Source organism: Geodermatophilus sp. SYSU D00697 (assembly GCF_054050175.1).
In genome coordinates this window covers 57,318-114,988 of record NZ_JBJGYV010000005.1, presented here as the reverse complement: position 1 = coordinate 114,988, position 57,671 = coordinate 57,318, and the positions used below count along the sequence as shown (strand labels likewise).

Here is a 57,671-nt window from a genome sequence, read left to right as displayed (position 1 = left end):
CGGCGGCATGGGCGAGGTCTGGCGGGCCCGGGACCGCGTGCTCGACCGCGTCGTCGCCGCCAAGGTCCTGCGCAGCGAGTTCACCGGCGACCCGAGCTTCGTCGCGCGGTTCCGCAACGAGGCCCGGCACACCGCGGCGCTCAGCCACCCCAACATCGCCTCGGTCTACGACTACGGGGAGACCCAGGACGAGCGCGGCGCCCAGCTGGCCTTCCTCGTCATGGAGCTGGTCGAGGGCAAGCCGCTGGTCACGATCCTCCACGAGGAGGGCAAGCTCCCGGTCGACTGGACCCTGCACGTCCTCGGCCAGGCCGCCGACGGGCTCTCGGCCGCGCACGAGGCCGGCGTCGTCCACCGCGACATCAAGCCCGGCAACCTCATCGTGCGCCCGGACGGCGTGGTGAAGCTGACCGACTTCGGCATCGCCCGCGCGCGCGACGCCACGCCGCTGACCCGCACCGGCATGGTCGTCGGCACCGCCCAGTACCTCTCGCCCGAGCAGGCGCAGGGCTTCGACGTCACGGCCGCCTCCGACGTCTACTCCCTGGGCGTCGTGGGCTACGAGTGCCTGACCGGTGGCCGCCCCTTCGACGGCACCTCGCAGGTCGCCGTGGCGCTGGCGCACATCAACCGGCCGCCGCCGCCGCTGCCCGCGAACATCCCCGCCCCGGTGCGGCTGCTCATCGAGCGCGCGCTGGCCAAGGACCCCGCCGACCGCTTCCCCGACGGCGGTGCGTTCGCCGCCGCCGTCCGTTCCGTGGCCGCGGGCAACGGGCTGGCCACCGGCAGCGGGGCCGCCACCGGGAACGGGGTGTACGCCGTCCCGGGCACACCGGCGACCGACCGGACCGAGGTCGTCCCCGACATCGGCGACGACCGCACCGCCGTCGTCTCCGACCTCGGCGAGGACCGCACCGAGGTCCTGGGCGCCGCGTCGGCGGGCGGGACGGGCGGACCGGGCACGGCGGCGGGCACCATGCCGCCGCTGCGCCGTCCGCCGGAGGACGACGAGGACTGGGCCGACCGCTACGCCGGCGGACGCCACGCCGAGAAGCAGCCGGGCCGCCGCAACCGCACGGCCTGGCTGGTCGCGGGCCTGGTCCTGCTCGCGGTGCTGGCCGGGGTCTCCTGGTTCCTGCTGTCGGGCGGTGAGGACGACCCGGGCTCGGGTACGGCCGGCGCCACGACCACGTCGGCGGCTCCCGTGACGACGTCCGCCGGGACGTTCACGATCGACCCGGCGCAGCTCGTCGGCCGGCCGGCCGACGACGTCCAGGCCGAGCTCGAGGCCCTGGGCCTCGGGCTGGTGGTCCAGCAGGAGCCGGCGAGCGCCGCCCAGCTCCAGGCGGCCGGCACCAGCCTGTCCCGAGGGGACGTCGTCACGACCGACCCGAGCGGCGGCCCGGTGGGTCAGGGCGCCACGGTGACGCTGTTCTACGCCCCCGCGGACTTCTCGCCCGACAGCGGCGAGGAGGAGCCCTCGCAGGCGCCGGAGACCTCCGAGGCCCCGGCCACCACCACGGCCCCGCGCACCCAGGACGACGAGGACTCCGACGCGCCGGCCACCACCACCCGGCGGACCACGACGCCCCCGCCGGTGGAGGAGCCGGGCGATACCGGCAACGGCAACGAGGACGACGACGGCGACACCGGCAACGGCAACGGCGGCGGCAGCCAGGATGAGGACACCGACGGCGGTACCGGGGGCGACACCGAGGACGAGGGGAACCTGCCGGCCGATCCCGCACCGCCGGCCGGCACCGTCGCGCCGTCGGCCGCCGAGTCCCCGATCGCGGGAGCCCAGAACGCCGCGGCGGCGCAGGACCCGGCGGCGTGATCGCCCTCCCCCGCGCCGCCCGGGTCCGGACCGCCGGAGCGGTTAGGCTCCGCGGCGGCCCACCCGTCCACAGCGCTCCCCCGTGCCCCCCACCCCCCTGGACGCAGGACCGCACCGCCCGAGAGGACCCCTGATGACCACGCCGCAGGTGCTCGGTGAGCGCTACGAGATCGGCGGGGTGCTCGGTCGCGGCGGCATGGCCGAGGTGCACCGGGGCCGGGACCTGCGGCTGGGTCGCGAGGTGGCGGTCAAGGTCCTGCGCAGCGACCTGGCCCGGGACCCCTCCTTCCAGGTCCGCTTCCGGCGCGAGGCGCAGGCCGCGGCGTCGCTGAACCACCCGGCGATCGTCGCCGTGTACGACACCGGCGAGGACCGCACCGCCAGCGGTGCCACCCCCTACATCGTCATGGAGTACGTCGAGGGCCAGACGCTGCGCGACGTGCTGCGGCGCGAGGGCGTTCTCTCCCCGGAGCGGGCGATGAGCCTGGCCGCCGACATCTGCGGCGCCCTGGACTTCAGCCACCGCAACGGCATCGTCCACCGCGACGTGAAGCCCGGGAACGTGATGATCACGCCGCAGGGCTCGGTCAAGGTCATGGACTTCGGCATCGCGCGGGCGGTCTCGGACTCCGCCGCGACGATGACCTCGACCGCCGCGGTCATCGGCACCGCCCAGTACCTCTCCCCCGAGCAGGCGCGCGGCGAGGGCGTCGACGCCCGCTCCGACGTCTACTCGCTGGGCTGTCTGCTCTACGAACTGGTGACCGGTGCGCCGCCGTTCACCGGCGACTCACCGGTCTCGGTGGCCTACCAGCACGTGCGCGAGGACCCGCGGCTGCCCTCGTCGATCAACCCGGCCATCCCGCCGGAGCTCGACGCGATCCTGCTCAAGGCGATGAGCAAGAACCCGGCCAACCGCTACCAGTCGGCCGCCGACATGCGCAACGACCTCCTCCGGGCCCTGGCCGGGCAGCGGGTCGAGGCCACGCCGGTCATGAACGACGCCGAGAAGACGGCGATCATCGGGGCGCCGGTCGGCTACGACGGCGAGGACTGGGCCGACGAGGACGACGCCGCCCGGAAGCGCAAGCGCAACCGCGTCATCGCCGCCGTCGCCGCAGCGGTGCTGGTCATCGGCGGCGTGATCGCCCTGGCGGTGCTGCTCAACTCCGGGGGCGACGAGGAGCCGCCCCCCGTCGCCCAGGTGGCGGTGCCCAACATGGTCGGGCAGGACGAGGCCGCGGCCACCCAGGCGCTCCAGGCCGCCGGCCTGCGCGTCGGAGCAGTCACCACCGCCCCCAGCTCCGAGGAGCAGGAGGGGCAGGTCATCAGCTCCGACCCGGCCGGCGGTGCCCAGGTCCCCCCGGACTCGGAGGTGCGGCTGGTGATCGGCGGCGGCGTGGACACCATCGAGGTGCCGGCCGTCATCGGGCTGGACGCCGACCGGGCCCAGACCACCCTCGAGAACGCCGGCTTCCAGCGGGTCAGCACCGACGAGGTCGACTCGCTGCAGGCAGAGGGCACCGTCGTCGACGTGTCGCCCAGCGAGGGCAGCGCGGTCGACCCGAGCACCGCGGTGACCCTGTCGGTCTCCGACGGCGACATCCCGCTGCCCGACGTGGTGGGCCAGCAGCAGCAGGCGGCCACGCAGGCGCTCCGGGACGCGGGCTTCACCAACGTCAGCCCCGAGGAGGTCGACTCCGACCAGCCCGAGGGCACCGTCGTCGCCATGGACCCCGCCGCGGGCACCCAGGCGGCCGCGGGGGACGGGATCACGCTGCAGGTCTCCAGCGGGCCCGGGGAGATCGAGGTGCCCGACGTGGTCGGCCAGCGCGAGGCGCAGGCGCGGGCCGCCCTCCAGCAGGCCGGGTTCACCGGGACCATCACCGTGGAGACGACGGAGGCCTCCGACCCCGGGGACGTCGGCGTGGTGCTCGCGGTCGACCCCGACGAGGGCACCTCGGCCGCGGCCGACGAGCCGATCACCCTGACCGTCGGGGAGGCGCCGGACGAGCCGACGCCCACCACGACGACCCCGGCGCAGCAGGACTGACGCACGACGGGCCCCCCTCCCGACGCGGGAGGGGCCCGTCGTGCTCTGGGGACCCTCAGGCGGGCGTGGCGACCGTGGTCAGCCGGTGGGCGGCGGCGGTCGCGGCCTCGACCACGGCCGGGTCGGGGGCCATGCCGCAGGTCTGCAGCCAGCTGGCCAGCATCCGGTGCCCGCCCTCGGTGAGCACGGACTCCGGGTGGAACTGCACCCCCTCGATGGGCAGCTCCCGGTGCCGCAGCGCCATGACGATGCCCGACGGCGTCGTCCCGGTGACCTCGAGCTCCTCGGGCACGGTGTCCCGCTCGACCGCGAGGGAGTGGTAGCGGGTCGCGGTGAACGGCGAGGGCAGCCCGGCGAGCACGCCGACGCCGTCGTGCACGACCTGGCTGGTCTTGCCGTGCAGGAGCTCCGGCGCCCGGACGACCTCCGCGCCGAAGGCCTCGGCGATCGCCTGGTGCCCGAGGCACACCCCGAACACCGGCGTCCCGGACTCGGCGGCGGCCCGCACCATCGGCACCGTCACCCCGGCCCCGGCCGGTGTCCCCGGCCCGGGCGAGAGCAGCACCCCGGCGACGTCGAGGTCAGCCAGCTCGTCGACCGCGACGGCGTCGTTGCGGCGGACGATGCACCGCACGCCCAGCTGGCCCAGGTACTGGACCAGGTTGTAGACGAAGCTGTCGAAGTTGTCGACGACGAGGACGGGCCGGCTCACGCTTCTTGTGTACACGACACGAGGCGGTCAGCCCTCCGCCGCTGTGGCGTACTCCATGTCGAGGGGGCCCTCGTAGGCGGGCAGCCTCACCGAGGCGCGCTCGCGGACGGCGAAGCCGAGGCCGAAGTCCTCCACCGCCTGCTGGAACACCGCGACCTGCGGGGAGGCGGCCAGGGCGGCGCGGATGGCCGCGGCGTCCCCGACGGCGGTCACCACGAACGGCGGCGAGTAGGTGCGCCCCTGGAGCAGCAGGACGTTGCCCACGCACCGGACGGCGCTGGTCGCGATGAGCCGCTGGTCCATGATGGCGACCGCGTCGGCACCGGCGGCCCAGACCGCGTTGACCACCGCCTGGACGTCGGACTGGTGGATGACCACGTCGTCGGGGCGGGCCCCGATCGGCAGCGCGCCGTCCGGGCGCCGCGGGGCGTCGTCCAGGGTGATCTCCACGCCGCGGCCGGTGAGGCCCACCAGCCCGGCCGACAGCTCGCCGCCGGCGCTCTGGTCCTGGGCGGCGGCCACGGCGCCGTCCCGGGAGGCGGCCTCGTCGGTCAGCTCCTGCGCCTGGGCGCGCACCGCGGCCAGCTCCTGCTCCAGCTCCCGCAGGGCGTCCCCGCGCGCGGCGATGAGGGCGGAGAGCTCGGTGACCTCCCCGCCGCGCAGGTCGGTGCCCTGGGCCGTCTGGCTGGACGTCGCGAACAGCAGGCCCGCCGCCAGTGCCACCACGGGCACCAGGACCGCCCAGCCCGACGGGCGGCGGCTACCCCGAAGGGTCAGGGTGCGGGCTGCGGCCACGGTGGCAGCTTAGGCTGGGAGGCGGTCACGGCCGGCCGCGACGATCCGGCCCCGGAGGGAGTTCGCACGGTGCCCAAGTCCAAGGTGCGCAAGAAGTCGGTCTACACGCCGCCGCAGGGCACCCTGCAGTCCGGGACGGCGAGCGCCCGTGCCGTGCAGCCCAGCCCGCGCTGGTACGCCCCGGTCATGGTCACCCTCATGGTGCTCGGCCTGGTGTGGATCGTCGTCTACTACGTGGCCGGCGAACTGATCCCGTTCATGGTGTCGCTGGGGGCGTGGAACTTCGCGATCGGGTTCGGCCTCATGGTCGCCGGCCTGGTCATGTCGATGCGCTGGCGCTGAGGGAGGACCGCCGCCTCCCCGCAGCGGTCGCACCACACCTCACGAGGCCCCCGTCCCACCCGGGACGGGGGCCTCGTCGCTTGTCACCGGTCGTGTACCCACCGTGTTGTCCACAGGCACCGCTGTGCACAGCCGATGGAGCTTGTCCACAGGTCGACAAAGCGCGATACCCCCAGAGTTGTCCACCGTGTGTGGAGAACGCTTGTTCGACCGCACGCCGCTGACCTGCGGATCTGCTCCACGTGGTACGGGTGTGACGAGAAGGGCACGGCAGTAACTACACCTCTGTGACTCCATCCCCAGCTGTGCACACAGCTGTGGACGAGTCGACATGGCGGCAGCGCCCGGGCGGTGGCCTCGCCGCGTCCCTACCCCCGGCCGGCACCGGCGACACGCGTTCTGACCACGGCAGATCCTCGATCTCCGGCATCCGTCCCCAGGACGCCGGCGGCCCCCGGTCCGCAGGGGACCGGGGGCCGCCGGGTGGGGACTGTGGACAACTGCGGGGCTCACTCGCCGGCGGCTGCGCCGCTCACCGCGGTGCCCACGGGGGCTCAGCCGTCGATCAGCTCCAGGATCGTCGCGTTGGCCATGCCGCCGCCCTCGCACATGGTCTGCAGCCCGTAGCGCGTCCGCGTGCTCAGCATGGTGTGGACGAGCGTGGTCATGATGCGGGCCCCGGAGGCCCCCAGCGGGTGGCCGAGCGCGATGGCGCCGCCCCGGGGGTTGAGCCGGTCGAGCGGCGCCCCGGTCTCCGCCTGCCAGGCCAGGGGCACCGGCGCGAACGCCTCGTTGACCTCGAAGACGCCGATGTCGCCGATGGACAGCCCCGACCGCTGCAGCACCTTCTGCGTCGCCGGGATCGGCGCGGTCAGCATGATCACCGGGTCGTCACCGGCCATCACCGTGGTGTGGATGCGCACCAGCGGACGCAGCCCGAGCTCCCGGGCCTTCTCGGACGTGGTGACGAGCAGCGCGGCCGACCCGTCGGAGATCTGGCTGGCGTTGCCGGCGCTGATGACGCCGTCGGCCTTGAACGGGGTCTTGAGCGAGGCCAGCTTCTCCAGCGTGCCCCCGGGGCGCACGCCCTCGTCGGCGCGGGCCTGCGTGCCGTCGGGGGTGGGCACGGGGACGATCTCCTCGTCGAAGGCGCCGTCGGCCTGGGCCTTGGCCGCCTTCTCGTGGGAGGACAGCGAGTACTCGTCGAGCTGGGGGCGGGAGAAACCCCACCGCTCGGCGATCATCTCCGCGCCGATGCCCTGGTTCGGGGCGACGCCGTAGCGCTCCATGAACCGCGGGCCCAGCGGGCGGCCGGTCGAGCCGTCGCCGACCGAGGAACCCATCGGCACCCGACTCATCGACTCGACCCCGCCGGCGACCACGACGTCGGCCTGGCCGCTGAGCACCGTCGCCGCCGCGAAGGCGACCGCCTGCTGCGAGGAGCCGCACTGGCGGTCGATGGTCGTACCGGGCACCGTCTCGGGCCAGCCGGCGGCCAGCACGGCGCTGCGGGCGACGTTGTAGGTCTGCTCGCCGACCTGGCTCACGCAGCCCCAGAAGACGTCGTCGACCGCGGCCGGGTCGAGCCCGGCGCGGTCCACCAGGGCCTCGAGCACGTGGGCGGAGAGGTCGACGGGGTGCACGCCCGACAGCCCCCCGCCGCGCTTGCCCACCGGCGTGCGCACCGCGGCGCAGATGACGGCATCTCGCATGGGTCCTCCTCGTCGACGTGGGCGGGATCACGCCCTGCCGGAGATGGTAGGACGTCCACCTACCTCTCCCCTGGCCCCGTCCGGCGGCTCGCCGGCCCCTGCAGGGACCCGCTGCGAGCTCGCGAGCAGCGGGGGCGGGGGGTCCTCTCCCGGGGCGTGAGGGGGACGGGGTCCTCCTGCGACGCTGGGGGCGTGGAGTGGTCGGCGCGACGGGGACAGACGGCCGCCCTCGCCGTCGGGGGCGTCGTCCTGGGCCTGGCCGCCGTCCTGCTGGACGCCGCGGGCCGGGTCCTGGTGGGCGGCGCCGCGCTGCTGCTGCTCGCCCTGGCCGCGCGCGACCTGCTGCTGCGGCCACGGCTCTCGGCCGGGTCGGCGGGGGTCGCCGTCCGGACGCTGACCGGCTCGGTGCGGCTGCCGTGGGCCGGGCTGCGGGTCCGGGTGCGGGAGACCCGGCGGCTCGGCGTCCGCTCCCGGCTGCTCGAGCTGGACACGGCGCCCGGAGCCGACGACGACGGGGTGCTGGTGCTGCTCGGCCGCCGCGACCTGGGCACCGACCCCGAGGACGTCGCCCGGGCGCTGCAGGCCCTCGCGCCCGGCTAGAGGACGACGAGGGTCGGCACGGTCAGCGCGACCACGACGAGGACGGCGGCCAGCAGCATGAGGCCCAGCACCTGCAGCTCGGTGCGGCGGCGGGCCAGCACGACCAGGCCGGTGGCGACGAAGCCGGCCACCAGCCCGCCCAGGTGCCCGAGCAGCGAGACGCCGGGCAGGAAGCTGATCACCACGTTGATCGCCAGCAGGGCGAGCAGGCCGCGGAGGTCCTCCCGGCGGGCGATCATCAGCACCGCCAGGCCCCCGAGCAGGCCGTAGATGGCCGCGGACGCGCCGGCGACCGGGCGCCCCGGCTCGCCGAACAGCTGCAGGGCCACGGCGCCGCCCAGCAGCGAGACGAGGTAGACGGCCAGGTAGCGCCACCGCCCCAGCTGGCGCTCGACCTCGGAGCCGAAGAGGAGCAGCGCCAGCATGTTGAGCACCAGGTGCGGGACGCCGATGTGCAGGAAGGCGGCGGTGACCAGCCGCCAGTCCTCACCGAGCTCGACGAGGACCGGGATCTGCGCCAGCCGGACGAACAGCGGCGAGAGCTGGTTGTCCAGCGGGTTGGCACCCGCCAGCCCGGCCGAGACGGCGGTGACCACGAACATCGCCACGTTGAGCACGACGAGGGTCACCGTGACCGCGCCGAACCGGCGGCCGGCCCGGCGCAGCAGCGGCGCCTGCCGGGGACGGCGCACGGTGGCGTTGCCCTCGCGGACGCACTCGGGGCACTGGAAGCCCACCGAGGCGGGGGTCATGCACTCCGGGCAGATGGGCCTGCCGCAGCGGGTGCAGGAGATGCGGGTGGGCCGGTCCGGGTGCCGGTAGCAGGTGGTCGTCGGGGGCGCCGGCTGCGGTTGGCCAGGGCCGGCGCCCCCGTCGTCGGGGCCGGTGGTCAGCTGCGCTGCACCTCGACCGACTGCAGGACGACGTCCTCCACCGGCCGGTCCCCGCGGGCGGTGGGCACCTTGGCGATGCGGTCGACGACGTCGCGGCTGGCCTGGTCGGCCACCTCGCCGAAGATCGTGTGCTTGCCGGTCAGCCAGGTGGTGGGGGCGACGGTGATGAAGAACTGCGAGCCGTTGGTGCCGGGGCCGGCGTTGGCCATGGCGAGCAGGTAGGGCTTGGTGAAGGCCAGCTCGGGGTGGATCTCGTCGCCGAACTGGTAGCCGGGACCGCCGATGCCCTGCCCGAGCGGGTCGCCGCCCTGGATCATGAACCCGTCGATGATCCGGTGGAAGACCGTGCCGTCGTAGAGGCGGTCGGTGCTCTTCTCGCGGGTCTGCGGGTGGGTCCACTCCCGGCGGCCCTCCGCCAGGTCGGCGAAGTTCGCGACCGTCTTGGGCGCGTGGTCGGGGAACAGGTCGACGGTGATGTCGCCGTGGTTGGTGTGCAGCACGGCACGGCGTGCGGGAGTCGCTTCGGTCACGCCGTCCACTCTCCCACTGGTCCGCTCCCCGCGAGGCACGGGGAGCGGAGCCGCGGCCACCGCTCACATGCGCATGAGTTCCACGACGTCCAGGTTGCGGAAGGACGCCTCGCCCTCCGTGACCTCGTGCATCTTCTTGGAGATCTCGGTCGTCACCGGGTGCTCGGAGTTCCGCATCGCGGAGGCGTGGTCCGGGAAGCCCACCATCTGGACGTAGGTGTTCGGGCGATCCCGGTCCGCCGTGACCACGATCCACCGGGCGGTCGTCTCCCGCCCCATCCGCTCCCGCCACTCCTGACCCAGCCTCCGGAACCCGTCGAGGTCCCGGGCGTGGAACTCGATGAGCTGAACGAAGGCACCCTCCTCGACCGGGAGGGTCTGCTCGTCGCGCATCGCCGCACGGATGCCCTCGCGCAGCTCCGCGTCGTCGGTGTGGCCGTGCGCGCTCACCGCGTGGGCGACCGCGAGTTCGAGGAGCTCGTCCTCCTCGCCGGCGATCTGGACGGTGCAGTCGTACTCGCTCGGTACCGTCCGGCAGTCGATCGTCTTCCGTGCCATGGCTCCTCCTCGTCAGCGAGCCCTGGCCCGCCCGGCCGGTGGGCCAGCGGCGGGGCCGACAGTGGCCCCGGGGTGAGCACGCGTCCAGGGACGGAGGTCCCTGGACGGGAGGCGGTCCCGCTGAGGCCGGGTGCGGCCAGGCGGGAGCCCGCCGGTCCCGACGTCGGCCAGGAGCGCCGGACCGTGGATGTCCGGAACAGGGTGAGCAGCAGCCCGCCCGCCACGACGACGACCGTCAGCACCACCAGCGGAGGGGACACGGCCCAGGTGGCCGAGCACGCACCTCCCGGGCCCGCAGCGGTCTCCGGGCGCCTACTCTGCGCCACACCGCCGGAGCCGGCCGCCGGTCGCTCGACGGCCCGACAGCCCCCTGGGGGTCCCGTGCGACCTTCCCTGCGCCGGCCGCTCGGCCGGGCACTGCTCGCCCTCGCTCTCACCGCCGCCTCGATGGCCGGCGGCGGACCGGCCCTCGCCGCCCCCGGTGGTGGACCGCCGCTCGTCGTGCGCACCGAGGACGGCGCTCTGCGGGGCACCCTGGAGGAGGGACACCGCCTCTTCCAGGGCATCCCGTTCGCCGCGCCGCCGGTCGGCGACCTGCGGTTCCGGCCGCCGGCGCCGGTCGAGCCGTGGGACGGCGTCCGCGACGCGACCGAGCCGGGCAGCCCCTGCCCCCAGCCGCAGTCCGCCGATCTGAGCACCATCGCCCTGGTGGACGAGGACTGCCTGTTCCTCAACGTGACCACACCGGCCGGCTTCGAGGGCCGGCGCGGGGACCTGCCCGTCATGGTGTGGATCCCCGGCGGCGGCTTCGTCGCCGACACCGGCGCGGCGTACGAGGCGCGCCGGCTCGCCACCGACGGCGACGTGGTGGTCGTGACGATCAACTACCGGCTCGGGCCGCTGGGCTTCCTGGCGCAGCGGGACCTGTCCGCGCAGAACGGCGACCTCGCCTCGGGCAGTGCTGCGCTGCTCGACCAGCAGGCCGCCCTGCGCTGGGTGGAACGCACCATCGCCGCCTTCGGGGGCGACCCGGACACCGTGACGGTGGCCGGCGAGTCCGCGGGCGGCGCCGCCGTCTGCGTCCAGCTGGCCTCGCCGACGGCGCGCGGGCTGTTCGACCGCGCGATCGCGTCGAGCACCAGCTGCACCGAGCGCTACGACGACCTGGCCACCGCCGAGGCGAGGGGCGACCGGGTCGCCGCGGCGGTCGGCTGCGCCGGGGCGACCGACGTGGCGGCCTGCCTGCGGCAGGTGGGCGTCGAGGAGCTGCTGCGGGCCTGGCTGGACGGATCGCCGCCGGGCCGCTTCGTCGTCGGCGGTTCGGCCCTGCCGGTCCAGCCGGCCGATGCCGTCGCCGCGGGCGAGCACGCGCGGGTACCGGTCCTGCACGGCAACACCCGCGACGAGAACACGCTGTTCACCCCGACCGAGACGCTGGTGTCGACCGGCGCCCCGCCGTCCCCGACGCTCACCGCGGAGGAGTACGCCGCGGAGCTGACCGCGCGCTACGGCGACCGGGCGGGTGAGGTCCTCGCCCGCTACCCGGCCGAGGCCCACCCCTCGCCGCTGCGGGCCCTGGCGGCGGTGTTCAGCGACGCGGGCCCCCCAACCATGCTGTCCACCTGCGCGCACGTCGACGCCTACGAGGCCCTGTCGGCGGCCCCGGGACCGGCGCGGGTGTACGCCTACCAGTTCCGCGACCGGACCGCGCCTCCCGTGTTCCCCCTGTTCGACTTCCCGATCCCGGGCTACCCGGAGGACGCCCAGCACGGCAGCGAGCTGCAGTACCTGTTCGAGATGCCGTACTCGTTCGAGGCCGGCGTGTCACTGACGCCGGGACAGCAGGAGCTGTCGGCGGCGATGATCCGCTACTGGACCACCTTCGCCGAAACCGGCGACCCGAACGGCCCCGACGTCCCCGACGTCCCCCGGTGGCACCGCTACCGCGACAGCGGGGACGTGCAGGGCCTCGACCGCGCCGACGCAGGCGGCGTCGGGCCGGTGGACGTCGCCGCCGAGTCGCACTGCGACTTCTGGGCCTCCCTGCCGCGGCCCTGACCCGGACGTCCTGCGGGCCGCGCCGCGCCGGCTCGGCGAGGGACGGCAGGGACCCACCGCACCGGTGGCCCAGCAGGTCCAAACCGCATCGAGCGAGTGGAGACGAGGGGAATCGAACCCCTAACCCCCGCCTTGCAAAGGCGGTGCTCTGCCAATTGAGCTACGTCCCCCGGCTGGCTCGCGCCAGCGGTGTCCGGGCGGGGACCCCGGCGGGTCAGCGGGTCGGCGTGCTCACCGACTGCGACCCGCGCGTGGCCTCGGCCCACAGGTCGGCCTCGGCCCTGCCGGCCGACCGCTTGCGGACCAGGGCGAGCGCCCCGGCCGCCGCGGCGGCCACTGCCAGCTTCTTCAGCACGCGGCGTACCTCCTCGAGGGGGGTTCCCGCCTCCGGGACGGAGGCGGCCGACCAGCCCCGGACGGGGTGGTCCGACGGCGCCCGGGGCGCCGGCACACGGTGGGCCTGGGAGGACTTGAACCTCCGGCCTCATCCTTATCAGGGATGCGCTCTAACCGCCTGAGCTACAGGCCCGTGAACCTCGAACAGCGTACCTGGCCCGCCCGAGGTGATCGGAGGGGGGTCCTCGTTCAGTCCCGCTCGGAGAGGGTGACCTCGAGGCCACCCACCAGGTCCGAGCACATGTTGTAGATGAACGCCGCCACGGTGCACAGCGCCGTCATCAGCACGATGTTGATCGCACCGATGACCGCGGCCCCGCCGAAGACGATGCCCGGGGTGATGACCTCGCTGCCCCCCTCACCACCGGAGGCGGTGCCGAGCTGGCCGAAGAGGTCGTTGAGGGTCTCGAAGACGCCCAGGCCGGACAGCACGCCGTAGAGGACGCCGACGGCCACCATCCAGATGAAGAACATCGCGATGGAGAGCACCAGCGAGATCTTCAGCGCCGACCAGGTGTCGATGTGCCGCAGTTGCAGACGGGCGCGCCGCGGTCCGCGGGCGGCCTTCTGCTTGCCGCTCCCCTTGGCCGCAGCCGAGGCGGCCGCAGCCGGGGCGGCCGCAGCCGGGGCGGCCGCAGCCGGGGCGGCCGCGCCCTGGCCGGCGACGGCCTGGCCGGGCGCGCCCCCCACCGGGCTGCTGTCCGGGGCGGGGGCGAGCGCGGCGGTCTCGGCCGGCGCGGAGGTCACCGCCGAGGAGCCCGCGCCGCTGGTGACCGGACCCGCCGCGACCGGCGCCGTCCCGTCGTCGTCGGTGGCCGACTGTGCCCGCTGGGCGCCCGTGTCGGGGATGGCCTGCGTCGCCGTGACCGGCGCCGTCCCGTCGGTCTGCCGACCGGTCGCCGTCCCCGTGGCCGAGGAGGTGTCCCCGGGCCGGGACCCGGTGCGCACCGAACCCTGCGTCCGGTCGCTCATGCGAGTCTCCCGTTCCCCAGCGGCCCGCGCCGCTCCCTCGTACCCGGGTGACCCGGCACGCGGCCGGGGGCGCCCGGGCGCCGGTCAGATCTGTGGTGGTGGCACCGGACGGGACGCGGCACCCGTGCCCGGGAGCCCGGGTGCCGCGTCTCCTCCGACGTCGCTCCCAGACTAGGCGGCGGGCTCGTCGTTGTCCGTCGTACGCGCGATCGCCACGATCGAGACGTCTTCCGGCAAGTTCATGAGCTTGACACCCATGGTGGCGCGGTCCTTGTTGTGCCGGACACCGTTGACCGGCGTCCGGATGACGCCCCCGCCGGAGGTGATCGCGTACAGCTCGTCGCCGAGCTGCACGGCCAGCGCACCGACCAGGTTGCCCTTGCGGGCCTTGGGGTCGGCGGTGAGCACGCCCTTGCCGCCGCGGCCCTGGGCCGGGTAGTTCTCGATGCCCGTCCGCTTGGCGAAGCCGCGCTCGGTGGCCACCAGGACGTCGACGCCCTCCTCGACGACGATCATCGACAGCAGCGAGTCGTCGTCGGACAGCGTGATGCCGCGGACGCCCTCGGTGGCGCGCCCCATCGGCCGCAGAGTGGCGTCGTCGGCCTTGAAGCGGATCGACATCGCCTTGCGGGTGACCAGCAGCAGGTCCTGCTCCGGGTCGATCAGCGCGGCGCCGACCAGCTCGTCGCCCTCGCGCAGGTTGATCGCGATGACGCCGCCGCTGCGCGGGGAGTCGAAGTCGGTGAGCCGGGTCTTCTTCACCTGCCCGTTGGCCGTGGCCAGGACCAGGTACGGGGCGACGCCGTAGTCCTTGATCTGCATGACCTGGGCGATCTTCTCGTCCGGCTGGAAGGCCAGGATGTTGGCCACGTGCGCGCCGCGGGCGGTGCGGTTGGCCTCCGGCAGCTCGTAGGCCTTGGCCCGGTACACCCGGCCCTTGTTGGTGAAGAACAGGATCCAGTCGTGGGTGGAGCCCACGAAGAAGTGGTCGACGATGTCGTCCTGCTTCAGCGCCGCACCCATGACGCCCTTGCCGCCGCGCCGCTGCGACCGGTACAGGTCGCTCTTGGTCCGCTTGGCGTAGCCGGTGCGGGTGATGGTGACGACGACCTCCTCCTCGGCGATGAGGTCCTCCATGGAGACGTCACCGTCGTTGGCCACGAACTTCGTGCGCCGGTCGTCGCCGTATTTCTCCACGATCTCGGCGAGCTCGTCGTGGATGATCTGCCGCTGCCGCTCGGGGGAGTCGAGGATCGCCTGCAGGTCGGCGATCCGGGCCTCGAGCTCGGCGAGCTCGTCGAGGATCCGCTGCCGCTCGAGGGCGGCCAGCCGGCGCAGCTGCATGTCCAGGATCGCGGTGGCCTGGATCTCGTCGATGTCGAGGAGGTCCATCAGGCCGGTGCGCGCCGCGTCGGCCGACTCGCTGCTGCGGATGAGCGCGATGACCTCGTCGAGGTGGTCGAGGGCCTTGGCCAGCCCGCGCAGGATGTGCGCGCGCTCCTCGGCCTTGCGCAGCCGGTAGCGGGTCCGCCGCTGGATGACCTCGATCTGGTGGGCCACGTAGTGGCGGATGAGCTCGTCGAGCCGCAGCGTCCGCGGGACGCCGTCGACGATCGAGAGCATGTTGCAGCCGAAGGTGGTCTGCAGCTGGGTGTGCTTGTAGAGGTTGTTGAGCACGACCTTGGCGACGGCGTCCCGGCGCAGCGTGATGACCAGCCGGCGGCCGACGCGGTCGGAGGACTCGTCGGCGATCTCGCTGATGCCCTGCAGCCGGCCGTCCTTGACCGCCTCGGCGATCGCCTCGGCCAGGTTGTCCGGGTTGACCTGGTAGGGCAGCTCGGTGACGACCAGCTGGACGCGGCCCTTCGCGTCCTCCTCGACGGTGACCACCGCGCGCATCCGCACCGAGCCGCGACCGGTGCGGTAGGCCTCCTCGATGCCATCCCGGCCGACGATGAGGCCGGCGGTCGGGAAGTCGGGGCCCGGGATGCGCTGCATGCAGGCGGTGAGCGCCTCCTCCGGCTCGGCGTCCGGGTTCTCCAGCATCCAGAAGACCGCGGCCGCGACCTCGCGGAGGTTGTGCGGCGGCATGTTGGTGGCCATGCCGACCGCGATGCCGGCCGAGCCGTTGATCAGCAGGTTGGGGATGCGCCCCGGCAGGACCAGGGGCTCCTGGTTCTTGCCGTCGTAGTTGGGCTGGAAGTCGACGGTCTCCTCGTCGATGTTGGCCAGCATCTCCATGGCCAGCGGCGTCAGCCGGGCCTCGGTGTACCGCATGGCGGCGGCCGGGTCGTTGCCCGGGGAGCCGAAGTTGCCCTGGCCGTCGATGAGCGGGTAGCGCATCGACCACGGCTGGGCCAGCCGGACGAGGGCGTCGTAGATCGCCGAGTCGCCGTGCGGGTGGTAGTTACCCATGACCTCGCCGACGACGCGGGCGCACTTGACGTAGCCGCGGTCGGGGCGGAAGCCCTGGTCGTACATCGCGTAGAGCACGCGGCGGTGCACCGGCTTGAGGCCGTCACGGACCTCGGGCAGGGCGCGGCCGACGATCACCGACATCGCGTAGTCGATGTAGCTGCGCTGCATCTCCTGCTGGAGGTCGACCGGCTCGACGCGGTCGCGGGCAGGGGTCTCGGTCACGGTTCAGGTCCTCATGGTTCGTTGCGCGGTGGCTGAGACGAGGGAGCCCCCTCGCAGGGCCCCGCCGCGGGGCTGCGCGCGGTGGGGCGAGGGGGTCCTCCCTCAGACGTCGAGGAAGCGGACGTCCTTGGCGTTGCGGGTGATGAAGCTGCGGCGGGCCTCGACGTCCTCGCCCATCAGCACGCTGAACAGCTCGTCGGCGGTGGCGGCGTCCTCGAGGGTGACCTGCAGCAGGATGCGCGACTCGGGGTTCATCGTGGTCTCCCACAGCTCGGTCGCGTTCATCTCGCCGAGGCCCTTGAAGCGCTGGATCGCGTCGTCCTTGGGCAGCTTGCGGCCCGACTCCGCGCCGGCCCGCAGGACGGCGTCGCGCTCCTTGTCGGAGTAGACGTACTCGTCGCCGTGCTTGCCGCCCCACTTGATCTTGTACAGCGGCGGCTGCGCCAGGTAGACGTGGCCGGCCTCGACCAGCGGCCGCATGAAGCGGAACAGCAGGGTCAGCAGCAGCGTGCGGATGTGCTGGCCGTCGACGTCGGCGTCGGCCATCAGCACGATCTTGTGGTAGCGGAGCTTCGACAGGTCGAACTCGTCGTGGATGCCGGTGCCGAACGCGGTGATCATCGACTGGACCTCGTTGTTCTTGAGGACCCGGTCGATGCGCGCCTTCTCGACGTTGATGATCTTGCCGCGGATCGGCAGGATCGCCTGGAACATCGAGTCGCGGCCGGACTTGGCCGAGCCGCCGGCGGAGTCACCCTCGACGATGTAGATCTCGGAGTTGCGCGGGTCGGTGGACCGGCAGTCGGCCAGCTTGCCCGGCAGCGAGTTGTTGCTCAGCAGGTTCTTGCGGGCCAGCTTGCGGGCGTCCTGCGCCGCGCGACGGGCACGGGCGGCCGACGAGGCCTTGTTGATGATCGTCTTGGCCTCGGTCGGGTTGGCCTCGAACCAGTGCGCGATCTGCTCGTTGCACACCCGCTGGACGAAGCCCTTGACCTCGGTGTTGCCGAGCTTGGTCTTCGTCTGGCCCTCGAACTGCGGGTCGCCGATCTTCACCGAGACGATCGCGGCCAGGCCCTCGCGGATGTCCTCGCCGGTGAGTTTCTCGTCCTTGGGCTTGAAGAGCTTCTTGTCCTCGGCGTACCGGTTGACGATCGAGGTGAGCGCCGTGCGGAAGCCCTCCTCGTGGGTGCCACCCTCGTGCGTGTTGATCGTGTTGGCGAACGAGTAGACCGACTCGGAGTAGGCGTCGGACCACTGCATCGCGACGTCGACGCTCATCCGCATGTCGTTCTTGCCGGTGCCCTCGGCGCCGAAGCTGATGATCGAGCGGTGGATCGCCGTCTTCTTGGCGTTGATGTGCTTGACGTAGTCCTCGAGGCCGCCGTCGTACCGGTAGGTGATCTCCGTGGCCTCGAACGCCTGCTCCTCGGCGCCCGGCTCCGGGGCGGCCTCGGCGAGGGTGACCTCCTCGGCCATGCCGGTCTCGGCCTTGCCCTGACCGGGGCGCTCGTCGCGCAGCACGATGGTCAGGCCCTTGTTGAGGAAGGCCATCTCCTGCAGCCGGCGGCTGATCGTGTCGAACGAGTAGGTCGTCGTCTCGAAGATGTCGCCGTCGGCCCAGAAGGTGATCTGGGTGCCGCGCTTCTTCGTCGGGCCGACCTTCTCCAGCGGCCCGGGCTTGGCCATGTCGTAGCGCTGGTGCCACTCGGTGCCGTCCCGCCAGATGCGGACGTCGAGGGCGGTGGACAGCGCGTTGACGACGGTGACGCCGACGCCGTGCAGACCGCCGGAGACCGCGTAGCTCTTGCCGTCGAACTTGCCGCCCGCGTGGAGGATGGTCATGACCACCTCGACGGTGGGCCGCTTCTCCACCGGGTGCATGTCGACCGGGATGCCACGGCCGTTGTCCTCGACCCGGACGCCGCCGTCGGCCAGCAGGGTGACCTTGACGGTGTCGCAGTGACCGGCGAGGGCCTCGTCGACGGAGTTGTCGACGACCTCCCACACCATGTGGTGCAGGCCCCGCTCACCGGTCGACCCGATGTACATGCCGGGACGCTTGCGGACGGCCTCGAGACCCTCGAGGACGGTGATGGAGCTGCCGGAGTACGCGTTGTCAGTCTTCGGTCGAGCGACCACGTGGGGCCCTTCTGTCGCGCAACCGGCGCACGGCTCCCCCGCGAGCGGCGGGGGGCGAGACGGCGTGGAGAGGCACTCAGCCGGTTGCTGGCGGTTCCTGCTCTCCAGGATACCGGGTCCTACGACAGGAATGCGGCCGTCCACGCCCTGAGGGGGTGTCTGCGCCACTCGCGGCTCGTCCGCCACCCCCGATGGTGGCCCCTGGGTCGACACGCCGACCCTGCGCCTCTGGCGGCCCCGCTCACCCGCGGCCCCGCCCCGGCCCCCTGCAGGGTCCCGCCGCGGGCTCGCGAGGGGCGGGGGCAGGGCCTTGAGTCAGTTGTGCGGTCCGCTCGGGCGCTCGCCGGCCAGGTGCGCGGGGTCCATCGGCGCGGGCCGCTGCCCCGTGCGCCGGTTGACGAGGACCGTCACCGCCCAGAGGACGACGCCGATGGCGAGCAGTACGCCGGCGATCCGGTACTGCTCGGTGGGCCGCCCCGCCCAGGGCGTGGCGAGGAAACCGCAGGCCAGTGCCCCGACGACCGGGAGGACGGTGGGGGTGCGGAAGTGGCCGGCGTCGACCCGGTCCCGGCGCAGCACGAGGACGGCGACGTTGACGACGGTGAAGACGATCAGCAGCAGCAGGGCCGTCGTGCCGCCGAGGGCCGGCACCTCGCCGACGAAGGTGATCAGGCCGAAGGCCAGCGCGGTGGTGAACAGGATCGCCGTGGTGGGGGTGCGCCGGCGCGGGTGGACCCGGCCCAGCAGCCGCGGCAGCACCCGCTCGCGGCTCAGGCCGTAGACCAGCCGGCTGGCCATGAGCATGTTGATCAGCGCCGAGTTGGCGACCGCGAACATCGTGATGACGCCGAACAGCCCGAGCGGGAAGCCGGGCGCGCCGGCCTGCACCACCTGCAGCAGCGGGGTGTCGCCCTCGCTGAGCCGGTCGGCCGGCACCAGCGCGATCGCCGAGATCGACACCAGCACGTAGATCAGGCCGGTCAGGCACAACCCGGCGAGCAGCACCTTGGGGAAGATCCGGCGCGGCTCCTTGCACTCCTCGGCCATGTTCACGGAGTCCTCGAAGCCGACCATCGCGAAGAAGGCCAGGCCGGTCGCGGCGATGACCCCACCGAGCACCGACCGCTCCCCGGTGTCGAACTCGGTGACCCGGGAGAAGTCGCCCTCGCCGCCCCCGAGGGCCCAGACGCCGACCCCGATGACGATGAGCAGGCCGGTGAGCTCCACGCAGGTGAGCAGCACGTTGGCCTTGACGCTCTCCCCCACCCCGCGCAGGTTCACCAGCGCGACCAGCGTCATGAAGCCCAGGCCGATCAGCGTGATGCCGATGCCCTCACCCAGGCTGAGGCCGAAGACGCTGGCGAAGTTGGCGCTGAACGCGCGCGCGGCGGTGGACGCCGAGGTGATGCCGGAGCTCATCACCGCGAAGGCGACCAGGAACGTGACGAAGTGGACGCCGAACGCCTTGTGCGTGTACAGCGCCGCGCCGGCCGCCTGCGGGTACTTGGTCACCAGCTCGAGGTAGCTGAACGCGGTCACGAGGGCGACGAGGAAGGCGACCAGGAACGGCAGCCAGACCACCCCGCCGACCTGGGCGGCGACCTGGCCGGTGAGCGCGTAGATCCCGGTCCCGAGGACGTCACCGACGATGAACAGCAGGAGCAGGCCCGGGCCCATCACCCGCTTGAGGGCGGGCTGGCCGTCCTCGGTCCGGTCGACGACGGCGCTGCTCTCCGCCATGGCTGCCTCCTGAGCTGTCCCGGTCACTCCCGTGTCCGACCGCCGTTGGCCAGGCTGTGGTGCCCGATCGTGGCCCGGCAGCCGGTCGCGCGCGACCCGAGCGGACTGCCCGCTGCGGCCGGACACTGGGGCATGGCCGAACCCGCCGCCGCCCCGAAGACCTGTCTCGTCACCGGTGCCACCGGCTACATCGGGGGCCGGCTGGTCCCCGAGCTGCTCCGGGCCGGGCACCGGGTCCGCGTCATGACCCGCTCGCCGGAGCGGCTGCGCGACCACCCGTGGGCCGGCCAGGTGGAGGTCGCCCGCGCCGACGCCGGGGACGCCGACGCGGTCGCGGCGGCCTGCGCCGGGGTCGACGTCGTCTACTACCTGGTCCACGCGCTGGGGACCGGGCCGGAGTTCGAGGAGACCGACCGGCGGACCGCCCGGGTGATGGCCCGCGCAGTGCGGGAGGCCGACGTCGGGCGGCTGGTCTACCTCGGCGGGCTCGAGCCGCGCGACGAGGAACTCTCCCCCCACCTGCGCTCCCGGGCGGAGGTCGCGCAGATCCTGCTGGCCTCCGGCGTCCCGACCGTCGTCCTGCGGGCGGCCGTGGTGCTGGGGTCGGGGTCGGCGTCCTTCGAGATGCTCAGATACCTGACCGAGCGGCTGCCGGTGATGGTGACGCCGCGGTGGGTGCACAGCCGCATCCAGCCGATCGCGATCCGCGACGTCCTCCGGTACCTCGTCGGGTGCGCGACGCTGCCGCCCGACGTCTCCCGCTGTTTCGACATCGGCGGACCCGACGTCATGGACTACGCCGAGATGATGCAGCGCTTCGCGGTGGTGGCCGGCCTGCCGCGGCGCCGGATCCTGCCGGTGCCGCTGTTCACCCCGTCGCTGTCGAGCCACTGGGTCGGGCTGGTCACCCCGGTGCCCGCCGGGATCGCCCGCCCGCTGGTGGAGTCGCTGCGCAACACCGTCGTCTGCGGCGAGCACGACATCGCCCGCTACGTGCCGGACCCGCCGGAGGGCCTGCTCGGGTTCGACGACGCGGTGCGGCTGGCCATCCAGCGGACCCGCGACTCCGCCGTGGCCACCCGCTGGGCGTCGGCGTCGGTGCCCGGGGCGCCGTCGGACCCGCTGCCGACCGACCCCGACTGGGCCGGCGGCAGCCTCTACGTCGACGAGCGCACCCGGGCGACCGACGCCGCGCCGGCCGACCTGTGGCGGGTCGTCGAGGGCATCGGCGGGGACACCGGCTGGTACTCCTTCCCGCTGGCCTGGGAGGTGCGCGGCTGGCTGGACCGTGCCGTCGGCGGGGTCGGCCTGCGGCGCGGCCGCCGCTCGCCGCGCGACCTCTACGTCGGCGACGCCCTGGACTTCTGGCGGGTGGAGGAGCTCGACGAGGGCCGGCTGCTGCGGCTGCGCGCCGAGATGCGGGTCCCCGGGCTGGCCTGGTTGGAGTTCCACGTGGAACAGGAGGGCGGGCGCACCCGGCTGCGGCAGAAGGCGACGTTCCGGCCGCACGGGTTGTTCGGCCATCTCTACTGGTGGGTGCTGGTCCCGTTCCACGGGTTCGTCTTCGGGGCCATGGCGCGCAACATCTGCCGCGCCGCGGAGCAGGGGACGGCGGCCGCCGCGGGGGAGCACCGAGCCCGAGCAGTGTGATCCGTCCGCCTCCGGCCGACACCGCGGCCAGGTGCCGTCCCCCGGTTGCGCTGAGCCCCACTCGGCACTCGCTCGCGGGTGCCTCCGGCCCCCACTCCTCGCACCGCCCCGCAGCGCGCCTCACGTCAGGCGCCGATCTCCGGCCGCAGCCGCTCTGCAGGTACCGGACACACCTCGTGGTCGCCGACCTCGCGGTGTGCGGTGCGGTCGGCGACCAGGAGGTGGGGTCGGCCGGGTGGTCCCCCGGTCACACCAGCAGCTGGGCGGCGGCGAGCTCGCGGTAGAGCGGGCTGGTCTCCACCAGCTGCTCGTGGGTGCCGCGGGCGACCACCCGCCCGCCGTCGAGCACCACGATCTGGTCGCTGTCGAGCACCGTCGACAGCCGGTGGGCGACCACCAGCAGCGCCCGGTCGGCGGCGGCCGCGGCGAGCGTGTTCCGCAGCAGCTGCTCGTTGCGGGCGTCGAGGCTGGCGGTGGGCTCGTCGAGCAGCAGCAGCGCCGGGCGGGCCAGCAGGGAACGGGCGATCGCCAGCCGCTGCCGCTCCCCGCCGGACAGGAGCACGCCGTCGTCCCCGACCGGCACGTCCAGCCCGCGCGGCGAGCGCTGCACCACCTCGGTCAGCCCGACGTCGGCGAGCACGGCCCACAGCTCGGGGTCGGTCGCGCCGGGCGCGGCCAGCAGCAGGTTGTCCCGCACCGACCCGGCGAGGACCGGAGCCTCCTGCTCGACGTGACCCAGCCGGGCGCGCAGACCGGCCCGCGGCAGGTCCCGGACGTCGGTGCCCGCCCACCGGATCACCCCGCCGGTGAGCGGGTAGAAGCCCTCGACCAGGGCCAGCACCGTGGACTTGCCCGCCCCGGACGGGCCGACCAGCGCGACCCGGCTCCCGGCCGGCACGACCAGGGACACCCCGTGCAGCACCTCGGTGCCGTCGGGGTAGGCGAACCTCACGTCGTCCAGCTCGAGCAGCGGGACGCCGGAGGCCGGGGGCGAGCCGGGGACGGCGACGGTCGCCCCGCCCCGCTCGGGCCGGGCGTCGACCTCGGCCGGCAGCGCCAGCACCTCCTGGATCCGGGTCAGCGCGCCGAGCCCGGTCTGCAGCTGGGTCCACGCACCGATCGCCTGGCCCAGCGGCATGACCAGCAGGAACAGGTACAGGATGAAGGCCACCAGGTCGGCGACGGCGATCGAGCCGGTGGCGACCCGGTACCCGCCCAGCCCGAGGACGGCGAGGAACGCGCCCTGGACGGCGATGGAGCCGGCGGGGGAGACCAGCGCCTCCAGCCGCGCCACCCGCACCCCGGCCGCGTAGGCCCGGCCCGCGCTGGCGCCGACGACCCCGACCTCGCGCCCGGTGGCACCGCTGGCGCGGATGGTGCGGACGGCCGACAGCGCCCGCTCCACGGCGGCGGTCATCGCGCCGACCTCCTCCTGCGCCTGCTGCGAGAGCCGCCGCACCCGGCGGGCCACGGAGGCGACGACGGCGACGCCCAGCGCGACGGCGACCACCGTCACCAGCAGCAGCCAGCCGTCGACCAGCGCCATCGCCACCAGCGCGCCCGCCCCGACGACCACCGAGCCGGCGATGTCCGCCACGCCGGAGGTGACCGTGGCCCGCAGCAGCGTGGTGTCCGCGCCGACCCGCGACATCAGGTCACCCGTGCGCCGCCGGTCGTACTCGGCGACCGGGAGCCGCAGCAGCCGGTCCGCCAGCGTGCGGCGGGTCGTGAGCACCACGCCCTCGCCGGTGCGCTGCAGCAGGTACTGCTGGAAGGCGTTGAGCGCGGAGGAGGCGACGAGCACGGCGAGCAGCACCAGCACCGGGGGCAGCAGTGCCCGTCCCGCACCGACCGCGTCGATGACGCCCGCGACCAGGGCCGGCTGCGCCAGCGCCCCGGCGGCGGCGACCAGGGAGAGCGCCGCGGCGCCCAGCAGCGGCCCGCGGTGGGGGCGCAGCAGCGGGAGGAGCTCGCGCAGGCCGGCCGCCGGTGCCGGCGGACCGGCCGGCTCGCTCACGAGACGACGGCGAGGGCGCCGACGATGGCGGTGAGCAGGCGGGCGTGGTGCTCGATCAGCTCGGGGCGCTGGCCGTCGGGCCGGACGGCCGCGACATGACCGGCCGCCGTCCAGAACTCGTCGCCGTCGTCGGTGTTCAGCAGCAGGCCGCGCACGGTGGCGTCCTCGACCAGCCGCCGGGTCGCCGGCCCGTCGTCGGCGGCCAGCAGCACCCAGCGGGCGTCGAACTCCGGGTCCCCGCTGGGTACCTGGACCAGCCCGCCGGTGCGGTGCTTCCAGAACCGGGCCGGGGACAGCCGCAGGGCCGGGACGGTGCCCAGCACCGGCGCGGCCGTGATCGCGTACTCGGGGACGACGTAGCGCCCGGAGGCGTAGACGACGTCGAAGGCGACCAGCTCGAGGGATCCGTACCGGCCGCGCATGACCCCGGCCGGCCGGTGGTCCTTGGTGGCGCGGACCGGCGCGGTGCGGACCAGCTCGGCGAGGACGGCGTCCTCGGGCCCGCTGCCGTCGGAGATGTCCCACCCGTGCTGGAGGGCCCAGCCCTGCGCGCCCACGGGGTCGCCCTGGTAGGCGAAGACCCGCTCGACCTCGCCGGGCGTGCGCGGACGCCGGGCGCCGAAGAGCCCGCCGCGCGCCGGGGCCTGCTCGGCCGGGGGTGCCCCGGCGGGCGGCTGCCAGCCGGAGGGCTCACTCGCGGGCGGCTGCCAGGCCGGCGGGTCCGCCGGCGGCTGCGAGGGGTGCGGCTGCGGTGCGGCGGGCCGCTCGGGCTCGGCGGCGGGCAGGTCCCAGCCGGGCGGCTGCCACGGCGCGGACTCCTCGCGCGGCGGCTCCGCGGGCTCGGGCCGGGCGGCCTCCCCCCCGAGGTGGGTGGGCTCGCGCCAGGCGCTGCCGTCGTCCGGGCGGTCGTCGAAGCCGTCGCGGTCGCGATCACGGGGGCTGGTCATCGCTGCATCGTCCTCCCGACGGGCCGGCGACCGGCCCGCTGCTATCCGTACGTGTCCCGGGGCCCCCGCCCGCGGACCGACCGCGGGCCCTTCTTCCAGCTGGGGGCCGTCGGTCCGACAACGCGCAGGCGGGTCACGACGTCCCCGCCGACCGAGGCGCGCAGCTTGCCGAGGATCGTCGGCGCGAGCAGCCGCAGCTGGGTGGCCCAGGCGGTGGACTCGGCCACCACGAGCAGCTCGCCCTCCGTGAGGGTCTGCGGCGTGCAGTGGGCGGCGATGTCGGGCCCGACCAGCGCCGACCACCGGCCGAAGACCGCGCCGACCCGGGTGTGCTCGGTCCAGTCCTGCGACGTGACGAGGGAGTCGACCAGCCGGCCCAGGGGCTGCGGGTCGTCGTCCCCGGGCCGGGGGCCGGTCCAGCTGCGGCGCGGGCCCGCGATCCGCCGGCGGGTGGGCCGGGGTCGCGCCGCGGAGGCCGCGCGGGCGGCCTCGAGCGCCGCCCGCGCGATGTCGCTGGGCCGGCCCGGGCGGTCGCCGTCCGCACTCATCGCGCTCCCTCGCCGAGCACCGCACCGTCCACGGCCCCATCCTCGGCACCCGGGGTCGCCAGCGGAACCGCCTGGCCGCCGGCCACCTGCACCACCGTGCGGCGCAGCTCGGGCGGGACGTCGTCGAGCACCGCGGCGGTGATCAGGGTCTGCTCCGCGGACCGGGCGACCGCGGCCAGGGCCGCGCGCCGGTCGGCGTCCAGGGTGGCGAAGACGTCGTCCAGGACCAGGATCGGCTCCTCACCGTCGGCGCGCAGCAGCGCGAAGCAGCCCAGCTTGAGCGCCAGGGCCAGGGACCAGGACTCGCCGTGGCTGGCGAACCCCTTGGCCGGCAGCGCGCCGAGGGAGAGGACCAGGTCGTCGCGGTGCGGGCCGACCAGGGTCACCCCCCGGTCGACCTCCTCGGCACGGCGCTCGGCGACCCGCTCGCGCAGCGCCGTGCTCAGCTCGGCGACGTCGGGCAGCCGGGCGTCCGGCGCGATCGGCGTCCCGTCCCCGGCCGACGGCACCGTGCTCGCGTAGCCCAGCGCCGCGACGGCGGCGTCCGGGCCGGCGACGTCGGCGTAGGCGCGGGCGACGTGCGGAGCGAGGTCGGCGACCAGCCGGAGCCGGGCCGCGAGCAGCTGCCCGCCGAGGTCGATCAGGTGGCCGTCCCAGACGTCGAGCGTGGCCAGCGCGTCACCGCGCGCCAGCCGGGCGGTCTTGAGCAGTGCGTTGCGCTGCTTGAGCACCCGCTCGTAGTCGCTGCGCACGCCGGCCAGCCGCGGCGTGCGGCTGACCAGCAGGTCGTCGAGGAAGCGGCGCCGCTCGGCCGGGTCGCCGCGGACCAGGACGAGGTCCTCCGGGGCGAAGAGCACGCTCTTCACCAGGCCGAGCAGCTCCCGCGGGCGGGGCAGCGGCGCGCGGTTGACCCGCACCCGGTTGGACCGGCCGGGGTTGATCTCGATCTCGACGAGCAGCTCGCGGTCCTCGCGCCGGAGTGCCGCGCGCACCACGGCCTGGGCCGCGCCCTGCCGCACCAGCGGGGCGTCGCCGGCGACCCGGTGGCTGCCCATGGTGGCGAGGTAGCCGACCGCCTCCACCAGGTTGGTCTTGCCCTCCCCGTTGCGGCCGACGAGGACCGTCGGCCCCGGGCGCAGAGCCAGGTCCACCCGCTCCCAGTTGCGGAACGAACCGAGCTGCAGGTGCCGGACGTACACCTCAGCGCCCCCGTGGCGAGGTGCTGGAACGGCCTCCCAGCAGGGGCCCGCCGCGGGCCTGCGAGTGGTGGGGGGCAGGGGGGTCCTTCCTCACGCGGGGCGCTCGGCCTCCTGCGCCTGGACGGCGTGGACGGCGTGGCCGCCGAACTGCTGGCGCAGCGCGGCGACGGCCTTCATCGTCGGCGAGTCGGTCTGCCGGGAGGAGAACCGCGCGAACAGCGACGCGGCGATCGCCGGCATCGGGACGGCGTTCTCGATGGCCTGCTCGACGGTCCAGCGGCCCTCGCCGGAGTCCTCCGCGTAGCCGGTGATCTTCTCCAGCGCCGGGTCCTCCTCCAGCGCGCGGACCAGGAGGTCCAGCAGCCACGAGCGGATGACCGTGCCCTGGGTCCAGGACTTGACGACGCCGGGCACGTCCTCGATGAGGTCGACGGCGGCCAGCAGTTCGTAGCCCTCGCCGTAGGCCTGCATCATCGCGTACTCGATGCCGTTGTGGACCATCTTGGAGAAGTGGCCGGCACCCACGGGGCCGGCGTGCACGAACCCGGCGCCCGGGAGCTCCTGGCCCGACTCGTCCTTGGGGGAGGGCGGCTTGAGCGCGTCGAAGACCGGCTGCACCTTGGCGACGTCGTCCTTGGTGCCCCCCACCATCAGCGCGTAGCCGTTCTCCAGGCCCCAGACCCCACCGGAGACGCCCGCGTCGACGTAGCCGACGCCCTTCTCGCGGCACATCACGTCGTGGACCTGGTCGTCGGTGTACTTCGAGTTGCCCCCGTCGACGATCACGTCACCGGGGCTGAGCAGCTCGGCCAGCTCCTTGACCGTCGCCCGCGTCGGCTCGCCGGCCGGCACCATCACCCACACCACGCGCGGCGCCTCAAGCGCCTCCACCAGCGCGGGCAGGCTGTCGACGTCCCGCTTCTCCGGGTGGTGGTCGAAACCGACGACCTCGTGGCCGGCGCGGCGCAACCGCTCGGCCATGTTGCCGCCCATCTTGCCCAGCCCGATCAGCCCCAGCTGCACGACGTCGTCCTCTCCTCGGGGGTCTCTCGGGACCCCATCGTGCTCGTCCGGTACGACCGCCGCGCGGCGGCCCCTCGACGGACCTCGTCCACTCACCCGGGCAGCCGCACCGGCATGATCAGGTAGCGGTAGCTGCCCGGCCGCTCGGCCGGACGGGCCTCGCCCTCACCCTCGCCGTCGGCCGCCGGCTCCTCCACACCGGAGAGGACGGCGGGCTTGAGCGGGCTGGTGAAGTCCATCCGAGCGCGGCCGGTGTGGACCGAGGCCAGCCCGTCGAGCAGGAACGTCGGGTTGAAGCCGATGGTCAGCGGCTCCCCGTCGAACTCGACGTCGCAGCGCTCCTCGGCCTGCCCCTCGTCGTCGCTGCCCCCGGCCCGCAGGGTGACCTGGCCCGGGGTGAACTCGCAGCGCAGCGGCGTGCCGCGCTCGGCGACCAGGGCCACGCGCTTGGCGGCGTCGGTGAACAGCCCGACCGGCAGCGTCGCGTTGGCCTGCGACTCGTTGGGCATGATCGCCCGGTACTTGACGAACTCCGCGTCGAGCAGGCGGGTGGTCGTCTGCCTGTCCTTCCCCGACAGGCCCAGGATCCCCTCGCCCGAGCCGCTGGACGACAGCGAGATCGTGATCTCCGGTCCGCTGGTCAGCGTGCGGGCGGCGTCGGCCAGCGTGCGGGCGGGCACCAGCACCGCGGCCGAGAGCCCCGGGGTCTCCGGCCGCCAGGCGAACTCGCGCACCGCCAGCCGGTAGCGGTCGGTGGCGGCGAGGGTCACCAGGTCGTCCTCGATCTCCAGCCGGACGCCGGTCAGCATCGGCAGGGTGTCGTCGCGGCCGGCGGCGATGGCCACCTGCCCCACGGCCTCGGCGAAGACGTCGCTGTCGACCACACCGGCCGACGACGGCATGGCCGGCAGGGACGGGTAGTCCTCCACCGGCAGCGTCGGCAGGCTGAACCGCGCGTTGCCGCAGGCGATGGACAGCCGCGGGCCCTCGGCGGTGATGTCGACCGGGTGCGGGGGCAGCGCGCGGGTGATCTCGGCGAGCAGCCGGCCCGGCACGAGGGTGCGACCGCTCTCGGTGGCCTGCACGTCGACCTCCGCGCGCGCGGAGACCTCGTAGTCGAAGCCGGAGACCGACAACTGGCTGCCGTCGACCTCCAGCAGGATCCCGGCCAGGACCGGCACCGACGGCCGGGGCGGGAGGCTGCGCGCCGTCCATGCGACCGCATCGGCGAGCACCTCACGTGCCACCCGGAACTTCATGACCTGACCCACCCCAGCTGTCGTCGTGTTCCTCCACTGCGGTGCTCATCGTGCCTTCTACGGGCGACAAGGGGGTAACCGCTGTCCCCCGGATGGACCGCTCCTGCCCCTCGAGCCGCAGCTTCCCCACCCTGAATGTGGTTCGAGAAAGCCTCGATCTCTCTCCCTCATCCTCGTCATCACTGGTGTGGAACCTGGGGATCGAGGCCGTCCGTGCAGGTCAGGGCCGAAGTCGACATGTTGGCCCGCTGTGGGTGGACGGGCGCCGGCTGTTGTCGACACGTGGACATCTCGACGGTCGTGCACACCCACCCCCGTCCGTCCACCTGCTGTCCCCCGGTCCGTCCCGTGCCCGTCCCCAGTTCGTACCCAGGCCCCCGGCCCCGGCGGACGACGACCGCGCCGACGACCAGCGCAGATCCGGCATCTGTGCAGGTCAGAGGCACGTCGCGGGGAATCACACGCTCTCGGGGATCGGTCGTCGCGCCGGGCACGTCGTGACCGCCCGTGAGCAGTCGGCGTGAGATCTCCCCAACCTGTGCACATTCCTGGGGACAACTCCTCGACGAGTCGACCGAGGTCACCGGTACGGGTGACCACCAGGCCGCCGTCTCCGCGGGGACGGCGCACGCCCACGTGCCCACAGGTCTGTGGACAAGTCGACGCCTGGGGGACGGCCGTTGGCCGCGGTCGGCGCGACGAGCGGGGGCCCGGAGGGTTCCCCGAGGAGGGGCGGGGTGGGCTCAGTGCCTCGGGGGGACGGCCGTTGGCCGCGGTCGGCGCGACGAGCGGGGGCCCGGAGGGTTCCCCGAGGAGGGGCGGGGTGGGCTCAGTGCCTCGGGGGGACGGCCGTTGGCCGCGGTGTCGCCCGGTAGGGCGACAGAGTCATTGCCGCGCGCGGCTCTTGATGCGGGCGGTCAGCTCGGTGACCTGCGTGTACGTCGCCCGGCGCTCGCTCATCAGGTTGGTGATCTTCTTGACGGCGTGCATGACCGTGGTGTGGTCCTTGCCGCCGAAGGAGGCGCCGATCCGCGGCAGGGACAGCTCGGTCAGCTCCCGGCACAGGTACATCGCGATCTGCCGGGCGTTGACCAGCGTGCGGCTGCGGTTGGAGCCCTGCAGCTCCTCCATCGTCACGGAGAAGTACTCGGCCGTGGCGGCCATGATGATCGCGGCGGTGATCTGCGGGCCCTGCTCGTCGCTGATCAGGTCCTTGAGCACCAGCTCGGCGAGCGGCAGGTCGACCTGCTGCTTGTTCAACGACGCGAACGCGGTGACCCGGATCAGCGCGCCCTCGAGCTCGCGGATGTTGGTCTGCACCTTGCTGGCGATGAACTCCAGCACCGCGTCGGGCACCTGCAGCCGCTCGCCGTAGGCCTTCTTCCGCAGGATGGCGATGCGGGTCTCCAGGTCCGGCGCCTGGACGTCGGTGATCAGCCCCCACTCGAACCGGGTGCGCAGCCGGTCCTCCAGCGTCGTCAGCTTCTTCGGTGCGCGGTCGGAGGTGATGACGATCTGCTTGCTGGCGTTGTGCAGCGTGTTGAACGTGTGGAAGAACTCCTCCTGCGTCCGCTCGGCGCGCTCCAGGAACTGGATGTCGTCGATGAGTAGGAAGTCGATGTCCCGGTAGCGCCGGCGGAAGTCCTCGGCCCGGCCGGAGTGCACCAGGTTGATGAACTCGTTGGTGAACTCCTCGGTGCTCACGTACCGCACCCGCACGTTGGGGAACATCCGCGCTGCGTAGTGGCCGATCGCGTGCAGCAGGTGGGTCTTGCCCAGCCCGGAGTCGCCGTAGATGAACAGCGGGTTGTAGGCGCGGGCCGGCGCCTCGGCCACCGCCACCGCCGCGGCGTGCGCGAAGCGGTTGCTGTTGCCGATGACGAAACTGTCGAAGACGTACTTGGGGTTCAGCCCCGGGTCCTGGGCGCTGCCGGCGGGTGGGCGGCGGTCGCCGAACAGCGGGACGGCGTCGCCGCGGCCGCCACCGGCACGGCCGTCGGCCCGCCGGCCCCGGCCGGCGGGGGGCGCCACCGCCTCGTCGTCCGGCTCGCCCCCGGTGTCCAGGTCGAAGGGCAGGACGGCGGCACCGTCGTCGGCGCCGCCGCCCCAGTCGCGCGCCGCGCGCCCACCACGGGCGGCGGCACGGCGGGCCGGCGGGCTCCAGTCGGTCGGTGCCCACTCCTCGTCGCGCTCCGCGGCCGGGGGCTCGGGGGCGACCGGCCGCTCCGCGGCGTCGCGCTCCCAGGTCAGCGGCGCGGTCACGTCGGTGCGCACGCCGAAGGCGCTGCGGCCGTCGTCGGTGCGGTCGCGGGTCTCCCGGTCCTCCTCGGCGCGCTGCGCCTCGACGGCCGCCCACGGACGCCGGGTCGGGACCTCCTCGCGCGGCGGTTCGGGCGCGGCCGGCGTGTCCTCCACCTGGACGGCGACGCGGATGTCGCGGCCCAGGTGCTCCGACAGCGCCTCGGCCAGCACCCGGCGCATCCGCGACTCGAGCACGGTCTGGGTGAACTCGTTGGGCGCCGACAGCACCGCGGTGTCCTCGAACACACCCACCGGGCGGGTCAGGTTCAGCATCGCATTTTGCTGCGGGGACAGGCTCGTCGCCAGCCGCTCGCGGATCTGGTCCCAGACCGTCGCCAGGTCCACCGTGGCATCGGCCATGGCCGTGTCCTCCCCAAACCGTGTGTGCGTCGCCCCTGCCGCGACCGTCCCGCTGCCGGGGCTCCGTCGTCCCCCGGTGAGTCCCCCGTTGTGGACATCCGGACACACGGTGTCCACACCAGTGTCCACAGGCTGTGCACGACCAGTGACGAATTCGGCGGACATCCGATCGGGTGGATCGGGCAGAGGCGTCGTCGCTGGTCAGGAGGTCGTACTGGGGGCGGTTCGGAGGGCGCGGTGGTCGGTCGACCCAGCGGGGCGGCCCCTGCGCCGGACTCGGATGTCCGGTGTGGAGCGACGGCGACGCTAACAGCCTCGTCCACAGCCCGGCAACGACGCCGCCGCCCGCAGGCGGTGTGCCCCCGCCCGTGTCGCCCGCGGCGCCCGGCGCGTCGCTGCCCTCCGCCGTCGGCCGTGGTGCAGCACTGACCAGTCGGACGCCGGACCGGGGCCTCCGGCAGGCCGCGATCCTCGGCTATGCTGGTGGGAGTCTGTGGACGGGGAGCCGGTTCCGCCGAGCTCCACCCGTCCCTCCGCGCGTGCCCGCCCACCGGTGGGTGCGCACCGTCGACGTCGTGTAGTGGGAGTACCTCGTGAGCAAGCGCACGTTCCAGCCGAACAACCGCCGCCGGTCCAAGACCCACGGTTTCCGGCTGCGGATGCGCACCCGCGCGGGCCGGGCGATCATCGCCGGCCGTCGGCGCAAGGGGCGCGAGAAGCTCTCCGCCTGAGGTGCTGCCCGCGCAGGCACGCCTGCGCCGGCGTCCGGAGTTCACCGCGGTCGTCCGGTCCGGCAGGCGCGCCGGACGGCCGACCATGGTGCTCCACTACCTCCCCGAACGGCCCGTGACCCCGACCCCCGGCGACGCCGGGGCGGCCGGCGGTCCACGGGCCGGCTTCGTCGTGGGCAAGGCCGTGGGCAACTCCGTGGTCCGGCACCGGGTCACCCGGCGGCTGCGCGCGGTCGTCCTGGAGCAGCTGCACCGCCTGCCACCGTCGGCCGACCTGGTCGTGCGTGCCCGGCCCGAGGCCGCGGCCGCCACCTCGGCGGACCTGCGCCGCGACCTGGCAGCGGGGCTGGACCGGGTCCTCGCCCAGCGGGCCCGCACCTCGTGACCGCCGTCCCCGGCACCGCCGGTCCCGACTCCCCTGCCGCGCGCGGCCGGGTCGGCCGGGCGCTGCTGGCCGCGGTGGGCTTCTACCAGCGGGCGATCAGCCCGGCCCTGCCCCCGCGCTGCCGCTTCGCCCCCACGTGCAGCGCCTACGCCGCCGAGGCGATCGCGGTGCACGGCGCCGGCCGCGGAACCTGGCTGGCGCTGCGGCGGTTGCTCAAGTGCGCGCCCTGGCACCCCGGTGGGTTCGACCCGGTGCCACCGGCGCGCACGGCTCCCCCCGCATCAGACCGAGCTCACCCTCCGGCACCCCGCCGGGCCGCGCAGCAGGAGGCTGGCGTTGCTTGACTGGCTCTACACCGCCATCTCCTGGGTCATGGCCCGGTGGCACGCGTTGTTCTCCACGTTCCTGGACCCGGCGGGCGGCATCACCTGGGCGCTGTCGATCATCTTCCTGGTCGTCACCGTCCGGCTGATCCTCTTCCCGCTGTTCGTCAAGCAGGTCAAGTCGCAGCGGGCGATGCAGGAGATCCAGCCGGAGATCCAGCGGCTGCGGAAGCAGTACGGCAGCGACAAGCAGGGCTTCAGCCAGGCGATGATGGCGCTGCAGAAGGAGCGCGGGGTCAACCCGCTGGCCGGCTGCCTGCCGATCCTGCCGCAGATCCCGGTCTTCCTCTCGCTGTTCCACGTCCTGCGGCGGCTGGCCCCGGGCGCTCCGGGGCTCTACAGCTGGGACGACACCCTCACCGACCAGGCGGCCTCCGCCGACCTGTTCGGGGCGCCGATCTCGTCCTCGTTCACCATGAGCGGGCCCAAGGCGGAGGCGATCCTGGCCCTGCCCGGCGTGGGGCAGCTCAACATCCGCATCGTCGCGTTCGTGCTCATCGTGATCATGTGCACGACCACCTACGTCACGCAGAAGCAGACGATGAAGCGGTCCGGCCCGGTCGAGGGCCAGGCGGCCACGGTGCAGAAGCTGCTGCTCTACGGCATGCCGATCAGCCTCTTCGTCACCGGGTTCTTCTTCCCGATCGGCGTCCTCCTGTACTGGATGACGAACAACCTGTGGACGCTGGGCCAGCAGTTCTTCATCCTGCGCAAGCTGCCCCCACCCGGCTCCGACGCCGCCAAGGCCAAGGCCGCCGCCGACAAGCCGGCGACCGACCCGAAGGCCCTCGCGCCCAAGCCCGGCGCCAAGCCGGTGCGACCGAAGCAGGGCCGGCCCGCGGCGCCCGCGTCGACGGTCGACCCCGCGAACCCCACGGGTGACACCACGCCGGTCGACGACGTGCCGCCCCCCGGGGCCACGGCCGCCGGGTCCAACGGCCAGCCGCCGGGCGGCGGCAAGGGCACGGGCAGCCGGCCGCGCAGCTCCGGCACCCGGGGCGGGAGCCAGGGCCCGGCCAACCGGGGGAAGCGCAAGCGCCGCTGACACCACCGGCGTCCGCTGCGGACGCCCGCCGGCCATCGACCACCGGGGAAGCCCGGACGCCTGCACCAACTGGGAGGAATCGCGATGAGCGCCCCGCAGCACCCCACTGACACGGCCGGGACCGCCGCCACGGCGGAGGCCACCTCCGGCGCCGTCCTCAGCCCGGTGCCCGACGAGGCCGACGGACCGGCCCAGCCCGACCTCCCCGACGAGGGCGCCGAGGGCGCGGACGCGGTCGTCGAGGACACCGACGACGAGGACACCGACGACGCGGACGACCTGCTGGTCCGCGAGGGCGACGTGGCCGGCGACTACCTCGAGCGGCTGCTGGACATCCTCGACGTCGACGGCGACATCGACCTCGACGTGGAGGGCGACCGGGCCTCCGTCGCGATCGTCGGCGGCGACCTGCGCGACCTCGTCGGGTCCGACGGCGCGGTGCTGGAGGCGCTGCAGGAGCTGACCCGCCTGGCCGTGGCCCAGTCGACCGGGGTCCGCAGCCGGCTGATGCTCGACATCGGCGGATACCGGGCCAAGCGCCGGGCCGACCTCACCTCGCTGGCGGCCGAGGCGGCCCGCCGGGTGGCGCAGAGCCGGCAGCCCGAGCGGCTCGCCGCGATGAACCCGTTCGAGCGCAAGGTCGTCCACGACGTCGTCGCGGGCATGTCCGGGGTGCGCAGCGAGTCCGAGGGCGAGGAGCCCAACCGCCGGGTCGTCGTCCTGCCCGATCGGTGACCGACGCCGCCACTCCCGACGCCGGCGCCCCAGCGGTCCCGCCGGCCCCTCCGGTCGCGCGCTCCGTCTTCGGCGAGGGGCTGGCCGACGCCGAGCGCTACGTGGCCCGGCTGGCCACCGACGGGGTCGTCCGCGGCCTGATCGGCCCGCGCGAGGTGCCCCGGCTGTGGGAGCGCCACGTGCTCAACAGCGCCGCGGTGGCCGAGGCCGTCCCGCCGGGCGCCCGGGTGGTGGACGTCGGCAGCGGAGCCGGCCTGCCGGGCATCCCCCTGGCGCTGGCCCGGCCGGACATCGAGCTCACCCTCGTCGAGCCCATGGCGCGGCGGGTGGAGTTCCTCGAGGAGGTCGTCGCCGAGCTCGGCGTCCCGTGGCGGGTGGTCCGCGGCCGGGCCGAGGAGCGCTCCGTGCGGGCGGCCGTCGGGCCGGTCGACGTCGTCACCGCGCGGGCGGTCGCCGCCCTCCCCCGGCTGGTCTCCTGGTGCCGTGGGCTGCTGCGGCCCGGCGCCCAGCTCGTGGCACTCGTCGGCGCCCGCGCGGTCGCGGAACTGCCCGCGATGGTGCCCGAGCTGGAGTCTGCGGGGATGCGGGAGGTCCACGTGCGGGCTGTCGGTGCCGAGCTCGGCGACGCTGCCACTACCGTGGTGGTCATGACCCGTGGGCCGCGGTGACCCGTCCGGGCACCTGTTCCACGTGGAACCCGTACAACTCCCCGCTTCCGTTCCACGTGAAACGGATGGGCAGGAAGGACCCGAGATGACCGACCCGGGCCAGCGGCTGCGGGGCGCCCTCGCCGCCGACCAGGCGGGCAGCTCCGGAGCGGACTTCGACAGCCCGATCGCGATGGAGGCGCTGCGCGCCACCCGCGTGCTGCACGCGGCCAACCAGGAGCCCTTCCCGGCCCCCGGCCGGATCCGGGTCATCACCATCGCCAACCAGAAGGGCGGCGTCGGCAAGACCACCTCGTCGGTGAACCTGGGCGTGGCGCTGGCGCTCTACGGGCTGCGGACGCTGGTCATCGACCTCGACCCGCAGGGCAACACCAGCACCGCCCTCGGTGTCGAGCACACCGTCGGGACGCCGTCGGTGTACGACGCCCTGGTCGGGGACAGCTCGCTGTCGGAGGTCGTGCACCCCACGACGGCCAGCCCGCTGCTGCACTGCGTCCCCGCGACGATCGACCTCGCCGGCGCGGAGATCGAACTGGTCTCCGTCGTGGCCCGCGAGTACCGGCTGCGCCGGGCCATCGAGGCCTACCTCGAGGTGCTCCCGGTGGAGCAGCGCCCGCACTACGTGCTCATCGACTGCCCGCCGTCGCTGGGGCTGCTCACGCTGAACGCGCTGGTGGCAGGCGACGAGGTGCTCATCCCGATCCAGTGCGAGTACTACGCCCTCGAGGGGCTGGGTCAACTGCTCAACAACATCGACCTCGTCCGCCAGCACCTCAACCCCGGCATCGCCGTCCGGACCATCCTGCTGACGATGTACGACGCCCGGACCAAGCTCGCCGACCAGGTCGCCGAGGAGGTCCGCAACCACTTCGGGGACCTGGTGCTCGACGCGGTCATCCCCCGCAACGTGCGGGTGTCGGAGGCACCGGGCTACGGGCAGTCGGTGCTCACCTACGACCCGGGGTCCCGCGGCTCGACCAGCTACGTCGAGGCCGCCCGCGAGCTCGCCGAGCGGGGCGTGTCCCTGCCGCCGCTGACCTCGCGCACCGGGCCGGGGACGCCCGCCCCTCCCCCCGCCGCGACGTCCCTGGCCTTCGCCGACACCGACGCGGCCACCGTGCCCGTCCCCCCGTCCCGTCCTGAGGAGTGAGCATGTCCAAGCGTGGTGGCCTCGGCCGGGGGCTCGCGGCGCTGATCCCCACCAGCGCCCCGGTCGAGCAGCCGACGCTCCCGGAGACCGACGGCGGACAGCGGCCGGAGGGCGCCGCTCCCGCCGCGCCGGCGGAGACCCCCGCCGCTCCCCCGGTGCACCTGCTGCCCCCGGCGGCGGAGGCGGCCGCGACGGTGGCCCGCCAGGTGGAGGAGGCCGTCGGTGTCCCGGGCGCGCAGCTGCGGGAGGTCGCCGTCGCCGACGTCGTCCCCAACCCCAAGCAGCCCCGCCAGGTCTTCGACGACGAGGCGCTGGAGGAGCTCACCTACTCCGTGCGGGAGTTCGGTCTCCTGCAGCCGATCGTCGTGCGCGAGCGCAGCGAGGGCGGCTACGAGCTCATCATGGGCGAGCGCCGGCTGCGCGCCGCGCGCGCGGCCGAGCTGGAGACCGTGCCGGCGATCATCCGGGACACCACCGACGACGCCTTGCTGCGCGACGCCCTGCTGGAGAACATCCACCGGGTCCAGCTGAACCCGCTGGAGGAGGCCGCGGCCTACCAGCAGCTGCTGGAGGAGTTCGGCGCCACCCACGAGGAGCTGGCACAGCGGATCGGCCGCAGCCGCTCGCAGGTCACCAACACCATCCGGTTGCTCAAGCTGCCGGTGAAGGTGCAGACCCGGGTGGCGGCCGGCGTCATCTCCGCCGGGCACGCCCGCGCGCTGCTCGGGCTGGCCGACGCACAGGCGCAGGAGGCCCTGGCGACCCGGGTCGTCGCCGAGGGGATGTCGGTGCGGGCCACGGAGGAGGCCGTCGCCCTGGCCGCCGCCGAGGAGCCGGCCGCCAAGCGCCGGACCCGGCGGATCAGCGCCCCCGGCGTGGAGGACCTCGCCGGGCGGCTGTCGGATGCCTTCGAGACCAAGGTCAAGATCCAGATCGGCCGCGCCAAGGGCCGCATCGTCGTCGAGTTCGGGTCGGTCGACGACCTGCAGCGGATCATCAGCCAGATGGCCCCGGACATAAGCGGGCGCCGGACCGAAGATTGAGCCGCCACCAACCGCGAAGGCCAGGTTCCGTCACTGACGGAACCTGGCCTTCGGTGTCTAGCGCCTGGCCGGGGGTCAGGCCACGTAAGCGTCCATCGGGATCGCCGCACTGCGCTGGCCGTACGCGCCGCCCCCGAAGACCACCACGCCCCAGTAGTACAGGCGGGCACGGTCGTAGCAGGCGCCGTTGCCGCCGATGGCCTGGCACGACGCGTTCATGTCGTTGAGGAACCAGCGGTCACAGGTCCCCTTGTCAGCCCAGTGGTGCCGGTAGCAGCCGTCGTGGTGGACGCAGGCGTGGTGGAAGTCGTAGGTCCCGACCACGTACGTCGACACGGTCAATGGCGGGGTGCCCGCGGTGACCCGGGCCCCGTGCACGCCGGAATCCGGGACGACGGAGCACCCGTCGGAGTTCCACCAGTGCTGAGTGTCGTCGTCGTTCGCCGGCGTCGCGTTGCCCGTCTCCTGGGCGGTGGCGACCGCCGGGACGGCGATACCGATGCCGAGATGGCCCAGCAGCAGGAGGAGTACGAGCAGGGCTCCGCGAGCGCGTCGACGGGGCGCCTCGCCGCGCCGCTCCGTGCGGAGGTCGGAGTGCTGCTCGGGGATCGGTGCGTGTGTCACGATGGGACTGCCTTTCACGCGAGGTCTGCAAACCGTGGAGAAGGCGCACTGGGGAGTCGCCGGGTCGCATCCGGCGGCTCCCTCTGCGCGTGTGGCCACCCTCCTGTGGCCGTTGCGGTGTGTCACGGGTCTCACACTGTCCACCATCGTGGTAGTTCCTGCAACAGCTGGTTCAGCCGTATCGACGCAGATGGAGCGTGCATCCTCTTGCAAGCGGTTATATAGAGAGACATCCTTGCCTACATCGAGGAGCCCCCCTAGATCTAGGAGCCTGCCGCCGTGCAATGCGAGATGTGTCCTCCGGAACTCGGCTCACAGCTCCAGGTCCGGGACACCCGGAAGTACTCCCATCCCCCGCGGGTGGTGCGGCGCCGAGTGTGCGATCACAACGGGCGCCACGTCGTGGAGACCGTCGAGCTGGCACAGGAGAGTCAGCTCGATCGCCTGCTGGTCGTCGGCGCGCAGACCCCCACGGTGCGCCCTCGCCCGTTCGACCCCGTCCGGGTTCGGCAGGACCTCCAGGCGGCCGTCCTCAAGCACCTGAGTGGCGACGAGTGTCAGGTTGTTGTGGAGCGGGTGGTGGACCGGCTCCGGCGTCGGTACCACGAACTGGTCGAGCCGCTCGCCGAGGAGGATCCCGCCCGCGCCGAGGGCTTCGTCGGCACGATCGAGGACGCAGCGATCACCCATGAGATCGAGGTGGACCTCCGCCAGAACCACCGGTCCACGGCGTTCATCCTCTACGCCCTGTCAGTGCACGGGCGCGTCGACGTCGGGTCCCACGGGGAGCGCCGGCCCGGCTTCGCGGACGCGCGGAGCTTCCTGAGCTGGGCCTTCGAGCGCTATCCCAGCCTCTGGACCGACGTCGGCGCGGAGAGCCCGATGGTGCCGGTCGAGGAGTGGTGGCCGGCTGGTGATCCGTCGACCGTGCCCCAGGAGGTGGTCAAGCGGGACGGGCGGACGGAGGCGTTCGACCGCGCCCGGTTCGAGCAGAGCATCGACCAGGCCCTCTTCGGTCGACGGCAGCACCGCAAGCAGACGCTGCGCGGAGTGTCTCTGTGGGTGCTCTGGGGGTTGGTCGGCCAGCAGCGCGTGCAGACGGCGCAGCTGGGGGCGGGCGTGGCGGCGTGCCTGCGTCGGGTGGACGACATCGCCTACCTGCGCTGGGCCAGTGTGGCCAAGGGCTTCACGCATGAGAGCGACTTCGTGAACGAGGCACTCGGCCTCGTCCGGCACCCCTCTGTCCGCTTGGTCTTCCAGGCGCGGTCCAGCTCACCCGCCCGTCCCTGGGAGGTGCAGAGCCTGCAGCTGAGCAACCAGCAGCTGCGCGAGGCGCTCCGTGAGATCACCGCCGCCGTCGCTCCTCTCCCGGACCGAGCGCCCGGGAGAGGAGCCTAGCGGGGGGTCGTGGCCCGACGGCTCAGCAGCCGGGCGAGGACGTCGCCCAGCGAGTGACCGGCCGCCTCGACGGCCATCGGGAACATCGACGTCTCGGTGAGCCCCGGCGAGACGTTCACCTCGAGGAAGTGCACCTCGCCGTCGGGGGTGACGATGGCGTCGGTGCGGGACAGGTCGGCCAGGCCGAGCACGCGGTGCACCTGGACGGCCAGAGCCGCGGCCGTCGCCGCCACCTCGTCGGGGACCCGGGCCGGGGCGTGGTACTCGGTGAGACCCGGGGTGTAGCGGGAGGTGTAGTCGAAGACACCGGACTCCGGGGAGATCTCCACGGCCGGCAGCGCCTCGGGCCCCCGGCCCAGGTCGATCACGGAGAGGGCCAACTCCACGCCCTCGACGAACCGCTCCACCAGCACGGTGTCCCCGTAGGCGAAGCAGCTCACCATGGCGGCGGGGAGGTCCTCGACGCGGGTGACCTTCTGCGCCCCCAGGGCCGACCCGCCCGAGGCGGGCTTGACCATCAGCGGCAGGCCCAGGCGGGCGACGATGAGGTCCAGGACCGCGCCGGCACCGAGCTCCCGGAAGGTGCTGTGCGGCAGCGCCACCCAGTCCGGCGTCGTCAGGCCCGCGGACCGGACGACGGACTTGGCGGCGGGCTTGTCCCACGCCAGCCGGCACGCCGCGGCCGGGGAGCCGACGTAGGGCACGCCGGCCAGGTCGAGGACCGCGCGCAGCGCGCCGTCCTCCCCGGTGGCCCCGTGCAGCGCGATGAAGACGGCGTCGGCCGGTGCGGCGGCCAGGCCGGGCAGCAGCTCGGCGTCGGCGTCGCGCAGCTCGGCGTCCACCCCGGCGCGGGTCAGCTCCTCCCAGACCTGCGTGCCCGAGGACAGGCTGACCTCGCGCTCGAAGGCCAGCCCGCCCGCCAGGACGACCGCGCGCAGCGGGTGGCGGGACTCCATGGGCTCCGCGGCGGGGGCGGCAGCCGGCTCGCTCATGCGCGTCCGTCCTCGTAGGTGTCGCTGTTGGCGGGGCCGACCACGTTCTCGGCCGTGTGGTTGGGGCGGGCGACGGCGCGGAACGAGCCGGTGTCCACCGCGCCGAAGGTGGAGTGCAGGTCCAGCTCGGCCTCGATGACCCGGGCCAGCCGGCGCACGCCCTCCCGGATCTGGTCCGGCTCGGGGTAGCAGTACGACAGCCGCATGTACTCCTTGCCCGCGCCGTCGGCGTAGAAGCCGATGCCGGGCACGTAGGCGACGTGCGCGTTGACCGCGCGCGGCTGCATGAGCTTGGCGTCCAGGCCGTGCGGCAGCTTCAGCCACACGTAGAAGCCGCCGTCGGGCCGGGTCCAGGTGGTGCCGGCGGGCATCAGCTGCTCGAGGGACTCCAGCGTGGCGTCCCGCCGCTCCCGGTAGAGCTCGACGAAGTGCTTGATCTGCTCGCGCCAGGGCTGGGTGTCCAGGTACCGGGCGACGGCGTACTGGGTGAGCGAGGGTGGGCAGAGCACCTGCGCCTCGGTGGCCAGCACCAGCTTCTCCCGGACGGCCAGCGGCGCGAGCACCCAGCCGACCCGCAGGCCCGGGGAGAAGGTCTTGGAGAACGAGCCGAGGTAGACCACGCGGCGGCTGTCGCGGGCGCGCAGGGCGCGCATCGGGTCGCGGTCGAAGCCGAGCAGCCCGTAGGGGTTGTCCTCGACGACGAGCAGGTCGTAGCGCTCGGCGATCTCCATGACCGCCTCGCGGCGGGGCTCGGAGAGGGTCACGCCGGCCGGGTTGTGGTAGTTCGGCACGGTGTAGAGGAACTTCACGCGGTCGCCGTTGGCCCGGCACTCGATGAGCGCCTGCTCCAGCGCCTCGGGGATCAGCCCGTCGTCGTCCATCGGGACGTGCCGGACCCGCGCCTCGGCGGCCTGGAAGACCCCCAGCGCGCCGACGTAGGACGGCCCCTCGGCGAGGACGACGTCACCGGGGTCGCAGAACACCCGGGTGACCAGGTCCAGCCCCTGCTGGGACCCCACCGTGACCACGACCTCGCTGGGCGAGGCGTCGGTGATGCCCTCCAGCGCCATGACGTCGCAGATCCGCTCGCGCAGCCGCGGGTCGCCCTGGCCGGAGCCGTACTGCAGCGTCTGCGCGCCCATGCCCGAGACCAGCTCGCCGATCATCGAGCCGACCGCGTCCAGCGGCAGGGCGGTGACCGCCGGCATGCCGCCGGCGAGCGACACGACCTCGGGCCGGCTGACGACGGAGAACAGCGCACGGATCTCGGAGGTCTTCATCCCGTGCGTGCGTGCTGCGTACCGGTCCGCCAGCGGGTCCAGCCGCGGGTGGCGCGGCGCCGGGTGGGGGTTCACACCGGGGCCCGGGGGCGTGCCGGGCGGGAGGGAGGCCACCTGTCGAGTGTAGGGAGCCGCTCCGCCCGGCCCGCCGGGGACACGGCGACTGTGACGGAAGGGTCCGCTGAGGAGCCCCTCAGACCCGGGCGGGCAGGACGAACGTGCCGGTGGGCGGGTCGGCCTCGGCAGGCAGGAACAGCCGCTGGACGGCGGCCACCACGGCGCTGGCGACCGTGCTGCGCAGCCGGGCGTCGAGCAGCAGCAGCCGGTCGACCGGGTGGGAGAGGTAGCCGCAGTCGATCCGTACCGCGGGCATCTTGGTCATCCGCAGCAGGTCCCAGGTCTTGGGGTGCGACCCCAGGTCCAGCATGCCGGTGCGCGCGACGATCTCCCGGCGGGCCAGGTTGGCGAACTGCTCGCCGACGGTGGACGACGCCCCCGAGCCGGTGCCGTAGTGGTAGCTGGCCACCCCGCGGGCGTGCTCGGAGGAGTACGCGTCCAGGTGCAGGGACAGGAACAAGTCGGCCCGGGCGTCGTTGGCGAACCGGGTCCGCTCGGCCGCGGTGGGGTTCTGCTCGCGGCCACGGGTCAGGTACACCGTGGCGCCGGCGGCGGCCAGCTGGCCCTCGATCCGCGAGGCGAGGTCGAGCACCAGGTCGGCCTCGGTCGTCTCGCCCGAGGTGACGCCGGGGTCGGACCCGCCGTGGCCGGGGTCGATGACGATCCGCCGGCCGATCAGGTGGGGGCCGCTCTCCACGAAGCTCGCGCTCTGCCGCAGCAGCTGCGGCCGGCCGCCGGTGACCTTGCGGCCCAGCTGGCGCAGCGCCCGCAGCGTGGCCGGTCCGCAGGTGCCGTCGGCGGTGAGGCCGTAGTCCCGCTGGAAGGCACGCAGCCCCGCCTCGGTCTCGGCGCCGAAGACGCCGTCCACCGGGCCGGCGTCGTAGCCGAGCTCGTGCAGCCGGTCCTGCAGGTTGGTGACGTCGTCCCCGCGGATCGGCCGCTCCGGGTCGTGGTGCAGCAGCCGGTCGCCCAGGGACCAGCGGGCCTCGGACAGCGCGCGGTAGGTCTCCTCCCCCACGCGGCCGTCCACGGTGAGCCCGCGGACCTGCTGGAAGTGCCGGACGGCGAGCTCGGTGGAGGGGTCGTACACCGCCTGCTCCAGCGGTTCCTCCTCGGCGGCACCGTTCGCGGCGGGCAGCAGCCCCAGCGTGCGCAGGGCGGCGTGCACGTCGGCCACGGCGGGGCCGCGGTCCCCCGGCCCCAGTGGGTGCATGCGGCTGTCGGTTCCCATCGTGCGTCGATTGTCGTCCCCGTGCGCCGTCCCGGCCCAGCGGGGGCGCAGCGCGGCTCCGCGGACGACCCCGGGACGCCCCAGGGCCTCCCCGGCACGCGGCCGGGGAGGCCCTGGATCAGATCGTGCGGCCCCGCCCCGGAGGACGGGGTGTCCCTCAGATGTAGTCGGCGAGGTCGGAGAGGATCGCGCCCTTCGGCTTGGCCCCGATGATGCTCTTCACCGGCTTGCCGCCCTGGAAGACCGTCATCGTCGGGATCGACATGACCTGGTAGTCACGCGCGATCTGCGGGTTCTCGTCGATGTTGAGCTTCGCGATCGTCAGCTTGTCGCCGTGCTCGGCGGCGATCTCCTCGAGGACCGGAGCGACCATCTTGCACGGGCCGCACCACTCCGCCCAGAAGTCGACGAGCACGGGCTTGTCGCTGCCCAGCACGTCGTCGGCGAAGGTGGCGTCGGTGACCGTCACGGTGTTGCCTGCCATGGTCGTTCTCCTCGTGGTTCGAGTGGCTCGAGTGCTGCCGGGTGCAACCGGCGCGGTCGTGCATCTATGCCCGGGTCAGGGCGCCCCGGTGCGCGGGGGAGGGATGTGCTTCGTCAGCGCTCGTGGAACCTCTCGGCCAGGTAGCGCTCGGCGTCGATGGCCGCCGAGGCGCCGGTGCCGGCCGAGGTGATGGCCTGGCGGTAGATGTGGTCCACCACGTCACCGCAGGCGAAGACGCCGTCGATGTTGGTCTTGGTGGTCGGGTGCTCGACCTGGATGTAGCCCTCGTCGTCCAGCTTCAGCTGACCGGCGAACAGCTCGCTGCGCGGGTCGTGGCCGATGGCGACGAACACGCCGGTGACGGGCACCTCCTCGGAGGCACCGGTCTCGACGTCGGTGAGCCGGACGCCGGAGACGGTGTCCTCGCCGAGCACGTCGCTGACCGTCTTGCCCAGCTGCCAGCGGATCTTCTCGTTGTCCTGCGCGCGCTGCTGCATGATCTTCGAGGCGCGCAGCTCCTGCCGGCGGTGCACGACGGTCACGGTCTTGGCGAAGCGGGTGAGGAAGGTGGCCTCCTCCATCGCGGAGTCACCGCCACCGACGACGATGATGTCCTGGTCGCGGAAGAAGAAGCCGTCGCAGGTCGCGCAGGCGGAGACACCGCGGCCGAGCAGCCGGGCCTCGTTGTCCAGGCCCAGGTACCGGTACTTGGAGCCGGTCGCGACGATGACCGCGTGGGCGCGGTGCACCTCGTCGCCGACCTTGACGATCTTGGGCTCGGCGGTGAGGTCGACCTCGGTGACGTCGCGGGCGACCAGCTCGGCACCGAAGCGCTCGGCCTGGGTGCGCATGTCGTCCATGAGCTGCGGGCCCTGGATGCCCTCGGCGAAGCCGGGGAAGTTCTCCACCTCGGTGGTGGTCATCAGCGCGCCGCCGAACTGGGAGCCCTCGAACACCAGCGGGTGGAGGTTCGCGCGGGCGGCGTAGATGGCGGCGGTGTACCCCGCCGGCCCCGACCCGATGATGATCAGGTCGCGGACGCCGTCGTGCTCTGCCGGCGGGATCGCGGAGTTCCCCTCGGTGGTCACGGCGGGTCCAGGGGTCGGGTGGTCTGTGGTCACGGGCGGCACAACGAGGATGGTAGGGGCCGCATTCCCCCGTCAGCGGGCCCGCGCTCCCCCGGACGGAGGGTGTCGCTCACCCTGCGGCGCGCAGCTCCACCTCGGCGACGTCGGCCGAGAAACCGTCCCCCGAGGACACCAGCCCGGTGATCCACACCAGCACGTACCGCGAGGTCACCGGGGCGTCGAAGGCGAGGTCGGTGCTCTCCTCCAGCTCGCCGGAGGCCTGCACCGGGAAGTCGTCGAGCGCACCGTCGGGCGAGCCGCCGGTGCGGACCTCGACGGCGGCACCGGGCGTGTTGGTGGTGAGCGTGACCCCCGCCAGGGCCTGCTCCGAGCCGAGGTCGTAGACGACGCCGACGCCGTCCTTGAGGTTGCCGAAGGCGGCCGAGCCCCGGTACTCCAGGGTCGACCAGGCGGTGGCCGGGTCGCCGTCGTAGGAGAGCGGGACGTCGGCGGAGTTCTCCGGCTCGCCGTCCCCGAACGGGTCGAACACCGTCGCGGTCGTGATGGTGGCGGCCGTGGTGTCCTCGGCCGGGGTGTCCTCCGCGGCCGGGGCGGTGCCGGCCGAGGAGGGCGCCGACGGGCTGTCGGTCCCGCCCACGGAGCCCGCGACCGACAGCACGCTGGAGCCGAACCACCAGGCGAGCGCGACCACGACGGCGAGGGTGACCACCACCAGGCCGCCGACCAGCAGCCGACGGCGCCCGGGCCGCGGCTCGTCGTCGGCCAGGGCCTCGTCCGTGGGCTCGTCGTAGTCGTCGTCGTCCACCCCGAACCCGCCCGACAGCGGGAGCAGGTCCTCGTCGGCGTCGTCGGCGGGAGGACCGGGCACCGGCGGGCGGCCCGAGGCGTCCAGGCGGCGGGCGCCGGAGCGCGAGGCGTCCATCGTCGGCGCCGGGTCGACCGCGACGTCGTCCTCGTCCCGGCGCTCGCGCAGGCGGCGCAGCCAGCCGCTGTCGGTCTCGTCGGGACCGCGCAGCGGCTCCGACGGGTGCGTGCCGCGCGGCCGCTCGGCCAGCAGCGAGGCCATCGCCGCGACGCTGGACAGGCCGGCGCCGGGCTCGGTGGACCGGGCGCGGCGGACCAGCGCGGCGAGGTCGGGGGCCATCGCGGGTGTCCGGCCGGGGACGACGGTGTCGCCGGAGCGGCGTCCGGTGAGGCAGTACTCCAGCAGCTCGCCGAGCGCGGTGATGTCGCCCTGCATCGTGCCGCTGGCGGCGGGGACCGCCCGCAGGCCGACCAGGCCGTTGGGCCGCAGGACGACGGTGTCCGGGGTGATCCCGCCGACGGCGAGCCCGACACGGTGGGCCTCGGCGACCCCCTCGGCCAGCCGCCGCAGCACGGTGCGGACCTCGCGGTCGGGCATCGGGCCCTCGGCGAGGCGCTCGCCGAGGGTCTGTCCCTCGATCCACTCGTTGACGACGTAGGCGGCGCTGTCGTTGCCCGACCCGCTGCCCTCCGCGGCGTCGTAGACCATCGCCAGCGCGGGGGTCGCCAGGCCGCCCGCGGTGAGCGCGCGGGTGATCCACTCGCGGGCCGCCTGGCCGCCGGGGGCGTGCACCCGGATGGCGACGTCCCGGTTGAGGATGCGGTCCTTGGCGCGCCAGCAGCGGATGACGCCGGTGGCGGTGCTCTCGGGGGCGCCGACCTCGTCGAGGGGGCGGTAGCGGTCGGGGAGGCCGGTGGCCGTGGACGTCATCGACGCGGCCGACCCCCTGTTCGCTCCGGGCCGGGAGCGCGGCTGCCCCGGCGGTGGCGCCGCCGCGCTGCTCACCCGCGCCCCAGCCGGGCCCTGACGGCGGCCAGGGGCTCACGGGTCTCCGGGACTCGAGCGAGCACGATCCCTACCAGAGCCGCGACGCCGATCACCACGGTACCGATCAGCAGGGTGCCGAGCGAGCCCCCGACCGACGTCCCCAGAGCGTCGTCGGTCACGCGGACGACGACCCACCCGACCAGCGCCGCCACCGCCGACGCGGCGGCGACCCGCAGGACCGTCCCCAGCGTGCCGGCAGCGCCCAGCCCGCCCAGCCGCCGGCTCAGCGCGACGTGCCCGAGCACCCAGCCGGCCACGTAGGTGACGCTGGTGACCAGCATCAGCCCGGCCACCACGTGCTCCGGGTCGACGACGACCGGGACCAGCAGCAGGAGCGGCACCCGGACGGCGACCATCCCGAGCTGGAGCAGCGTCGGCGTCCGCGCGTCCTTCATCGCGTAGAACACCCGCAGCTGCAGCAGGGTCACCGCCATCGGCAGCAGCCCGAACGCGCCGACGGCGAGGGCCACGCCGATGGCCCGCGCGTCCTCGACGCTGGTGTTGCCGCGGGCGAAGGCGACGGTGGCCAGGGCCGGGCCGAGCACGGTCAGCGCCGCGGCCACCGGCAGCAGGCCGAGCGCCGAGAGGCGGGTGCCCAGGGAGAGGTCCTGCACCACGCCCGGGACGTCGGAGCGGGCGGCCGCCCGGCTCATCCGGGGCAGGAGCGCGGTGAGCAGGGCGACACCGATGATCCCGTAGGGCATCTGGAACAGCAGGCTGGCGATCGCGAAGGCGCTCGAGCCCAGGCCGTCCTCGCGGCCGGCCTCGTTGGCGACCCGGGTGGCGACGACGACTCCGATCTGGCTGATCGCCACGTAACCGATCACCCACAGCCCCAGACCGCCCACCTCGCGCAGGCCGGTCTGCCGCAGGTTCCACCGGGGACGCAGCGGGACGCCGGCCCGGCGCAGCAGCGGCAGCAGGACGAGTGCCTGCAGCGCGATGCCGAGCGTCGTGCCGACGCCGAGCAGCCAGACCTGGCCGTCGGTGATGGTGACCGGGGTGAGCTCGCCCGGCCCGCTCCCGGCGACGAACAGCAGGCCGGTGGCGATCACGACCACGTTGTTGAGCACCGGCGCCCAGGCCGGCGGCCCGAACACCCCGCGGGCGTTGAGGATGGCCTGGGCGAGCGCCCCCAGCCCGTAGAAGACGATCTCCAGCAGCAGGATCCGCGCCAGCCAGTTGGCCAGCCGCACCTGCTCGGGGTCGCCGTGGATCCCGTAGAGCGAGGTCAGCAGCGGAGCGGCCGCGATGGCCACCGCCGTCACCCCGAGCAGGCCGACCAGCGCGACGGTGGACAGCCGCTGCGCGTAGCGGACGCCGCCGTCGGCGTCGCGCTCCTGGGCGTGCACGAGCAGCGGCACGACCACCGAGGTCAGGACCCCGCCGAGCAGCAGCTCGTAGACGATGTTGGGCAGCGTGTTGGCGGTGTTGTAGGCGTCGTTGACCAGGCCCACGCCCAGCGCCGCGGCCAGGACCATGGTGCGCAGCAGGCCGGTCACCCGGGAGACCAGCGTCGCGACCGCCATCGTGCCCGCGGCGCGCAGGATGCCGCGGCTGGCACCCGGCGCGCCCTCGCGGGCCTCGACCTCCTCGTCGGTCTCGTCGACCCGGCGGGGCACCGCCGGCAGCACCGGGATGAGCTGGGTGTCGTCGGGACCGGGGACGAAGCGGGCTCGGGGCCGCGGCGGCGGGACCGGCGGCAGCGGCCGCGACCGCCCCGGGGGTGGCACGGTCGGCCGCGACGCGGCGGGCCGGGCCTGCTCCGGTGCGCGCGCCCCGTCGGCCGGCACCGCCCGGGGCACCTGCGGGTAGGGCGGCGGGGGCAGCGGCAGTGCGGGCGTGGCCGGGCCGGGCGCGGGCGCGGGCGGCGGGCCGGCGGCCGGTGGTGCGGCGGCCGACGAGGCGGGAGCCGGTGGTGCGGCGGCCGGAGTCCCGGCGGCCGGCGGGGTCCCCGGGCCGCGGGTGGTCCCCTGATCGCGCGGGGCCTCTCGGTCGCGGGTGGCCGCCCTCCCGTCTCGGGTCGTCTCCCGGTCGGCGGGAACGCGGTCGGCGGGGACGCGGTCGGCGGGGACGCGGTCGGCGGGGACGCGGTCGGGCGGGGGGACCGGCGGCAGGGGGATCCGGCGCTGCTGCTCGCCGACGGGGCGGTCGGCGCTCACACCGGGCTCCGCGTCGGCGGGAGCGGCACGGGGGCAGCGGCGTCCTGCGGCGTCTCGCGGCGGCGGCGCAGCACGAACAGCACCAGGCGGCGCAGGAACAGCAGCCCCAGCAGGGCGGCCGCGCCGATGGTGATCAGCAGTGAGATCGACCCGTAGGCGGTGCTCTTGACCTGCAGCTCCACCGGCTCACCGAGCGGCCCGCCGTCCGGCGTGGTGAGCGTGGCGACGACGCCGAAGCGGCCGGACTGGCGCACCTCGGCGGGCACCTGCAGCGTCGTCCGCTGCGCGGGGGCGAGCACCTGCGTGCCGACGTCACCCACGATCAGGGCGCTGCCGCGGGTCTGCACCTGCAGCTGCACCCGCACGGCGAAGGGCAGGTCGTTGCGCACGGTGAGCACCAGCGGGGCGTCGCTGGAGGCCAGGCTGTAGGTGCCGTCGGCCGGGGAGAGCAGGGTGACCTGCCCGCGCAGCCCGGACAGGGTGGAGCGCAGGTCTGTGGCGGCCGCGCCGAAGGCCTCGGGGTCGTCCCGCCACGCCGCGGAGGTGGTCCGCGACACGGCGGCGTCGTAGGGGGCCATCGCCGCGCCGACGTCCGCGACGACGGCGCCGGCCAGGTCGTCGCGGATGTCCATCGCGGCGGCGACCTCGGCCAGACCCGCGGCGGCCAGGCCGCCCGGCTCGGCCGGCGGGACCAGCTCACCGGTCGCCGCGACCGGCCCGTCGTCCAGCTGGGACACCGTCGCCGGGCGCAGCCACGGCAGCTGCGCCGCGGTGGCGATGATCGAGCTCATGCCCGCCGGGTCGACGTCGACCTCGCGCGGCGGCGCGACCAGCACGGTCTGGCCGGCGCCCGGGTCCCCGCCGGTGCGCAGCCCCAGCAGGGCCAGCTCGGCGAGGTAGCGCTGCTCGGCGACGCGGGTGCCCCCGGGTGAGCTCGCGGCCGCGCCGACCAGCCCGCTGAGCCCGCTGTCGGCGACCAGCGCGTCGACCGCGCCGTCCTCGGCCGGCACCGTCGTCCGGGCCGCCGCGCCGGCGCCGTCCAGGCCGAGCGCCGCGGACCCCTGCGACAGTCCGCTGGGCGAGAGCACCACCTCGCCGACGCCCCCGGCGCGGAGGGTGGCGAGGGTGTCGGCACGCAGGGAGCCTCCGACCGCCCAGGCCAGGTCGGTGCGGGGCTCGACCCCCAGCGCCTCGCGGAGCACCTCCGCGCCGGCGCCGGTGGTGGCGTCCTCGTCCTCCTCCGCCGCGGGGCCGGTGGCCTCGGTGGTCTCCGCCGCGGGCGTGGGGGCGTCGGGGTCGTCCCGGGCGGTGCCGTCCGGCGTCCCGGGGAGGCTGCGGGTGACGACGTCGCCCAGCCCGGCCGCGGTGAGCGCGTCGGCGTCGACGTCGCCGTAGGGCAGCGCCACCACCGGGTGGTCGGCGGCGACCGCCCGCAGCCGGTCGAGGAACGCCGCGGCGTCCTCCGTGCCCTCCCCGGCGTCGTCCTGACCGGCCACGTCGTAGGGGCCGTCGGCCATCAGCTCGAGCTCCTCGACCAGGGCGGGGTCCACGGCGAGGGTCACCCGCACCACCGGTGCCGGTGCGCTCCCCTCCGCGGCCGCGGACTCGGGCAGGCGCTCGACGGCCGCCAGCGCCCGGTCCAGCCGGCCTCCGGAGGCCACCTCCTCGGCCAGGCCGTCGTCGGTGAACCGGCCGGCGGCGTCGCGGTGGGTGCGCTCCACCAGGGGCCACAGCCACGCGACGCCGACCGGGGCCGCCGGCTGCGCCGGGGGCTGCACGAGGAACGTCGACACCTCACCCACGCGCCGGCGCTCCCCGTCGGCGGTCGCGCCGTTGAGGTTGAGCAGCACCGGGTAGACGCCGTCCCGGTCGATCCGCAGCTCGCCGGTGTTCGTGGTGAGGGCGAACGACAGCGACTCCCCGGGCTCGAGCTCCCCCGGCACCTCCTGGAAGGGCGTGGCGACGGCGACCGCCGGGTCGCTCCCGGTGTCGGCGGCCTGCAGCCCGGCGCGGGTGGCGAGCAGTTCCCCGCGCTGCAGCCGGACGTCGAGGTCGGTCAGCGTCTCGGTGCCGGTGTTGGTGAGCGTCCCGGCGATGGTGACCGTCGCGCCGGCCACCAGGGTGCGCGGCTCGAGGCGGGTGACGTCGACCTGCACCGGGCGGGCGGGGTCGCTGACGTCGTCCTCGGCCGCCGGCTCCGGCTCGCTCGGGGCGGCTGCGGCGGTCGGGGCGGCGAGCCCGAGCAGCGGTGCGGTGAGCAGCGTGGCGAGGGTGGCGCACACCGTCGTCCGGCGGGCGCGGCCTCTCGCGCGACCGCGGGCGCCGGACCGGCCGCCGGCGCTCCCGGCAGCCGTCCGGGTCACGACAGCTCCCCGCCGGCGCCCGTCGATCCGGGAGCGTGGCCCGTGCGGGTGGCCTCCCAGCCGGTCACGCGCTGTCGGCGAGGAGCGCGGGTGCCCGTTCCACCAGGGCCCGCTCGTCGGCGTAGGCGAGCCGCTCGCTCAGCTCGTCGAGAGGCACCCAGGCGACCTCCGTCACCTCGATGTCGGCGTCGGACAGGGCGCCACCGATGGCGCGGAGCAGGAAGTGGTGGACGGTCTTGTGCACGCGGCGGCCGTCGGCGACGAACCAGAAGTCGATGATCCCCAGCGGGGCGACGACCTCACCGATGATGCCGGTCTCCTCGGCGACCTCCCGGACGGCGGTGTCCTCCGGGGTCTCGCCCTCCTCGATGTGCCCCTTGGGCAGGGACCAGAGCAGCCGGCCGCGGCGGTCGGTGCGCCCGATGAGGGCGGCACGCGGCCCCGTGATGGGGTCGTCGGCCACCACCAGGCCCCCGGCGGAGGTCTCGTCCACCCGCCGCAACCGGCGGCCGGGGCGCCCTCGCCCGCCCGTCCCAGCCATGTCAGGAGGGTAGCGCGCGCCGGGCGACGACTCAGGGAGCATCGCAGCGGGGAGCGAGCGACCGCCGCGGCGCCGCAGGGTCCGCAGCGGGGTCCTCCCCCGGTGCGTGGAGCCCGACCGGTGCCGGTCGGGCGCGCCACTACGCTGGATCGTCGTGTCCGGTCAGCCCGCGAGTCCTGGTGACGATGCCGTTCCCCCCGCCGTGCAGGAGACGGTGCGTGCGCTCGTCGACGTCTCGCCCGTCCTGACCCGGCTCGGGCAGCGGTTCACCGACGCCGGGTTCGAGATCCACCTCGTCGGTGGCTCGGTGCGCGACGCGCTGCTGGCGGCCGGGTCGGGCGCTGCGCGGGTGCCCGGCGACCTGGACCTCACCACCGATGCCCGGCCGGTCGAGGTGCTGCGGCTCCTCCGCGGGTTCGCCAGTTCCACGTGGAACACCGGCATCGCCTTCGGCACCGTCGGGGCCGAGGTGGACGGCGTCCGGCTGGAGATCACGACCTTCCGCGCCGACCGCTACGACCGGGAGTCGCGCAACCCCGAGGTGGCCTGGGGGGACTCGCTCGTCGACGACCTGTCCCGGCGCGACTTCACCGTCAACGCGATGGCGGTCTCGCTCGGTCCCGACCGCACCGTCACCGACCCCCACGGGGGGCTCGGCGACCTGCTGGCGAAGCGGTTGCGGACCCCCGGGGCGGCCGCCGACTCCTTCGCCGACGACCCGCTGCGGATGCTGCGCGCGGTGCGCTTCGTCGCCCAGCTGGAGCTGACGCCGTCCGAGGACGTGGTCGAGGCGATGACCGCGATGTCCGGCGAGCTGGCCCGGATCACGCCGGAGCGGGTGCAGGTGGAGCTGTCCAAGACCCTGCTGCAGGACCGTCCCCGCCCGGCGCTGGAGCTGTTCGTGTCGACCGGGCTGGCCGACGTCGTCCTGCCCGAGCTGCCCGCGCTGCGGATGGAGATCGACGAGCACCACCAGCACAAGGACGTCTACACCCACTCGCTCACCGTGCTCGACCAGGCGATCGCGCTGGAGAAGGCCGATCCGGACGCCGAGTCGCCCGACCTCGTGCTGCGGCTGGCGGCGTTGCTCCACGACGTCGGCAAGCCGGCCACCCGGCGGCACGAGCCGCGCGGGCGGGTCTCCTTCCACCACCACGAGGTGGTCGGCGCGAAGCTGGTGCGCAAGCGGCTGACCGCGCTGCGCTACCCGAAGGACGTCGTGGAGGCGGTCGCCCGGCTGACCTTCCTGCACCTGCGGTTCCACGGCTACGGCCGCGGCGAGTGGACCGACTCCGCCGTCCGCCGGTACGTCACCGACGCAGGCGACCTGCTGCCGCGGTTGCACAAGCTGGTGCGCTCCGACAGCACGACCCGCAACAAGCGCCGGGCGGCGGCGCTGTCGGCCACGTACGACTCGCTGGAGCGGCGGATCGCCGAGCTCTCGGCGGCGGAGGACCTCGCCCGCGTGCGCCCCGACCTCGACGGGAACGCGATCATGGCGATCCTGGGCATCCCGCCGGGCCGGGAGGTCGGCGAGGCGTGGACGTTCCTCAAGGACCTGCGGCTGGAGCGCGGCCCCCTGGATCCGGAGGAGGCCGAGGCCGAGCTCCGCGCCTGGTGGGCCGCCCGGGGTGGAGGGGACAGCGGAGTGTGAGGGTGCAGGAGTCCTCGCTCGTGGCACTCCGCGACCCGCTGCGCTCCGCTAGCGCGACGAGGCGCGAGCGTGGGCCACGGCGGTGAGCACGTAGGCGGCGCCCACGCCCAGCACCAGCGGGACGGAGACCCCCGACGCGGGCAGCAGGAACGCCGCGACCAGCAGCGCCACCACGTAGCTGACGTTGACCAGCATGTCGTAGACGGAGAACACCCGGCCGCGGACGTCGTCGGCCACCGTCTCCTGCAGCGTGCTGTCCACGCAGATCTTCACCGCCTGGCCGCCGAAGCCGAGCGCGAAGCCGGCCAGCGCCACCGTCGGCGCCAGGAACGGCAGGCCGAGGGCCACCATCACCGGCCCGAGGACGGCGAGCACCAGGGTGACCCAGCGCGCCCGGCCCAGGCGCCGCACGGCCGGCGGGGTCACCACGGCCGCCAGCAGGGTGCCGACCGCCCCGGCCGCGACCACCACGCCGAGGCCCGCCAGCCCGCCCGGAACCGGTCCCCACGGGGCGAGCGTGTTGCGGAACAGCAGCAGCGTCATCAGCGTGACCAGCCCGAAGCAGAGCCGGTGCACGGTGATGACCGCCAGCGCGGTGGCGGCCGGCCGGATCGACCAGGCGTACCGCGCGCCGGCGAGCATCCCGGCGCCGACCGCGCGCAGGGACGACCGGGACCCCGCGTCCGGGCCGAGCGAGCCCCGCCCGAGGCCCGCCACCGCCAGCGCCGAGAGCAGGTACGGGAGGGCCGCGCCCGCCGTCATGACCGCGTAGGCGCCGTCCCCGGCGGTCCCCAGCGGCAGCAGGGCGACCGCGACCGCCCCGCCGACGACCGTGGCCACCGAGCCGGCCGTCGTCGACACCGCGTTGGCCGGCACCAGGGACGGCGGGTCGGTGGTGTGCGGCAGCGCCGCGGACAGCGCGGCGAGGACGAACCGGTTGGCCGAGAACACCGCCAGCCCGGTCAGGAGGTACGGCGCCCCGGCGACCCCGCCCCACACCAGAGCCGCGAGGAGGGCGACCAGGCCGGCCCGCAGGAGGCCGCACCCCAGCAGCACCTGCCGGCGGCTCCACCGGTCCAGCAGGACGCCGGCGAACGGGCCGACGAGGGAGTAGGGCAGCAGCAGGACGGCGAACCCCGCGGCGACGTCGAGCGGGTCGGCCGCGCGCTGCGGGTTGAACAGCACCGTGCCGGCGAGGGCGGCCTGGAGCACGCCGTCCCCCGCCTGCGAGGCGAGCCGCGTGGCGAGGAGCCGGCGGAAGTCGGGCCGCACCAGGAGGGAGCGGACGGTGGCCGCCTGCCGCACGCCGTCACCCTACGGTGGCCGTCCCCTGCCTCTGGGTGGACGACGGGCCGAAGGTCCCCACCGGGGCGCCCTCGCCCGCCGCGGGCCCGCCGGGTGGGGCACACTGGAACCCGATGACTCCCCCGCCGCCGAACGAACCCGAGCCCGGGCCGCCTGGCCGCCCGGCCACGGGACGTCGGCGTCCGGAAGCGGTGCCCGCCCTGTCGATCGGCAGCCTCGACGACGTCCGTCCCGGCTCGCTGCTCGTCGCGATGCCGCTGCTGACCGACCCGACGTTCGCGGGCACGGTCGTCTTCGTCCTCGACCACAGCGACACCGGCACGCTGGGCGTCGTCCTGGGCAGGCCGAGCCAGGTCGAGATCCGCGACGTGCTGCCCGGCTGGTGCGACCTCGCCGTCGACCCGGGCGTGTTCCACGTGGGCGGTCCGTGCGAGACCGACACCGCGCTGTGCCTGGCGGTGTGCCCGGGCACCGAGCCGGACGCCGACAGCGGCCTGCGCCGGGTCGCCGGCGACGTCCACCTCGTCGACCTCGACGTCGACCCCGACGTGCTCGACCCCCGGGTCCGCGGGCTGCGGGTGTTCGCCGGCTACGCGGGCTGGTCACCGGGCCAACTGGCGGGTGAGATCGCCGAGGGCGCGTGGGCCTGCGTGGCCGGCCGTCCCGACGACGTCCTCAGCCCACTGGCCGGCCCGGAGCTGTGGCGCCGCGTCATGGGGCGCCAGACCGGGCGCCTGGCGGTGCTGTCCACCGCGCCGGCCGACCCGTCGGTCAACTGAAGGTCACGATCCGCCCCACACGGGCAGCGCGGTCGACCCGGATCTGGTAGGAAGAGGACTGGGAGGGGCGGTCTGGGGAAGAGGCCGCCCCTCCCGCACGTCCAGGCCCGGCCCGTCCTCCTCGGGGTTCCTCCCTCACAGCCCGACGGCCGCCGCGACCTCCGGGTGCTCCTCCCCGTCGACGGTCTGGGACTCCTCCGGCGGGGTGATGGTCCGCTCGCCGTGGTCGGACAGGGTCACCGTCACCTCGTGGTCCTGGTCGGGCAGCCGGGTGGCGAACTCCACCAGCAGGTCGCTGGAGCTGTCCACCGCCACCGACCAGCCCGAGTCCGAGGCGTAGACCGCGGTCAGCTCGCCGTCCACCGAGCGCTCGCCCTGCCAGGAGTAGGCCGCGCTGCGGAAGGCACCGGCGTCGTCGGGCTCCTCGGCGGCGAGGTTGAGCACCAGCCGGACCAGGACGTCGGTGAGTGGCGGCTCCTCGCCGGTCGCCAGCGGCCGGGTCACGTAGGAGGCCTCCGGCAGCCCCGCCTCCGCCAGGGACTCCGCCAGCCCGGGGACGTCGCCGAACCACAGCGTCCCGGACGTGAAGAACAGCGTCCGGGCCGCGTCGGGCCGGTCGCCGCCGGAGGTGGTCACCGCCTGCGCGCGGCCCACCTGCCCGGGGAAGTCGACCTCGCCGGTGAGGGTGAGGACGGTGTCCTCGCCGTAGGGGGCGGTCACCACGAAGTCCGCGCCGCCCTGCTCGGCGTTGCGCGCCAGCAGCGCGGCCAGGACGCCGGCCTCCTCGGGGGTCACCGGGTCACCGGTCCGCCGCTCGCCGTCGTCGGTGGAGCAGCCGGTCAGCAGCGCGAGCACCAGCCCCAGGACCGGGACGAGGGGACGGCGGCGCGGCGGCATGCGGCCCAGGGTAGGCAGCGGTGCAGGTCGCGACCGGGTTCCACGCGGGATGCGACAGGGCCCGCCTCCGCATGCGGGAGCGGGCCCTGCCGGCCCCGTCCAGGGGAACGGGGTCCTTCTCCTCAGCGCTCGACGTCGCCCCGGATGAACGCCTCGACGGCGTCGCGGGCCTCGCTGTCGCTGTACTGCACCGGCGGGCTCTTCATGAAGTACGAGGACGCCGAGAGGATCGGTCCGCCGATGCCCCGGTCCTTGGCGATCTTCGCGGCCCGGACGGCGTCGATGATGATGCCGGCGGAGTTCGGGGAGTCCCAGACCTCGAGCTTGTACTCCAGGTTCAGCGGGACGTCGCCGAACGCACGGCCCTCGAGGCGCACGTAGGCCCACTTGCGGTCGCTCAGCCACGGCACGTGGTCCGACGGGCCGATGTGCACGTTGCCCTGGCCCATGTCGCGGTCGACCTGGCTGGTGACGGCCTGGGTCTTGGAGATCTTCTTGGACTCCAGCCGCTCGCGCTCGAGCATGTTCTTGAAGTCCATGTTGCCGCCGACGTTGAGCTGCATCGTGCGGTCCAGCTGCACGCCGCGGTCCTCGAAGAGCTTGGCCAGCACGCGGTGGGTGATGGTGGCGCCCACCTGGCTCTTGATGTCGTCCCCGACGATCGGCACGCCGGCGGCGGTGAACTTGTCCGCCCACTCCTGGGTGCCCGCGATGAACACCGGCAGCGCGTTGACGAAGGCCACGCCGGCGTCCAGCGCGCACTGGGCGTAGAACTCGGCGGCCTGCTGCGAGCCGACCGGCAGGTAGCACACCAGCACGTCGGCCTGCGCCTCGCGCAGCGCGGCGACGACGTCCACCGGCTGCTCGTCGGACTCGTCGATCGTCTCGCGGTAGTACTTGCCGAGGCCGTCGAGGGTCGTGCCCCGCTGCACCGGCACGCCCAGCGGCGGGACGTCGCAGATCTTGATGGTGTTGTTCTCGCTGGCGACGATGGCCTCGGACAGGTCGCGACCGACCTTCTTGGCGTCGACGTCGAACGCCGCGACGAACTCCACGTCGGACACGTGGTACTCGCCGAAGCGCACGTGCATCAGGCCCGGCACCGACGTGGTCTCGTCGGCGTCCCGGTAGTAGTGCACGCCCTGCACCAGCGAGGCGGCGCAGTTGCCGACGCCGACGATGGCGACCTTGACAGATCCCATGGAGATCTCCTTGTTCTCGGACCGGTGTGCGGTCGTGGCTTCGGACCGCGGGCGGTCCTGTCGGGGAACGGGGGCCGGGGGGTTCCCCGTGGGGGTCATCCGGAGTGGGGCGGCACCGGCCCGGCGGGCGGGCCGACGTCCCCGTTCTCGACGCCGTCGGTTCGACGCCGTTCGCTGTCGGTGCGCTCCTTGTCGATCAGCTCCGCGAGCCAGCGGACCTCCCGGTCCACCGACTCCAGGCCGTGGCGCTGGAGCTCGAGCGTGTAGTGGTCGAGGCGTTC

General features: G+C 74.3%; 49 protein-coding genes and 2 tRNA genes (2 of these 51 cut by a window edge). 17 read left to right on the top strand and 34 right to left on the bottom strand.

Annotated features, from left to right (window positions below; translation table 11 throughout):
* On the top strand, window positions 1-1,837 hold the 3' portion of the coding sequence (locus ACI79C_RS06790) for a protein kinase domain-containing protein (protein ID WP_456944865.1). It extends 62 nt beyond the left edge of the window; only the last 1,837 of its 1,899 coding nucleotides appear in the window; its start codon lies beyond the left edge, outside the window; it ends in the stop codon at window positions 1,835-1,837.
* A 133-nt stretch (window positions 1,838-1,970) separates the two neighbouring features.
* Window positions 1,971-3,890: a Stk1 family PASTA domain-containing Ser/Thr kinase gene (gene pknB, locus ACI79C_RS06785; RefSeq protein ID WP_456944864.1), complete on the top strand. Its 1,920-nt coding sequence runs from the start codon at window positions 1,971-1,973 to the stop codon at window positions 3,888-3,890.
* Between the two features lie 55 nt (window positions 3,891-3,945).
* On the opposite strand, the gene ACI79C_RS06780 is transcribed toward pknB, so the two are convergent.
* On the bottom strand, window positions 3,946-4,602 hold the full coding sequence (locus tag ACI79C_RS06780; RefSeq protein ID WP_456944863.1) for an aminodeoxychorismate/anthranilate synthase component II: 657 nt from the start codon (window positions 4,600-4,602) through the stop codon (window positions 3,946-3,948).
* A gap of 27 nt (window positions 4,603-4,629) precedes the next feature.
* Window positions 4,630-5,397, bottom strand: coding sequence for a DUF881 domain-containing protein (locus ACI79C_RS06775; protein ID WP_456944862.1), 768 nt, complete (start codon window positions 5,395-5,397; stop codon window positions 4,630-4,632).
* A gap of 69 nt (window positions 5,398-5,466) precedes the next feature.
* On the opposite strand from ACI79C_RS06775, the gene crgA reads away from it, so the two are divergent.
* A complete protein-coding gene (crgA, locus tag ACI79C_RS06770; RefSeq protein WP_456944861.1) occupies window positions 5,467-5,739 on the top strand; it encodes a cell division protein CrgA in 273 nt (90 codons plus the stop codon).
* A gap of 554 nt (window positions 5,740-6,293) precedes the next feature.
* Here the strand turns inward: crgA and ACI79C_RS06765 are convergent.
* On the bottom strand, window positions 6,294-7,451 hold the full coding sequence (locus tag ACI79C_RS06765; protein ID WP_456944860.1) for a thiolase family protein: 1,158 nt from the start codon (window positions 7,449-7,451) through the stop codon (window positions 6,294-6,296).
* Window positions 7,452-7,643: 192 nt separating this feature from the next.
* On the opposite strand from ACI79C_RS06765, the gene ACI79C_RS06760 reads away from it, so the two are divergent.
* Entirely contained in the window at window positions 7,644-8,051 is a 408-nt protein-coding gene (locus ACI79C_RS06760; protein WP_456944859.1) for a PH domain-containing protein, read from the top strand.
* Here the strand turns inward: ACI79C_RS06760 and ACI79C_RS06755 are convergent.
* The 3 genes from ACI79C_RS06755 to ACI79C_RS06745 all read right to left on the bottom strand — a co-directional run bounded on the left by ACI79C_RS06755 (window position 8,048) and on the right by ACI79C_RS06745 (window position 10,032).
* Window positions 8,048-8,803 carry a rhomboid family intramembrane serine protease gene (locus ACI79C_RS06755; RefSeq protein ID WP_456944858.1) on the bottom strand — a complete coding sequence of 252 codons (756 nt, stop codon included), beginning with the start codon at window positions 8,801-8,803 and terminating at the stop codon, window positions 8,048-8,050. The genes ACI79C_RS06760 and ACI79C_RS06755 overlap by 4 nt on opposite strands.
* Window positions 8,804-8,940: 137 nt before the next feature.
* Window positions 8,941-9,474, bottom strand: coding sequence for a peptidylprolyl isomerase (locus ACI79C_RS06750; protein ID WP_456944857.1), 534 nt, complete (start codon window positions 9,472-9,474; stop codon window positions 8,941-8,943).
* A 63-nt stretch (window positions 9,475-9,537) separates the two neighbouring features.
* Window positions 9,538-10,032, bottom strand: a complete 495-nt coding sequence (locus ACI79C_RS06745; RefSeq protein ID WP_456944856.1) for a DUF1059 domain-containing protein — start codon at window positions 10,030-10,032, stop codon at window positions 9,538-9,540.
* A 381-nt stretch (window positions 10,033-10,413) separates the two neighbouring features.
* Here ACI79C_RS06745 and ACI79C_RS06740 point away from each other — a divergent pair, with 381 nt between their 5' ends.
* The gene (locus ACI79C_RS06740; protein ID WP_456944855.1) at window positions 10,414-12,090 is read left to right on the top strand and encodes a carboxylesterase/lipase family protein; all 1,677 of its coding nucleotides are present in this window, start codon (window positions 10,414-10,416) and stop codon (window positions 12,088-12,090) included.
* A 97-nt stretch (window positions 12,091-12,187) separates the two neighbouring features.
* Here the strand turns inward: ACI79C_RS06740 and ACI79C_RS06735 are convergent.
* From ACI79C_RS06735 to ACI79C_RS06705, 7 genes are all read right to left on the bottom strand, one after another.
* Window positions 12,188-12,260 (bottom strand) — tRNA-Ala (locus tag ACI79C_RS06735).
* A 44-nt stretch (window positions 12,261-12,304) separates the two neighbouring features.
* Complete coding sequence (locus ACI79C_RS06730; RefSeq protein ID WP_456944854.1) at window positions 12,305-12,445, bottom strand: DLW-39 family protein; 141 nt, start codon at window positions 12,443-12,445, stop codon at window positions 12,305-12,307.
* Window positions 12,446-12,545: 100 nt separating this feature from the next.
* Window positions 12,546-12,619: transfer RNA gene (locus ACI79C_RS06725), tRNA-Ile, on the bottom strand.
* A gap of 56 nt (window positions 12,620-12,675) precedes the next feature.
* Window positions 12,676-13,458 (bottom strand): DUF3566 domain-containing protein, encoded by a 783-nt coding sequence (locus tag ACI79C_RS06720; RefSeq protein ID WP_456944853.1) that lies wholly within the window; start codon window positions 13,456-13,458, stop codon window positions 12,676-12,678.
* A 171-nt stretch (window positions 13,459-13,629) separates the two neighbouring features.
* Entirely contained in the window at window positions 13,630-16,098 is a 2,469-nt protein-coding gene (gene gyrA / locus ACI79C_RS06715) for a DNA gyrase subunit A (RefSeq protein WP_456944852.1), read from the bottom strand.
* 102 nt (window positions 16,099-16,200) lie between these two features.
* The gene (gyrB, locus tag ACI79C_RS06710; RefSeq protein WP_456944851.1) at window positions 16,201-18,237 is read right to left on the bottom strand and encodes a DNA topoisomerase (ATP-hydrolyzing) subunit B; all 2,037 of its coding nucleotides are present in this window, start codon (window positions 18,235-18,237) and stop codon (window positions 16,201-16,203) included.
* A 315-nt stretch (window positions 18,238-18,552) separates the two neighbouring features.
* Window positions 18,553-19,977 carry an APC family permease gene (locus tag ACI79C_RS06705; protein ID WP_456944850.1) on the bottom strand — a complete coding sequence of 475 codons (1,425 nt, stop codon included), beginning with the start codon at window positions 19,975-19,977 and terminating at the stop codon, window positions 18,553-18,555.
* 132 nt (window positions 19,978-20,109) lie between these two features.
* On the opposite strand from ACI79C_RS06705, the gene ACI79C_RS06700 reads away from it, so the two are divergent.
* The gene (locus tag ACI79C_RS06700) at window positions 20,110-21,627 is read left to right on the top strand and encodes an SDR family oxidoreductase (protein ID WP_456944849.1); all 1,518 of its coding nucleotides are present in this window, start codon (window positions 20,110-20,112) and stop codon (window positions 21,625-21,627) included.
* A gap of 247 nt (window positions 21,628-21,874) precedes the next feature.
* On the opposite strand, the gene ACI79C_RS06695 is transcribed toward ACI79C_RS06700, so the two are convergent.
* The 7 genes from ACI79C_RS06695 to dnaA form a co-directional block, all read right to left on the bottom strand.
* The gene (locus ACI79C_RS06695) at window positions 21,875-23,644 is read right to left on the bottom strand and encodes an ABC transporter ATP-binding protein (RefSeq protein ID WP_456944848.1); all 1,770 of its coding nucleotides are present in this window, start codon (window positions 23,642-23,644) and stop codon (window positions 21,875-21,877) included.
* The gene (locus tag ACI79C_RS06690) at window positions 23,641-24,591 is read right to left on the bottom strand and encodes a hypothetical protein (RefSeq protein ID WP_456944847.1); all 951 of its coding nucleotides are present in this window, start codon (window positions 24,589-24,591) and stop codon (window positions 23,641-23,643) included. Before ACI79C_RS06690 ends, ACI79C_RS06695 begins: the two co-directional genes overlap by 4 nt.
* Window positions 24,592-24,632: 41 nt before the next feature.
* Window positions 24,633-25,139, bottom strand: coding sequence for a DUF721 domain-containing protein (locus tag ACI79C_RS06685; RefSeq protein ID WP_456944846.1), 507 nt, complete (start codon window positions 25,137-25,139; stop codon window positions 24,633-24,635).
* Window positions 25,136-26,338 (bottom strand): DNA replication/repair protein RecF, encoded by a 1,203-nt coding sequence (gene recF / locus ACI79C_RS06680; protein ID WP_456944845.1) that lies wholly within the window; start codon window positions 26,336-26,338, stop codon window positions 25,136-25,138. The genes ACI79C_RS06685 and recF overlap by 4 nt, the downstream gene beginning before the upstream one ends.
* A 90-nt stretch (window positions 26,339-26,428) precedes the next feature.
* Window positions 26,429-27,361: a phosphogluconate dehydrogenase (NAD(+)-dependent, decarboxylating) gene (gene gnd, locus ACI79C_RS06675; RefSeq protein WP_456944844.1), complete on the bottom strand. Its 933-nt coding sequence runs from the start codon at window positions 27,359-27,361 to the stop codon at window positions 26,429-26,431.
* Window positions 27,362-27,453: 92 nt separating this feature from the next.
* A complete protein-coding gene (gene dnaN / locus ACI79C_RS06670; protein WP_456944843.1) occupies window positions 27,454-28,620 on the bottom strand; it encodes a DNA polymerase III subunit beta in 1,167 nt (388 codons plus the stop codon).
* An 885-nt stretch (window positions 28,621-29,505) separates the two neighbouring features.
* Window positions 29,506-31,281 (bottom strand): chromosomal replication initiator protein DnaA, encoded by a 1,776-nt coding sequence (gene dnaA, locus ACI79C_RS06665; RefSeq protein ID WP_456944842.1) that lies wholly within the window; start codon window positions 31,279-31,281, stop codon window positions 29,506-29,508.
* A 593-nt stretch (window positions 31,282-31,874) separates the two neighbouring features.
* Here dnaA and rpmH point away from each other — a divergent pair.
* The 8 genes from rpmH to ACI79C_RS06625 all read left to right on the top strand — a co-directional run bounded on the left by rpmH (window position 31,875) and on the right by ACI79C_RS06625 (window position 37,421).
* The gene (gene rpmH / locus ACI79C_RS06660; RefSeq protein ID WP_089305879.1) at window positions 31,875-32,012 is read left to right on the top strand and encodes a 50S ribosomal protein L34; all 138 of its coding nucleotides are present in this window, start codon (window positions 31,875-31,877) and stop codon (window positions 32,010-32,012) included.
* Window position 32,013: 1 nt separating this feature from the next.
* Window positions 32,014-32,397 carry a ribonuclease P protein component gene (gene rnpA / locus ACI79C_RS06655; RefSeq protein ID WP_456944841.1) on the top strand — a complete coding sequence of 128 codons (384 nt, stop codon included), beginning with the start codon at window positions 32,014-32,016 and terminating at the stop codon, window positions 32,395-32,397.
* Window positions 32,394-32,741, top strand: a complete 348-nt coding sequence (gene yidD, locus ACI79C_RS06650; protein ID WP_456944840.1) for a membrane protein insertion efficiency factor YidD — start codon at window positions 32,394-32,396, stop codon at window positions 32,739-32,741. Before rnpA ends, yidD begins: the two co-directional genes overlap by 4 nt.
* Window positions 32,734-33,825, top strand: coding sequence for a membrane protein insertase YidC (gene yidC / locus ACI79C_RS06645; RefSeq protein WP_456944839.1), 1,092 nt, complete (start codon window positions 32,734-32,736; stop codon window positions 33,823-33,825). Before yidD ends, yidC begins: the two co-directional genes overlap by 8 nt.
* An 84-nt stretch (window positions 33,826-33,909) precedes the next feature.
* Window positions 33,910-34,560 (top strand): Jag family protein, encoded by a 651-nt coding sequence (locus tag ACI79C_RS06640; RefSeq protein WP_456944838.1) that lies wholly within the window; start codon window positions 33,910-33,912, stop codon window positions 34,558-34,560.
* Window positions 34,557-35,228 (top strand): 16S rRNA (guanine(527)-N(7))-methyltransferase RsmG, encoded by a 672-nt coding sequence (gene rsmG / locus ACI79C_RS06635; RefSeq protein ID WP_456944837.1) that lies wholly within the window; start codon window positions 34,557-34,559, stop codon window positions 35,226-35,228. Before ACI79C_RS06640 ends, rsmG begins: the two co-directional genes overlap by 4 nt.
* 85 nt (window positions 35,229-35,313) lie before the next feature.
* The gene (locus ACI79C_RS06630; RefSeq protein WP_456944836.1) at window positions 35,314-36,378 is read left to right on the top strand and encodes a ParA family protein; all 1,065 of its coding nucleotides are present in this window, start codon (window positions 35,314-35,316) and stop codon (window positions 36,376-36,378) included.
* 2 nt (window positions 36,379-36,380) lie between these two features.
* Window positions 36,381-37,421 (top strand): ParB/RepB/Spo0J family partition protein, encoded by a 1,041-nt coding sequence (locus ACI79C_RS06625; RefSeq protein ID WP_456944835.1) that lies wholly within the window; start codon window positions 36,381-36,383, stop codon window positions 37,419-37,421.
* A gap of 75 nt (window positions 37,422-37,496) precedes the next feature.
* Here ACI79C_RS06625 and ACI79C_RS06620 read toward each other — a convergent pair whose 3' ends face one another.
* On the bottom strand, window positions 37,497-38,045 hold the full coding sequence (locus ACI79C_RS06620) for a hypothetical protein (protein ID WP_456944834.1): 549 nt from the start codon (window positions 38,043-38,045) through the stop codon (window positions 37,497-37,499).
* A gap of 402 nt (window positions 38,046-38,447) precedes the next feature.
* Here ACI79C_RS06620 and ACI79C_RS06615 point away from each other — a divergent pair, with 402 nt between their 5' ends.
* On the top strand, window positions 38,448-39,443 hold the full coding sequence (locus ACI79C_RS06615; protein ID WP_456944833.1) for an ATP cone domain-containing protein: 996 nt from the start codon (window positions 38,448-38,450) through the stop codon (window positions 39,441-39,443).
* Here the strand turns inward: ACI79C_RS06615 and ACI79C_RS06610 are convergent.
* The 9 genes from ACI79C_RS06610 to ACI79C_RS06570 form a co-directional block, all read right to left on the bottom strand.
* Window positions 39,440-40,435, bottom strand: coding sequence for a D-alanine--D-alanine ligase family protein (locus ACI79C_RS06610; RefSeq protein ID WP_456944832.1), 996 nt, complete (start codon window positions 40,433-40,435; stop codon window positions 39,440-39,442). The genes ACI79C_RS06615 and ACI79C_RS06610 overlap by 4 nt on opposite strands.
* Window positions 40,432-41,829, bottom strand: coding sequence for an aminotransferase-like domain-containing protein (locus ACI79C_RS06605; protein WP_456944831.1), 1,398 nt, complete (start codon window positions 41,827-41,829; stop codon window positions 40,432-40,434). The genes ACI79C_RS06610 and ACI79C_RS06605 overlap by 4 nt, the downstream gene beginning before the upstream one ends.
* Window positions 41,830-41,908: 79 nt before the next feature.
* On the bottom strand, window positions 41,909-43,063 hold the full coding sequence (locus ACI79C_RS06600) for an N-acetylmuramoyl-L-alanine amidase (protein ID WP_456944830.1): 1,155 nt from the start codon (window positions 43,061-43,063) through the stop codon (window positions 41,909-41,911).
* A gap of 157 nt (window positions 43,064-43,220) precedes the next feature.
* On the bottom strand, window positions 43,221-43,547 hold the full coding sequence (trxA, locus tag ACI79C_RS06595) for a thioredoxin (protein ID WP_091220964.1): 327 nt from the start codon (window positions 43,545-43,547) through the stop codon (window positions 43,221-43,223).
* 113 nt (window positions 43,548-43,660) lie between these two features.
* Window positions 43,661-44,635: a thioredoxin-disulfide reductase gene (gene trxB / locus ACI79C_RS06590; protein ID WP_456944829.1), complete on the bottom strand. Its 975-nt coding sequence runs from the start codon at window positions 44,633-44,635 to the stop codon at window positions 43,661-43,663.
* A 109-nt stretch (window positions 44,636-44,744) separates the two neighbouring features.
* Window positions 44,745-46,370: a hypothetical protein gene (locus ACI79C_RS06585; protein WP_456944828.1), complete on the bottom strand. Its 1,626-nt coding sequence runs from the start codon at window positions 46,368-46,370 to the stop codon at window positions 44,745-44,747.
* 71 nt (window positions 46,371-46,441) lie between these two features.
* Entirely contained in the window at window positions 46,442-48,649 is a 2,208-nt protein-coding gene (gene murJ / locus ACI79C_RS06580) for a murein biosynthesis integral membrane protein MurJ (RefSeq protein WP_456944827.1), read from the bottom strand.
* Complete coding sequence (locus tag ACI79C_RS06575; RefSeq protein WP_456944826.1) at window positions 48,646-51,012, bottom strand: DUF6049 family protein; 2,367 nt, start codon at window positions 51,010-51,012, stop codon at window positions 48,646-48,648. Before ACI79C_RS06575 ends, murJ begins: the two co-directional genes overlap by 4 nt.
* A 64-nt stretch (window positions 51,013-51,076) precedes the next feature.
* Window positions 51,077-51,553 (bottom strand): NUDIX hydrolase, encoded by a 477-nt coding sequence (locus ACI79C_RS06570; RefSeq protein WP_456906508.1) that lies wholly within the window; start codon window positions 51,551-51,553, stop codon window positions 51,077-51,079.
* Between the two features lie 214 nt (window positions 51,554-51,767).
* Between ACI79C_RS06570 and ACI79C_RS06565 the strand changes: the two genes are divergently transcribed.
* Window positions 51,768-53,207, top strand: coding sequence for a CCA tRNA nucleotidyltransferase (locus ACI79C_RS06565; RefSeq protein WP_456944825.1), 1,440 nt, complete (start codon window positions 51,768-51,770; stop codon window positions 53,205-53,207).
* 48 nt (window positions 53,208-53,255) lie between these two features.
* On the opposite strand, the gene ACI79C_RS06560 is transcribed toward ACI79C_RS06565, so the two are convergent.
* Window positions 53,256-54,512: an MFS transporter gene (locus tag ACI79C_RS06560; protein WP_456944824.1), complete on the bottom strand. Its 1,257-nt coding sequence runs from the start codon at window positions 54,510-54,512 to the stop codon at window positions 53,256-53,258.
* A 191-nt stretch (window positions 54,513-54,703) separates the two neighbouring features.
* Between ACI79C_RS06560 and ACI79C_RS06555 the strand changes: the two genes are divergently transcribed.
* The gene (locus tag ACI79C_RS06555; RefSeq protein WP_456944823.1) at window positions 54,704-55,291 is read left to right on the top strand and encodes a YqgE/AlgH family protein; all 588 of its coding nucleotides are present in this window, start codon (window positions 54,704-54,706) and stop codon (window positions 55,289-55,291) included.
* 135 nt (window positions 55,292-55,426) lie between these two features.
* On the opposite strand, the gene ACI79C_RS06550 is transcribed toward ACI79C_RS06555, so the two are convergent.
* The 3 genes from ACI79C_RS06550 to ACI79C_RS06540 form a co-directional block, all read right to left on the bottom strand.
* Entirely contained in the window at window positions 55,427-56,188 is a 762-nt protein-coding gene (locus ACI79C_RS06550; RefSeq protein WP_456944822.1) for a hypothetical protein, read from the bottom strand.
* 122 nt (window positions 56,189-56,310) lie between these two features.
* Window positions 56,311-57,390 (bottom strand): inositol-3-phosphate synthase, encoded by a 1,080-nt coding sequence (locus ACI79C_RS06545; RefSeq protein WP_456944821.1) that lies wholly within the window; start codon window positions 57,388-57,390, stop codon window positions 56,311-56,313.
* Window positions 57,391-57,485: 95 nt separating this feature from the next.
* Window positions 57,486-57,671 carry the end of a PadR family transcriptional regulator gene (locus ACI79C_RS06540; RefSeq protein ID WP_456944820.1) on the bottom strand. Its footprint extends 444 nt past the window's final position, so 186 of the gene's 630 nt are visible here — the last part of the coding sequence; its start codon lies beyond the right edge, outside the window; the stop codon is at window positions 57,486-57,488.

Coding starts and splice junctions, on each gene's coding strand:
- ACI79C_RS06630 (WP_456944836.1), top strand. CDS start 35,314: ATGACCGACCCGGGCCAGCGGCTGCGGGGCGCCCTCGCCGCCGACCAG.
- ACI79C_RS06570 (WP_456906508.1), bottom strand. CDS start 51,553: ATGGCTGGGACGGGCGGGCGAGGGCGCCCCGGCCGCCGGTTGCGGCGG.
- ACI79C_RS06600 (WP_456944830.1), bottom strand. CDS start 43,063: ATGGGAACCGACAGCCGCATGCACCCACTGGGGCCGGGGGACCGCGGC.
- ACI79C_RS06545 (WP_456944821.1), bottom strand. CDS start 57,390: ATGGGATCTGTCAAGGTCGCCATCGTCGGCGTCGGCAACTGCGCCGCC.
- ACI79C_RS06640 (WP_456944838.1), top strand. CDS start 33,910: ATGAGCGCCCCGCAGCACCCCACTGACACGGCCGGGACCGCCGCCACG.
- dnaA (WP_456944842.1), bottom strand. CDS start 31,281: ATGGCCGATGCCACGGTGGACCTGGCGACGGTCTGGGACCAGATCCGC.
- trxA (WP_091220964.1), bottom strand. CDS start 43,547: ATGGCAGGCAACACCGTGACGGTCACCGACGCCACCTTCGCCGACGAC.
- ACI79C_RS06705 (WP_456944850.1), bottom strand. CDS start 19,977: ATGGCGGAGAGCAGCGCCGTCGTCGACCGGACCGAGGACGGCCAGCCC.
- ACI79C_RS06700 (WP_456944849.1), top strand. CDS start 20,110: ATGGCCGAACCCGCCGCCGCCCCGAAGACCTGTCTCGTCACCGGTGCC.
- ACI79C_RS06745 (WP_456944856.1), bottom strand. CDS start 10,032: ATGGCACGGAAGACGATCGACTGCCGGACGGTACCGAGCGAGTACGAC.
- ACI79C_RS06550 (WP_456944822.1), bottom strand. CDS start 56,188: ATGCCGCCGCGCCGCCGTCCCCTCGTCCCGGTCCTGGGGCTGGTGCTC.
- ACI79C_RS06625 (WP_456944835.1), top strand. CDS start 36,381: ATGTCCAAGCGTGGTGGCCTCGGCCGGGGGCTCGCGGCGCTGATCCCC.
- ACI79C_RS06685 (WP_456944846.1), bottom strand. CDS start 25,139: ATGAGTGCGGACGGCGACCGCCCGGGCCGGCCCAGCGACATCGCGCGG.
- ACI79C_RS06690 (WP_456944847.1), bottom strand. CDS start 24,591: ATGACCAGCCCCCGTGATCGCGACCGCGACGGCTTCGACGACCGCCCG.
- dnaN (WP_456944843.1), bottom strand. CDS start 28,620: ATGAAGTTCCGGGTGGCACGTGAGGTGCTCGCCGATGCGGTCGCATGG.
- ACI79C_RS06610 (WP_456944832.1), bottom strand. CDS start 40,435: ATGAGCGAGCCGGCTGCCGCCCCCGCCGCGGAGCCCATGGAGTCCCGC.
- ACI79C_RS06765 (WP_456944860.1), bottom strand. CDS start 7,451: ATGCGAGATGCCGTCATCTGCGCCGCGGTGCGCACGCCGGTGGGCAAG.
- ACI79C_RS06755 (WP_456944858.1), bottom strand. CDS start 8,803: ATGACCCCCGCCTCGGTGGGCTTCCAGTGCCCCGAGTGCGTCCGCGAG.
- ACI79C_RS06720 (WP_456944853.1), bottom strand. CDS start 13,458: ATGAGCGACCGGACGCAGGGTTCGGTGCGCACCGGGTCCCGGCCCGGG.
- ACI79C_RS06585 (WP_456944828.1), bottom strand. CDS start 46,370: ATGACGTCCACGGCCACCGGCCTCCCCGACCGCTACCGCCCCCTCGAC.
- pknB (WP_456944864.1), top strand. CDS start 1,971: ATGACCACGCCGCAGGTGCTCGGTGAGCGCTACGAGATCGGCGGGGTG.